The organism is Streptomyces sp. NPDC020731 (genome assembly GCF_044334705.1).
Taxonomy (GTDB): Bacteria; Actinomycetota; Actinomycetes; order Streptomycetales; family Streptomycetaceae; genus Streptomyces.
Map to the genome: position 1 here is coordinate 161851 of NZ_JBIRTN010000011.1, position 56049 is coordinate 217899.

Annotated in this window: 52 protein-coding genes and 2 pseudogenes (1 of these 54 only partly in view); 19 read left to right on the forward strand and 35 right to left on the reverse strand. The window is 72.3% G+C overall.

All coding sequences use genetic code 11. The annotated features are described in order from the left end of the window. Window positions 1–122 precede the first annotated feature (122 nt). Window positions 123–2168: a flotillin family protein gene (locus ACH4VX_RS19065; RefSeq protein WP_398368557.1), complete on the reverse strand. Its 2046-nt coding sequence runs from the start codon at window positions 2166–2168 to the stop codon at window positions 123–125. A 389-nt stretch (window positions 2169–2557) separates the two neighbouring features. On the opposite strand from ACH4VX_RS19065, the gene ACH4VX_RS19070 reads away from it, so the two are divergent. After that, on the forward strand, window positions 2558–3616 hold the full coding sequence (locus ACH4VX_RS19070; protein WP_398368558.1) for a PucR family transcriptional regulator: 1059 nt from the start codon (window positions 2558–2560) through the stop codon (window positions 3614–3616). A 15-nt stretch (window positions 3617–3631) separates the two neighbouring features. Here ACH4VX_RS19070 and ACH4VX_RS19075 read toward each other — a convergent pair whose 3' ends face one another. Then, on the reverse strand, window positions 3632–4075 hold the full coding sequence (locus tag ACH4VX_RS19075) for a DUF6299 family protein (RefSeq protein WP_398368559.1): 444 nt from the start codon (window positions 4073–4075) through the stop codon (window positions 3632–3634). Between the two features lie 235 nt (window positions 4076–4310). Here ACH4VX_RS19075 and ACH4VX_RS19080 point away from each other — a divergent pair, with 235 nt between their 5' ends. Next, entirely contained in the window at window positions 4311–4505 is a 195-nt protein-coding gene (locus ACH4VX_RS19080) for a DUF5999 family protein (protein ID WP_398368560.1), read from the forward strand. Window positions 4506–4518: 13 nt separating this feature from the next. Here ACH4VX_RS19080 and ACH4VX_RS19085 read toward each other — a convergent pair whose 3' ends face one another. Further along, the gene (locus tag ACH4VX_RS19085; RefSeq protein ID WP_398368561.1) at window positions 4519–4917 is read right to left on the reverse strand and encodes a RidA family protein; all 399 of its coding nucleotides are present in this window, start codon (window positions 4915–4917) and stop codon (window positions 4519–4521) included. After that, window positions 4914–6053: an acyl-CoA dehydrogenase family protein gene (locus tag ACH4VX_RS19090; protein ID WP_398368562.1), complete on the reverse strand. Its 1140-nt coding sequence runs from the start codon at window positions 6051–6053 to the stop codon at window positions 4914–4916. Before ACH4VX_RS19090 ends, ACH4VX_RS19085 begins: the two co-directional genes overlap by 4 nt. 117 nt (window positions 6054–6170) lie before the next feature. On the opposite strand from ACH4VX_RS19090, the gene ACH4VX_RS19095 reads away from it, so the two are divergent. Both ACH4VX_RS19095 and ACH4VX_RS19100 read left to right on the forward strand, forming a co-directional pair. Next, the gene (locus tag ACH4VX_RS19095; protein WP_398368563.1) at window positions 6171–7781 is read left to right on the forward strand and encodes an AMP-binding protein; all 1611 of its coding nucleotides are present in this window, start codon (window positions 6171–6173) and stop codon (window positions 7779–7781) included. 35 nt (window positions 7782–7816) lie between these two features. Further along, complete coding sequence (locus ACH4VX_RS19100) at window positions 7817–8638, forward strand: PaaX family transcriptional regulator C-terminal domain-containing protein (RefSeq protein ID WP_398368564.1); 822 nt, start codon at window positions 7817–7819, stop codon at window positions 8636–8638. A gap of 280 nt (window positions 8639–8918) precedes the next feature. Here the strand turns inward: ACH4VX_RS19100 and ACH4VX_RS19105 are convergent, their stop codons facing one another. Next, complete coding sequence (locus ACH4VX_RS19105; RefSeq protein WP_398368565.1) at window positions 8919–11312, reverse strand: bifunctional salicylyl-CoA 5-hydroxylase/oxidoreductase; 2394 nt, start codon at window positions 11310–11312, stop codon at window positions 8919–8921. 4 nt (window positions 11313–11316) lie between these two features. After that, on the reverse strand, window positions 11317–12144 hold the full coding sequence (locus ACH4VX_RS19110) for an enoyl-CoA hydratase family protein (protein ID WP_398368566.1): 828 nt from the start codon (window positions 12142–12144) through the stop codon (window positions 11317–11319). Between the two features lie 188 nt (window positions 12145–12332). Between ACH4VX_RS19110 and ACH4VX_RS19115 the strand changes: the two genes are divergently transcribed. Further along, the gene (locus ACH4VX_RS19115) at window positions 12333–12770 is read left to right on the forward strand and encodes an ATP-binding protein (RefSeq protein ID WP_398368567.1); all 438 of its coding nucleotides are present in this window, start codon (window positions 12333–12335) and stop codon (window positions 12768–12770) included. A 15-nt stretch (window positions 12771–12785) separates the two neighbouring features. Here ACH4VX_RS19115 and argF read toward each other — a convergent pair whose 3' ends face one another. The 6 genes from argF to ACH4VX_RS19145 form a co-directional block, all read right to left on the reverse strand. Further along, on the reverse strand, window positions 12786–13793 hold the full coding sequence (gene argF, locus ACH4VX_RS19120) for an ornithine carbamoyltransferase (protein ID WP_398368568.1): 1008 nt from the start codon (window positions 13791–13793) through the stop codon (window positions 12786–12788). A 59-nt stretch (window positions 13794–13852) separates the two neighbouring features. Beyond that, complete coding sequence (locus ACH4VX_RS19125; RefSeq protein WP_398368569.1) at window positions 13853–15088, reverse strand: arginine deiminase; 1236 nt, start codon at window positions 15086–15088, stop codon at window positions 13853–13855. Between the two features lie 5 nt (window positions 15089–15093). Further along, entirely contained in the window at window positions 15094–15594 is a 501-nt protein-coding gene (locus ACH4VX_RS19130; protein ID WP_398368570.1) for a hypothetical protein, read from the reverse strand. After that, window positions 15480–15926 (reverse strand): hypothetical protein, encoded by a 447-nt coding sequence (locus tag ACH4VX_RS19135; RefSeq protein WP_398368571.1) that lies wholly within the window; start codon window positions 15924–15926, stop codon window positions 15480–15482. Before ACH4VX_RS19135 ends, ACH4VX_RS19130 begins: the two co-directional genes overlap by 115 nt. Before the next feature lie 202 nt (window positions 15927–16128). Next, window positions 16129–18723 carry a polynucleotide kinase-phosphatase gene (locus tag ACH4VX_RS19140; protein ID WP_398368572.1) on the reverse strand — a complete coding sequence of 865 codons (2595 nt, stop codon included), beginning with the start codon at window positions 18721–18723 and terminating at the stop codon, window positions 16129–16131. After that, the gene (locus ACH4VX_RS19145; protein ID WP_398368573.1) at window positions 18720–20183 is read right to left on the reverse strand and encodes a 3' terminal RNA ribose 2'-O-methyltransferase Hen1; all 1464 of its coding nucleotides are present in this window, start codon (window positions 20181–20183) and stop codon (window positions 18720–18722) included. Before ACH4VX_RS19145 ends, ACH4VX_RS19140 begins: the two co-directional genes overlap by 4 nt. 267 nt (window positions 20184–20450) lie before the next feature. Between ACH4VX_RS19145 and ACH4VX_RS19150 the strand changes: the two are divergent. Beyond that, window positions 20451–20642 (forward strand): annotated as a pseudogene (locus ACH4VX_RS19150) (hypothetical protein); the annotation flags it as partial. Here the strand turns inward: ACH4VX_RS19150 and ACH4VX_RS19155 are convergent. From ACH4VX_RS19155 to ACH4VX_RS19205, 11 genes are all read right to left on the reverse strand, one after another. Continuing rightward, the gene (locus ACH4VX_RS19155) at window positions 20571–21293 is read right to left on the reverse strand and encodes a S26 family signal peptidase (protein WP_398368574.1); all 723 of its coding nucleotides are present in this window, start codon (window positions 21291–21293) and stop codon (window positions 20571–20573) included. The pseudogene ACH4VX_RS19150 and the gene ACH4VX_RS19155 overlap by 72 nt on opposite strands. Further along, entirely contained in the window at window positions 21290–23209 is a 1920-nt protein-coding gene (locus ACH4VX_RS19160; protein ID WP_398368575.1) for an ABC transporter ATP-binding protein, read from the reverse strand. Before ACH4VX_RS19160 ends, ACH4VX_RS19155 begins: the two co-directional genes overlap by 4 nt. Beyond that, the gene (locus ACH4VX_RS19165) at window positions 23206–23721 is read right to left on the reverse strand and encodes a TlpA family protein disulfide reductase (RefSeq protein WP_398368644.1); all 516 of its coding nucleotides are present in this window, start codon (window positions 23719–23721) and stop codon (window positions 23206–23208) included. Before ACH4VX_RS19165 ends, ACH4VX_RS19160 begins: the two co-directional genes overlap by 4 nt. Next, window positions 23612–24397, reverse strand: coding sequence for a MauE/DoxX family redox-associated membrane protein (locus tag ACH4VX_RS19170; RefSeq protein WP_398368576.1), 786 nt, complete (start codon window positions 24395–24397; stop codon window positions 23612–23614). Before ACH4VX_RS19170 ends, ACH4VX_RS19165 begins: the two co-directional genes overlap by 110 nt. A gap of 68 nt (window positions 24398–24465) precedes the next feature. Next, on the reverse strand, window positions 24466–24630 hold the full coding sequence (locus tag ACH4VX_RS19175; RefSeq protein ID WP_398368577.1) for a hypothetical protein: 165 nt from the start codon (window positions 24628–24630) through the stop codon (window positions 24466–24468). A 401-nt stretch (window positions 24631–25031) separates the two neighbouring features. Next, window positions 25032–25991, reverse strand: a complete 960-nt coding sequence (locus ACH4VX_RS19180) for an RICIN domain-containing protein (RefSeq protein WP_398368578.1) — start codon at window positions 25989–25991, stop codon at window positions 25032–25034. 603 nt (window positions 25992–26594) lie between these two features. Continuing rightward, on the reverse strand, window positions 26595–27518 hold the full coding sequence (locus ACH4VX_RS19185) for an LLM class F420-dependent oxidoreductase (RefSeq protein WP_398368579.1): 924 nt from the start codon (window positions 27516–27518) through the stop codon (window positions 26595–26597). A 164-nt stretch (window positions 27519–27682) separates the two neighbouring features. Beyond that, on the reverse strand, window positions 27683–28153 hold the full coding sequence (locus ACH4VX_RS19190) for a DUF6099 family protein (protein ID WP_398368580.1): 471 nt from the start codon (window positions 28151–28153) through the stop codon (window positions 27683–27685). 149 nt (window positions 28154–28302) lie between these two features. Continuing rightward, window positions 28303–28677, reverse strand: coding sequence for a nucleotide pyrophosphohydrolase (locus ACH4VX_RS19195; RefSeq protein ID WP_398368581.1), 375 nt, complete (start codon window positions 28675–28677; stop codon window positions 28303–28305). Further along, the gene (locus ACH4VX_RS19200) at window positions 28670–29959 is read right to left on the reverse strand and encodes an ATP-binding protein (protein WP_398368582.1); all 1290 of its coding nucleotides are present in this window, start codon (window positions 29957–29959) and stop codon (window positions 28670–28672) included. The genes ACH4VX_RS19195 and ACH4VX_RS19200 overlap by 8 nt, the downstream gene beginning before the upstream one ends. A gap of 74 nt (window positions 29960–30033) precedes the next feature. After that, window positions 30034–30429: a cell division protein SepF gene (locus ACH4VX_RS19205; protein WP_398368583.1), complete on the reverse strand. Its 396-nt coding sequence runs from the start codon at window positions 30427–30429 to the stop codon at window positions 30034–30036. A 283-nt stretch (window positions 30430–30712) separates the two neighbouring features. On the opposite strand from ACH4VX_RS19205, the gene ACH4VX_RS19210 reads away from it, so the two are divergent. Beyond that, the gene (locus tag ACH4VX_RS19210; protein ID WP_398368584.1) at window positions 30713–31303 is read left to right on the forward strand and encodes a YdeI family protein; all 591 of its coding nucleotides are present in this window, start codon (window positions 30713–30715) and stop codon (window positions 31301–31303) included. Between the two features lie 22 nt (window positions 31304–31325). Here ACH4VX_RS19210 and ACH4VX_RS19215 read toward each other — a convergent pair whose 3' ends face one another. The 4 genes from ACH4VX_RS19215 to ACH4VX_RS19230 all read right to left on the reverse strand — a co-directional run bounded on the left by ACH4VX_RS19215 (window position 31326) and on the right by ACH4VX_RS19230 (window position 36008). Next, entirely contained in the window at window positions 31326–32816 is a 1491-nt protein-coding gene (locus ACH4VX_RS19215; RefSeq protein ID WP_398368585.1) for a glycoside hydrolase family 3 protein, read from the reverse strand. 9 nt (window positions 32817–32825) lie between these two features. Then, window positions 32826–33659 carry a carbohydrate ABC transporter permease gene (locus ACH4VX_RS19220; RefSeq protein ID WP_398368586.1) on the reverse strand — a complete coding sequence of 278 codons (834 nt, stop codon included), beginning with the start codon at window positions 33657–33659 and terminating at the stop codon, window positions 32826–32828. Then, window positions 33656–34642: a carbohydrate ABC transporter permease gene (locus ACH4VX_RS19225; RefSeq protein ID WP_398368587.1), complete on the reverse strand. Its 987-nt coding sequence runs from the start codon at window positions 34640–34642 to the stop codon at window positions 33656–33658. The genes ACH4VX_RS19220 and ACH4VX_RS19225 overlap by 4 nt, the downstream gene beginning before the upstream one ends. 88 nt (window positions 34643–34730) lie before the next feature. Further along, window positions 34731–36008, reverse strand: coding sequence for an extracellular solute-binding protein (locus ACH4VX_RS19230; protein ID WP_398368588.1), 1278 nt, complete (start codon window positions 36006–36008; stop codon window positions 34731–34733). Window positions 36009–36380: 372 nt separating this feature from the next. On the opposite strand from ACH4VX_RS19230, the gene ACH4VX_RS19235 reads away from it, so the two are divergent. The 7 genes and pseudogenes from ACH4VX_RS19235 (at window position 36381) to ACH4VX_RS19265 (ending at window position 44165) form a co-directional block, all read left to right on the forward strand. Further along, a complete protein-coding gene (locus ACH4VX_RS19235) occupies window positions 36381–37145 on the forward strand; it encodes a GntR family transcriptional regulator (RefSeq protein ID WP_398368589.1) in 765 nt (254 codons plus the stop codon). A 172-nt stretch (window positions 37146–37317) separates the two neighbouring features. Further along, window positions 37318–38850 carry a glycoside hydrolase family 3 protein gene (locus ACH4VX_RS19240; RefSeq protein WP_398368590.1) on the forward strand — a complete coding sequence of 511 codons (1533 nt, stop codon included), beginning with the start codon at window positions 37318–37320 and terminating at the stop codon, window positions 38848–38850. Window positions 38851–38927: 77 nt separating this feature from the next. Further along, complete coding sequence (locus ACH4VX_RS19245; RefSeq protein WP_398368591.1) at window positions 38928–39953, forward strand: phytanoyl-CoA dioxygenase family protein; 1026 nt, start codon at window positions 38928–38930, stop codon at window positions 39951–39953. Then, window positions 39950–41266, forward strand: coding sequence for a DUF6271 family protein (locus ACH4VX_RS19250; protein ID WP_398368592.1), 1317 nt, complete (start codon window positions 39950–39952; stop codon window positions 41264–41266). Before ACH4VX_RS19245 ends, ACH4VX_RS19250 begins: the two co-directional genes overlap by 4 nt. Further along, a pseudogene (locus ACH4VX_RS19255) lies at window positions 41224–42429 on the forward strand (type III PLP-dependent enzyme); the annotation flags it as partial. The gene ACH4VX_RS19250 and the pseudogene ACH4VX_RS19255, both read left to right, overlap by 43 nt. Before the next feature lie 72 nt (window positions 42430–42501). Then, a complete protein-coding gene (locus ACH4VX_RS19260; RefSeq protein WP_398368645.1) occupies window positions 42502–42960 on the forward strand; it encodes a GNAT family N-acetyltransferase in 459 nt (152 codons plus the stop codon). Window positions 42961–42965: 5 nt separating this feature from the next. Then, window positions 42966–44165, forward strand: a complete 1200-nt coding sequence (locus tag ACH4VX_RS19265) for an MFS transporter (protein WP_398368593.1) — start codon at window positions 42966–42968, stop codon at window positions 44163–44165. A gap of 52 nt (window positions 44166–44217) precedes the next feature. On the opposite strand, the gene ACH4VX_RS19270 is transcribed toward ACH4VX_RS19265, so the two are convergent. The 3 genes from ACH4VX_RS19270 to ACH4VX_RS19280 form a co-directional block, all read right to left on the reverse strand. Beyond that, window positions 44218–44859 (reverse strand): superoxide dismutase, encoded by a 642-nt coding sequence (locus ACH4VX_RS19270; RefSeq protein WP_398368594.1) that lies wholly within the window; start codon window positions 44857–44859, stop codon window positions 44218–44220. A 70-nt stretch (window positions 44860–44929) separates the two neighbouring features. Beyond that, window positions 44930–45145 (reverse strand): hypothetical protein, encoded by a 216-nt coding sequence (locus ACH4VX_RS19275; protein ID WP_398368595.1) that lies wholly within the window; start codon window positions 45143–45145, stop codon window positions 44930–44932. Between the two features lie 462 nt (window positions 45146–45607). Then, window positions 45608–46408, reverse strand: coding sequence for a BTAD domain-containing putative transcriptional regulator (locus ACH4VX_RS19280; protein WP_398368596.1), 801 nt, complete (start codon window positions 46406–46408; stop codon window positions 45608–45610). 220 nt (window positions 46409–46628) lie between these two features. Here ACH4VX_RS19280 and ACH4VX_RS19285 point away from each other — a divergent pair, with 220 nt between their 5' ends. Beyond that, window positions 46629–47456 (forward strand): BTAD domain-containing putative transcriptional regulator, encoded by an 828-nt coding sequence (locus ACH4VX_RS19285; RefSeq protein WP_398368597.1) that lies wholly within the window; start codon window positions 46629–46631, stop codon window positions 47454–47456. A 156-nt stretch (window positions 47457–47612) separates the two neighbouring features. Then, window positions 47613–48371, forward strand: a complete 759-nt coding sequence (locus tag ACH4VX_RS19290) for a sirohydrochlorin chelatase (RefSeq protein WP_398368598.1) — start codon at window positions 47613–47615, stop codon at window positions 48369–48371. A gap of 278 nt (window positions 48372–48649) precedes the next feature. On the opposite strand, the gene ACH4VX_RS19295 is transcribed toward ACH4VX_RS19290, so the two are convergent. Together ACH4VX_RS19295 and solA are read right to left on the reverse strand one after the other, a co-directional pair. Further along, a complete protein-coding gene (locus tag ACH4VX_RS19295) occupies window positions 48650–49171 on the reverse strand; it encodes a flavin reductase family protein (protein ID WP_398368599.1) in 522 nt (173 codons plus the stop codon). A 58-nt stretch (window positions 49172–49229) separates the two neighbouring features. Then, window positions 49230–50372, reverse strand: a complete 1143-nt coding sequence (gene solA / locus ACH4VX_RS19300) for an N-methyl-L-tryptophan oxidase (RefSeq protein ID WP_398368600.1) — start codon at window positions 50370–50372, stop codon at window positions 49230–49232. A 209-nt stretch (window positions 50373–50581) separates the two neighbouring features. Between solA and ACH4VX_RS19305 the strand changes: the two genes are divergently transcribed. Then, window positions 50582–51295, forward strand: a complete 714-nt coding sequence (locus ACH4VX_RS19305; protein ID WP_398368601.1) for a BTAD domain-containing putative transcriptional regulator — start codon at window positions 50582–50584, stop codon at window positions 51293–51295. Between the two features lie 9 nt (window positions 51296–51304). Here ACH4VX_RS19305 and ACH4VX_RS19310 read toward each other — a convergent pair whose 3' ends face one another. Next, on the reverse strand, window positions 51305–52354 hold the full coding sequence (locus ACH4VX_RS19310) for an LLM class flavin-dependent oxidoreductase (RefSeq protein ID WP_398368602.1): 1050 nt from the start codon (window positions 52352–52354) through the stop codon (window positions 51305–51307). A gap of 246 nt (window positions 52355–52600) precedes the next feature. Between ACH4VX_RS19310 and ACH4VX_RS19315 the strand changes: the two genes are divergently transcribed. Continuing rightward, window positions 52601–53887, forward strand: coding sequence for a DegT/DnrJ/EryC1/StrS family aminotransferase (locus ACH4VX_RS19315; RefSeq protein WP_398368603.1), 1287 nt, complete (start codon window positions 52601–52603; stop codon window positions 53885–53887). Further along, window positions 53874–54080 carry a 4-oxalocrotonate tautomerase family protein gene (locus tag ACH4VX_RS19320; protein ID WP_040905972.1) on the forward strand — a complete coding sequence of 69 codons (207 nt, stop codon included), beginning with the start codon at window positions 53874–53876 and terminating at the stop codon, window positions 54078–54080. Before ACH4VX_RS19315 ends, ACH4VX_RS19320 begins: the two co-directional genes overlap by 14 nt. A gap of 65 nt (window positions 54081–54145) precedes the next feature. Here the strand turns inward: ACH4VX_RS19320 and ACH4VX_RS19325 are convergent, their stop codons facing one another. Together ACH4VX_RS19325 and ACH4VX_RS19330 are read right to left on the reverse strand one after the other, a co-directional pair. Then, entirely contained in the window at window positions 54146–55891 is a 1746-nt protein-coding gene (locus ACH4VX_RS19325) for an ABC transporter ATP-binding protein (RefSeq protein ID WP_398368604.1), read from the reverse strand. Further along, window positions 55891–56049, reverse strand: the 3' portion of a protein-coding gene (locus ACH4VX_RS19330; protein ID WP_398368605.1) for an ABC transporter ATP-binding protein. Its footprint extends 1659 nt past the window's final position; only the last 159 of its 1818 coding nucleotides appear in the window; its start codon lies off the right edge, out of view — the gene reads right to left on this strand; it ends in the stop codon at window positions 55891–55893. Before ACH4VX_RS19330 ends, ACH4VX_RS19325 begins: the two co-directional genes overlap by 1 nt.

Consider the following 56049-nt stretch of genomic DNA (forward strand, 5'->3'; position numbering starts at 1 on the left):
GGGCGGGGGGGGGGGGGGGGGGGGGGGGGGGGGGGGGGGGGGGGGGGGGGGGGGGCGGGCCCCCGCGGGGGGGGGGGGGCCCCCCCCCCCCGGGGGGGCGCCCCCCCCCCCCCGGAGGGTGGTCAGGCCCTGGTGCGGCCGTTCGGAGTGGCCAGCGGTGTGTCCGAGAGGCCCAGCTCACCGGCTTTCTCGATCAGTTCCCTGAACCGGCCGGTGTTCTCGCCGCCCTGCTGCATCAGGCGCATCAGCAGCGCGGAGACCGTGAGGTTCTGCACATCGGCGGTGGAGACGGAGCCCAGGATCCGGCTCAGGTCGTCGGTGAAGCTCGCCGAGCCGTCCAGCCAGGGCCCGGCGAGGGCCTGCGCGGTCTCGGAGTGCCGGACGAAGCCGTCCACGCTCTTGCCGAGCGCGATCGAGGAGACCAGGCGGTCGAAGAACACCGACTCCCCGCCGACGATGTTGATGTCCGCGTTCTCCAGTCCGGTGGCGAGGACGGTGGCCTGTGCCTCGGCGACCTGCCGCTGCACGTCCAGTCCGGCGAGCCGGATGTCCTTCTCGGCCTCCAGCCGCAGCCGGTACTCCTCGTGGCCGCGGGACGCCTCGTCGAGGGCGGCCATCGCCGCCGCCTTCTCGGTGAGGCCGGCCGCCTCCGCGCGGAGCTTGCCGCTGATGGCCTCCGCGTCGGCGAGGGCCTTGGCCCGGGCCCCCTCGGCCTCCGCGCGCAGCCGGGCCTGGGTGGCCTCGGCCTCGGCGCGGCCCGCCTTCTCGATGACGTCGGCCTCCTTGTCGCGGACCTGGACGACGGCCAGCCCCTCGGCCGCGGACTCCGCCTGGACGCCCTCGGCCAGCCTCAGCTTGGCCCGTGCGTCGAGGTCGGCGGTCTTCAACCGGGCCTCGGCGAGGGTGATTTCCTCGGCGGCGCGGTGCGTGGCGGCCTGCTCGGCGGCCTCGGCGGCCTTGATGTCCTTGACCAGCTGCTCCTGCGCCTCGGCCTCCGCGGCGATGATCACGGCCTGCCGCTGCCGCTCCGCCTCCTCGACGGCCCGCAGCTTCAGAATCGACTCCTCCTGCTCGGCGACCGTACGGTCCACCGCGACCCGCTCCCGGATGACCTCGGCGATCTCCCGCTTCTCCGCCTCGACCTCCTTGTCGGCGGAGATCCTGGTCAGTTGGGTCTCCCGCTCGCGGGCGATGACCTCCAGCAGGCGGTCCTTCTCGATGCGCTCGCTCTCGACGGCGATGACCCGCTCGCGGTTCTTGGCGGCGACGGCGACCTCGCGGGCCTGGTTCTCGCGCTGCACGCCGAGCTGCTCCTCGGTGCGCAGGAAGGCGCTCTGCGCCCGCAGCCGCTCCTCCTCCACCACCCGTGCGGTCTCGGCCTCCTCGCGGGCCCGTACGGTCTCGATCTCCCGGCGCTGCTTGATCTCGGCGTCGGTCTGCCGGCGCTCCAGCTCCAGGATCGCCTCGCGGGCGTCGACGTCCTGCCGGGTGATCTCCTTCTGCTCGTTGCGCTGGGCCTCGTTGGTGCGGATGTGCTCCACGGCCGTCAGCTCGGTGATCTTGCGGATGCCCTGCGCGTCGAGGACGTTGCCCGGGTCGAGCTGGGTCAGCGGCGTCTGCTCCAGGTAGTCGATCGCCGCGTCCTCGAGGTGGTAGCCGTTCAGGTCGACGCCGATGACCTCGATGATCCGGTACCGCAGTTCCTCGCGCTTGGTGTAGAGGTCGGTGAAGTCCAGCTGCTTGCCGACGGTCTTCAGCGCCTCGGAGAACTTGGCGTGGAACAGTTCCTGGAGCGTGTCGCGGTCGCTGGCCCGCGCGGTGCCGACCGCCTGGGCGACCTTGATGACGTCCTCGGACGTCTTGTTGACCTTGACGAAGAACGTGATGCGGATGTCCGCGCGGATGTTGTCCCGGCAGATCAGGCCTTCCTTGCCGGCCCGGGTGATCTCGATGGTCTTCACCGAGATGTCCATCACCTCGGCCTTGTGCAGCACCGGCAGCACGACCGACCCGGTGAAGGTCACATCGACCCTGCGGGTCTTGGAGACGATCAGTGCCTTGCCCTGCTCCACCTTGCGGAACAGTTTGGAGACGACGAGCAGGCCGATGAGCATGAGCAGCAGGGCGACGCCGACGAGTACGGCGATGCCCACGGTGGCGGCATCCATGGGACACGTCCTCCTGGGCTGAAATGTGGTCAGAAGTCGGGTGGAGCGGTGCCTCGTCGATGAGGCGGACGAAGGTCCGGTGGAGGAGGAGACGGCGCAGCCGGCGCCGCGGTTCTGCGCCGGGCGCGGGCGGTTGCCGTCCGCGCCCGGCGGGCCCCCGCTCACCGTTCACCGCTCACGTCGGGGCGGCACCGCTCCCCTCCGGATCCCGGTGCCGGGCACCTGCCGGTGCCCGGCACCGGAACCATCCGCGGTGCTCCCCGCGGACCATGCTGCCTGCTCGGGACAAGCCCACGCATTGCCGGAATCCGGCAATATTCATTAGGGTCTTGATGCCGGTGTGACACAACCGACGCGTTAGGGAAGCGTCAAGAATCGGGGGGGAAGGCGTGACCGAACGGGCGATCCCGGAGCAGTATCTGGAAGGCTATGCCCGCATTCTGGCCGAGGTCGCGGCCACGGGCCGGCGCCTCACCCGGGACGAGATCGCCTCCCGGCGGGCCCTGGGGGAACGGGCCGCGGAGGCGGGCTTCGGTCTGCGCTCCCTCGTCAACGCGCATCTGTCCGGCGCCCTCGGGGCGTGGCCGCGCGGGGCGCACTCGGCCGACGGGGCCCTCGCGGCCGTACAGCAGGTCGTGGACGCGTTCGCCGAGGGGTACGAGCGGGCGCAGCGGATGGCGGTGCGTCAGGAGGAGGCCGCGCGGCGGGAGTTCATCGACGACCTGCTCTACGGCCGCAGCGATCTGGGGCGGCTGGCGGAACGCGCCGAGCGTTTCGGACTGCGGCTGTCCTACGAGCACGCGGTCGCCGTCGCCCGGGGCGCGGTCGCCTACGACGAGGGCGACCCGGTGCCGCGGCAGGTGGAGCGCGCGCTGATCTCCCGGTTCGGTGACCGCAGCATCCTGCTCACCACCAAGGACGGGCGGCTGCTGTGCATCGCGCCCGGACACCAGGGTGAGGTGCTCACGTACTTCGCCAAGCAGGCGCACGCCGCCACCGACGGCGGCCAGGTCGCCGTCGGGCGCCCGCAGTCGGGTCCCGGCGGTGTCGTCCAGTCCTACGAGGAGGCCCTGAGCTCCCTGGAGATAGCCGAGCGGCTGGGGCTCGACGAGCCGGTGCTGCACGCCGCCGACCTGCTCGTCTATCCCGTACTGGCCCGTGACCGCCAGGCGATGGCCGACCTGGTGCACAACACCCTGGGACCGCTGACCACGGCCCGCGGCGGTGCCGTGCCCCTCCTGGAGACGCTCACCGCGTACTTCGACTCCGGCTGTGTCGCCGCGGAGGCGGCCCGGCGGCTCTCGCTGAGCGTGCGCGCGCTGACGTACCGCCTGGAGCGCATCCACAAGCTCACCGGCGCCAACCCGTCGGACCCCTCCCACCGCTACATGCTCCAGACGGCGGTGATCGGCGCGCGCCTGCTGGACTGGCCCGCCGGCGAGCTGTGAGAGGGGACTCCCGGGTCAGCCCTGGACCAGGGTGATGTCCCGGTGCTCGACGGCATGGAAGACGGGCACCAGGAGGATGCCGCCGGGGCGCAGCTCCAGGAGGGTGGCCTCGACGTGGGCCCGGCCCGCCTCGAGGGCGTCGCCGGGCACGGTTCCGGTGTTCTGCCAGCGGTGCTCCTTGCCGTCGCACACCGCGCGGGTGCCGCCGACGGAGTAGTGGACGTCGGACGAGGGCCGGTTGACCGAGGAGCTGACGAAGACCGGTCCGTCGCCGCCGGAGCAGCGGTAGGTACCGGAGAGGGTGACGGAGCCGTCGGCCATCCGGCCCTCCTTGTCCACCGTCACGGACTCCGAGGGGGCGGAGGGGGCGGCCGACGCGGGCGCGGGGGCCGCCGCGGCGAAACCGAGCAGCAGCAGCGCGGAACCGGCCGCGACGCCGAGGACGGGGCGTACGGACATGGGGAACCTCCAGAAATGAGCGGAATGCGGGGTTCCACCAGTACCCGGCGCGGGGGTCCGGGGCCAGTCATCGTCACCCCTTCGGTGGCGAGTCGGCCCTGGCCGTCGGGAAACCGTCCCGGGATTGTCCGGGGGCTGTCACGTTTCCCTGCGGGCGGTTCCGACGCACGCGCGGCCCGGGCATGGTTTGTGCATACGACCCGTTCGGATCGTTCCACCTATGTGGAGGTGCGCCATGTGTGCCCACCGGATTTCCTGCCCCAGGACCAACGACTCCGCCGCACATGTGGTGGCCGCCCACCCCGAGCAGGGCTGGAGCCTGCTGTGCGACGGTGCCATCGTCTTCGACGACACCGGCGAGCTGCTCCCCGACGGCCGGGTGATCGCCCCGCACCGGGTCCCCGCCGACCGGCTCGCGATCGCCGCCTGAGCCGGTCCGCCCCTCAGGGCAGCAGGGCGAAGCCGTCGAGTTCGACCAGGGCCCGTTCGTCCCAGAGGCGGACCACCCCGACGACCGCCATCGCCGGGTAGTCGCGGCCGGCCAGTTCCCGCCAGATACGGCCGAGCGCGCGGGCGTGGGTGCGGTACGCGGCCACGTCGGTGGCGTAGACGGTGACGCGGGCCAGGTCGGCGGGGGTGCCGCCGGCCGCGCGCAGGGCGGTGAGAAGGTTGCCGAGGGCCCGCGTGAACTGTGCGGGCAGGGTGTCGCCGACCACTTCGCCGTCGGCGTCGAGAGCGGTCTGGCCGGCCAGGAACACCAGCCGGGAGCCGGTGGCGACGACGGCGTGGGAGAAGCCGGCCGGCGGGGAGAGTGCGGGCGGGTTGACGCGCTCGGCGGTCACCGGTCCTCCAGGTTCCTGTACAACTCCTTGGCGATGATGCCCCGTTGCACCTCGCTCGCCCCCTCGTAGACACGGGGTGCGCGGACCTCGCGGTAGAGGTGTTCGAGCAGGTGTCCGCGTTGCAGGGCGCGGGCTCCGTGGAGCTGGACGGCCCTGTCGACGACGTACTGCGCGGTCTCGGTGGCCAGCAGCTTCGCCATCGCGGAGCGCCGGGGGACGTCGGCGGCGCCCTCGTCGTACGCCGTCGCCGCCGCGTACACCATGAGCCGGGCCGACTCCGTGCGCAGGGCCATCTCGGCGACCTCGTGGGCGACGGTCTGCAGGTCCTTCAGCCTGCCGCCGAACGCGTCCCGCCGGGCGGTGTGGTCGAGGGTCGCGTCCAGGGCGGCCTGCGCCATCCCGACCGCGAAGGCGCCGACGCTGGGGCGGAACAGGTTGAGGGTGTCCATGGCGACCCGGAACCCCCGGTCGACCTCGCCGAGCACGTCGTCGGCGGTCACCGGTACGGCGTCGAAGGCGAGGGCGCCGATGGGGTGCGGGGAGAGCATGTCGAGGGCGGTCCCGGTGAGTCCGGGCCGGTCGGCGGGCACGAGGAAGGCGGTCACACCGCGCGCACCGGCACCGGGGGTGGTCCGGGCGAAGACGGTGTAGAGATCGGCCTCGGGGGCGTTGGAGATCCAGCACTTCTCCCCGGTGAGCCGCCACCCCCGTCCCGGGGCGGTGCCGGTGGCCGGCCGTGCCGTGAGGGACAGGGCCGCCGCGTCCGAGCCCGCGCCCGGCTCGCTCAGGGCGAAGGCCGCCACCGCGGCGCCGTCGGCCACCCGGGGGAGCCAGCGGGCGCGCTGGGCGGGGGTGCCGTGGGCGTGCACCGGGTGGGCGCCGAGGCCCTGGAGGGCCAGGGCGGTCTCCGCCTCGGTGCAGGCGTGGGCCAGGGACTCGCGCATCAGGCACAGGTCGAGGGCGCCCGAGGTGAACAGGCGGGACAGCAGGCCGAGGGCGCCGAGTTCGGCGAGGAGGGGGCGGTCGACCCGCCCGGGTTCACCCTTCTCGGCGAGTGGCCGCAGGCGTTCCGCGGCCAGTGCGCGCAGCTCGGCACACCAGGCGAGTTGTGCCGGTTCGAGCGAGAATGCGGTCATCGCCGGTCCCTTCCCTCGCCACTGGGCCACTCCCGAGGTTATCGCGGACCGTTGACTGTCGTCACCAACACGATACGCTCCTGATGCGAGCCCACCACGCCGAGGGGGCGAACCGTCATGAACCCACGGGCCACCGCGCACGTCGACACCTTCGCCCGCGACCGTCTCCCGCCACCCGACCAGTGGCCCGAGCTCCGCTTCGACCTGCCGGAGCTGCACTACCCCGACCGGCTGAACTGCGCCGCGGAGCTGCTGCACGGTCCGCCCGACGACCGCCCGGCGTTCCACACCCCCGACGGCGCCACCTGGACGTACGGCGAGCTGCGCGCCCGCGTGGACCGGCTCGCGCACCTCCTCACCGGCGACCTCGGGATCGTCCCCGGCAACCGGGTGCTGCTGCGCGGCCCCACCACCCCGTGGCTGGCCGCCTGCTGGCTGGCGGTGCTGAAGGCGGGCGCGATCGCCGTCACCGTGCTGGCCCAGCAGCGCCCGCACGAGCTGAGCACCATCTGCGAGATCGCCGAGGTCCACCACGCCCTGTGCGACATCAGGGCCGTCGACGACCTCGCCGAGGCCAGGATCCCGGACCTCTCCCTCACCACCTACGGCGGCGGCTCCCCCGGCGACCTGCTGAACCGCCCGGCGCCCACGACGCCGTACGAGGCCGTGCCGACCGCGGCCGACGACGTGGCGCTGATCGCCTTCACCTCCGGGACCACCGGACGCCCCAAGGGCTGCATGCACGTCCACCGGGACGTGCTCGCGATCGCGGACACCTTCTCCCGGCACGTGCTGAAGCCGGTCACGGACGACGTGTTCGCCGGCAGTCCCCCGTTGGGCTTCACCTTCGGACTCGGCGGCCTGGTGGTGTTCCCGCTGCGGGCCGGGGCGAGCGCGCTGCTCCTCGAACAGGCGCACCCCGCCCAGCTGTTGCCCGCGATCGCCGCGCACGGGGTGTCGGTGCTGTTCACCGCGCCCACCGCCTACCGCGCGATGCTCGCCGAACTCGACGGCCACGACGTCGCGTCGCTGCGCCGCTGCGTCTCGGCGGGCGAGAACCTGCCGGCCGCCACCTGGCGGGCCTGGCACGAGCGCACCGGGCTGCGGATCATCAACGGCATCGGCGCCACCGAACTGCTGCACATCTTCGTCTCCGCCGCCGACGAGGCGATCCGCCCCGGAACGACGGGGGTTCCGGTCCCCGGCTGGCAGGCGCGCGTGCAGGACGCCGACGGCGCGCCCCTGCCCGACGGGGAGCCGGGACTGCTCGCGGTGCGCGGTCCCGTCGGCTGCCGCTACCTCGCCGACCCGCGCCAGCGGGAGTACGTGCGCGGCGGCTGGAACATCACCGGCGACACCTACGTCCGCGACCCCGACGGCTACTTCCGGTATGTCGCCCGCGCCGACGACATGATCATCTCGGCCGGGTACAACATCGCGGGGCCCGAGGTCGAGGACGCCCTGCTGCGCCACCCGGACGTGGTGGAGACGGCGGTGGTCGGACGGCCGGACGAGGCGCGCGGGCAGGTCGTGGTGGCGTACACGGTCCTCGGGGAGGGCGCGGAACGCGACGCCGAGGCGCTGCGCGCCTTCGTGAAGTCCGAGCTCGCGCCGTACAAGTGCCCGCGGGAGATCGTGTTCATGGACGCCCTGCCCCGTACAGCCACCGGCAAGCTCCAGCGGTTCCGGCTGCGCGCTCCCACCGGGACGGGGGACGACCGCGCGTGATGCCGGGGAACCCCGCCATCCGTATACGACCTAAGATGATCAACGTGTCCGACCAGCAAGCCCCTCACGCTCCGAGATCCCTCATCGTCACGCTCTACGGCGCGTACGGCCGCTCCGTGCCGGGCCCGGTGCCCGTCGCCGAGCTGATCCGGCTGCTGGCCGCGGTCGGCGTGGACTCCCCGTCCGTCCGCTCCTCGGTGTCCCGGCTCAAACGGCGCGGCCTGCTCGTCCCCGCGCGCACCGACCAGGGCGCGGCCGGATACGAACTCTCCTCCGGTGCACGCCAGTTGCTCGACGACGGCGACCGGCGCGTGTACGCCACCGATCCGCCGCGGGACGAGGGCTGGGTGCTCGCCGTGTTCTCCGTCCCGGAGTCCGAACGGCAGAAGCGGCACGTCCTGCGCTCCCGGCTGTCCGGCCTCGGCTTCGGTACGGCGGCCCCCGGCGTGTGGATCGCCCCCGCCCGGCTGTACGAGGAGACCAGGCACACCCTGGAGCGCCTGCGCCTCGACGCCTACGTCGACTTCTTCCGCGGCGAGCACCTGGGCTTCGCGCCCACCGCGGAGGCCGTCGCCCGCTGGTGGGACCTGGCCGGGATCGCCGAGCAGCACGAGGCGTTCCTGGACCGGCACGCGCGGGTGCTGCGCGCCTGGGAGCGGCGCACGGACACCCCGCCCGAGGACGCCTACCACGACTACCTCCTCGCCCTGGACTCCTGGCGCCACCTCCCCTACGCCGACCCGGGCCTGCCCGCCGCCCTGCTCCCCGCCGACTGGCCGGGCATCCGCTCGGCGGCCGTCTTCCGCTCCCTGCACGAGCGGCTGCGGGACGCGGGGGCGGTGTTCGTGGGCCTGTAGCGGCCCGCGCGGCCCGGCTCCGCTCAGCCGCCCCTCAGCTCGTTCATCCGGTCTTCCCGTCCTCCTCGCCCGGCCTCCGTCGCGTCGTGAAGGGCGGACGGGGGAAGAGAGGACGGTTGCGCATGACCACCACGGCGAGGGCCTGTCGTTCGGATCGGGCCGGATCAGGGAGCGGGCTCCGGCGGCGTGCATCGCGAGGCGGAGGAGGGCGCCGGGCGGAGCCCTGGCAACCGACGGCAACGCGGCGAGGCCCGGCGGACGGGGCTCTTGCCGTCCGGGGTCAGCTCCCGAGGCCGAGACGGGGTCCGGGTGCGTCCGTGCGGCCGGTCCGGGGCCGTCTGCTGCCCGCCAGGTACGGTGCCGGCCAGACCGCGCCCGGCCCCTCGTAGCCCTGCTCGGCCGCCGCGTGGAGCGTCCAGTGGGGATCGTAGAGGTGCGGGCGGGCCAGTGCGCACAGGTCCGCGCGCCCGGCCAGGATCAGGGAGTTGACGTCGTCCCAGGAGGAGATCGCGCCGACCGCGATCACCGGGACGTCCGCCTCGTGCCGGATCCGGTCGGCGAACGGGGTCTGGTACGAGCGCCCGAACTCCGGTGTCTCGTCGGCGACGACCTGCCCGGTCGACACGTCGATCGCGTCGGCGCCGTGCGCGGCGAAGGCGCGGGCGATCGCGACCGCGTCGTCGGCCGTGGTGCCGCCCTCCGCCCAGTCGGTGGCGGAGATACGGACGGTCATCGGCCGGTCGCCGGGCCACACCGCGCGCACCGCGTCGAACACCTCCAGCGGGAAGCGGAGCCGTTTCTCCGGCGAGCCGCCGTAGGCGTCGGTGCGGTGGTTGGTGAGCGGGGAGAGGAAACCGGAGAGCAGGTAGCCGTGGGCGCAGTGCAGTTCGAGCAGGTCGAAACCGGCCCGTGCGGCCCGCACGGCGGCGGCCGTGAACTGTTCCCGCATGTCGGTGAGCTGGGCCCGGGACAGTTCGCGCGGCACCTGGCCGCCCGGCCGGTACGGCAGGGGCGAGGCGGCGACGAGGGGCCAGTTGCCGTCGTCGAGCGGCTCGTCCATGCCCTCCCACATCGGCTTGGTCGAGCCCTTGCGGCCGCTGTGGCCGAGCTGCACGCCGATCGCGGTGCCGGGCGCCCGCTCGTGCACGAAGCCGGTGATCCGCCGCCACGCCTCGGCCTGCCGGCCGGTGTAGAGGCCCGCGCAGCCGGGCGTGATGCGCCCCTCGGGGCTGACGCACACCATCTCGGTCATCACCAGTCCGGCTCCGCCCAGCGCGCGGGCGCCGAGGTGCACGAGGTGGAAGTCGCCGGGGACGCCGTCGGCCGCCGAGTACATGTCCATGGGCGAGACGACGACCCGGTTGCGCAGGGTCAGTCCGCGCATCCGGAACGGGGTGAACATCGGGGGCGTGCCGGGCGGACAGCCGAACTCGCGCTCCACGGACTCGGTGAAGCGGGCGTCGCGCAGCCGCAGGTTGTCGTGGGTGACGCGACGGCTGCGGGTGAGCAGGTTGAAGGCGAACCGGCGGGGCGGCTGGGCGAGGTGGAGGGACAGGTTCTCGAACCACTCCAGGCTGGCGCGGGCCGCGCGCTGGGTGGAGGCGACGACCGGCCGGCGCTCCGTCTCGTACGCGGCCAACGCGGCCTCCACCGAAGGCTGTTCGCCCAGACACGCGGCGAGCGCCAGCGCGTCCTCGACGGCGAGCTTGGTGCCGGAGCCGATGGAGAAGTGCGCGGTGTGGGCGGCGTCGCCGAGGAGCACGATGTTGCCGTGCGACCAGCGCTCGTTGACGACCGTGCGGAAGGTGGTCCACGCCGAGTTGCCGGACTTCAGCGGGCGCCCGCCGAGCGCGGCGGAGAAGATCTTGGCACAGCGCTCCACGGACTCCGTCTCGTCCATCTCGTCGAATCCGGCGGCGTGCCAGACCTCGTCGCGCATCTCGACGATCACGGTGGAGGCGTCGGTGGAGTAGGGGTATCCGTGCAGCTGCATCACGCCGTGCCCGGTCTCGACGATCTCGAAGCGGAAGGCGTCGAAGGGGAAGTCCGCGGCCAGCCAGATGTAGCGGCAGCGGTACGCGGTGATCCGGGGCCGGAAGACGTGGGCGAAGGTCTCGCGTGTGGTGCTGTGCACTCCGTCGGCGGCGACCACCAGGTCGTACGTCCGCGCCAGTCGGGCCGGATCGGGGGCCTCGGTGTGGAAGCGGAGGTCCACGCCGAGGGAGCGGCAGCGGTCGTGCAGGATCTCCAGGAGGCGGTGCCTGCCGAGGGCGGCGAAACCGTGTCCTCCGCAGGTGTGGAGGGTGCCCCGGTGGACGATGTCGATGTCGTCCCAGCGGGTGAAGTCCCTCTGCAGGGCCGCGTAGACCGTCGGGTCGGCGTGTTCGATGCCGCCGAGGGTCTCGTCCGAGAGGACGACGCCGAAGCCGAAGGTCCTGTCGGGGGGGTTGCGTTCCCAGAGGGTGACCTGGCGGTCGGGGGCGAGGCGTTTGAGCAACGCGGCGGTGTAGAGGCCGCCGGGGCCTCCGCCGATGATCGCGATGCGGCGGGGGCGGCTTTTCCTGCTGGGCGGCCGCGGGTCCGTCGTGGCTTGTCGCGCCCACGCGGCGGTAGCCGCAGGTTCGGAACAGCCCCGCGCCCCTGGAGGGGTCGCGGTCCCCTGAGTCGAGAGCATCCCCCTACCTCCCTCGCCACTTCGGCGGGCGCTTCTCCGTGAAGGCGGCGTGGAACTCCGCGTAGTCCTCGCCGTTCATCAGGAGGGCCTGCGTCGACGCGTCCAGTTCCACTGCTGCCGACAGGGGCATGTCCAGTTCGGCCGTGAGGAGGGCCTTGGTCTGGGCGTGGGCCAGGGCGGGGCCGTCGGCGAGGCGGCGGGCCAGGGTCCGGGCGGCCTCGTCCGCGCCGCCCTCGTCGGCCAGTGCGCTGATCAGGCCGATGCGTTCGGCCTCCGGCGCGCGCACCGTGTCGCCCAGCATCAGCAGCCGGGTGGCGTGGCCGAGACCGACCACGCGGGGCAGGAGGTACGCCGCGCCCATGTCGCCGCCCGACAGGCCGACCCGGGTGAAGAGGAAGGCGAAGCGGGCGCCGGGGTCGGCGACCCGGAAGTCGGCGGCCAGGGCGAGGACCGCGCCGGCGCCCGCCGCCACTCCGTGCACCGCGGCGATCACCGGGAACGGGCACTCCCGTACCGCCCGCACCACCTGGCCGGTCATCCGGTTGAAGTCGAGGAGCCGGGCGGTGTCCATCGAGAGGGTCGCGCCGATGATCTCGTCGACGTCGCCGCCGGAGCAGAAGCCGCGCCCCTCGCCGGCCAGCACCAGGGCCCGTACGGCCCGCTCCCGGGACAGCTCGGCGAGCAGGTCGCGCAGGTCGGCGTAGGCGCCGAAGGTGAGCGCGTTGAGCTTGTCGGGGCGGGCGAGGGTGACGGTGGCGACACCGTCGGCGAGATCGACGCGCAGATGCTCCCAGTGGGCGGTGCGGGCGGCGGAGCCGGTGAAGGGACTCATGAGGGCGGCCTCCTAGGGCGGGCACTGCGCTGCTCAGTGAGTTCTGCACCACGAAGTTATCACCCATTGGTGACTGTCGTCACGGGCACGCGATACGCCGTTCGGGCGCCGCCCCTGACGACGCCCGGGCGAAGGGCCACATCGGGTGCGCCGTACCATGGGCGGTCGAAAGCAGGAGCACCCGCTCCATGAACGGATCCGCTGTGCACGAACCTCCCGCCGCCTCCTGGCGCGTCGCGCTGCCGCACACCACCGCGGCGGTGCCCGTGGCCCGTGCGCTGGTCCGTACGGCGCTGGCCGAGCGGCAGCACTCCGCCGACTGCGACACGGCGGAGCTGCTGACGGCGGAGCTGGTGGCCAACGCCGTGGAGCACACCTCCGGGAGCACCCCGATAGAGCTGGTGGTGCGGCTGCTGCCGACCGGCTGCCAGGTCGAGGTGCACGACGCCGACCCGGAGCCGCCCGGCGACCTCACCCGTCCGGCCCGCGGTGTGCCCGACCCCTGGCAGGAGCACGGGCGGGGGCTGCTGCTGATCCGCACCCTGAGCTCGTCCTGCGGTCACCGCCCCACCGAGTCCGGCAAGGCGGTGTGGTTCCGGCTGCCGGGCCGGCGGCGCCCGGTCTGAGCGGGGCGCGGGGGCTCAGGCGAGGGTCGCGACCAGGACCGCCTTGATCGTGTGCATCCGGTTCTCCGCCTCGTCGAAGACGACCGAGTGCGCCGACTCGAAGACCTCGTCGGTCACCTCCAGGGAGGTGAGGCCGTGGGTCTCGAAGACGTCCCGGCCGACCTTGGTGCCGAGGTCGTGGAAGGCGGGCAGGCAGTGCAGGAACTTGACGTCCGGGTTGCGGGTGGCGCGCAGGACGTCCATGGTCACCGCGTACGGGGCGAGGGCCTTGATCCGCTCGCCCCAGACCTCCTTGGGCTCCCCCATGGAGACCCAGACGTCCGTGGCGACGAAGTCCGCGCCCGCGACGCCCTCGGCGACCTCCTCGGTGAGCGTGACGCGCGCCCCGCTCGAGGCGGCCAGCTCCCGCGCCCGGTCGACGATCTCCTGGGCGGGCCAGTAGGCCTTCGGGGCGACGATACGTACGTCCATGCCGAGCAGGGCCGCGGTCACGAGGTAGGAGTTGCCCATGTTGAAGCGTGCGTCGCCGAGGTAGGCGAAGGCGATGTCCGTGAGCGGCCTGTCGCTGTGCTCGGTCATCGTGAGCACGTCGGCGAGCATCTGGGTGGGGTGCCAGTCGTCGGTGAGCCCGTTGTAGACGGGCACCCCCGCGTACGCCGCGAGCTCCTCCACCTTGGCCTGGCTGTCGCCCCGGTACTCGATCCCGTCGTACATCCGGCCCAGGACCCGCGCGGTGTCCCTCACGGACTCCTTGTGGCCGATCTGCGAGCCGGACGGATCGAGGTACGTCGTCGAGGCGCCCTGGTCGGCGGCCGCCACCTCGAACGCGCAGCGCGTACGCGTCGAGGTCTTCTCGAAGATCAGCGCGATGTTCCTGCCCCGCAGGTACCGGTGCTCGGTCCCGGCCCGCTTGGCGGCCTTCAGTTCGGCGGCCAGCTCCAGCAGGCCGAGGAACTCCTGCGCGGTGAAGTCCAGCTCCTTGAGGAAGTGGCGGCCGGCGAGGGCGGTCGGGACAGTCGCCATGGGGCGCTCCAGGGATGGGGGACACGAATCCTTGGAAGTCTATACGAAGTTTTGTATTTCTATACGGAACTCTCCACCGCGTCTCGCTGGACGGGACAGCTCATGCAGCGCGGCCCGCCCCTGCCCCGGCCCAGTTCGCTGCCGGGGATCTCTATCACCTCGATGCCCTGCTTGCGCAGGTGCGTGTTGGTGGTGGCGTTCCGCTCGTAGGCGACGACGACGCCCGGTTCGACGGCCAGGACGTTGCAGCCGTCGTCCCACTGCTCGCGCTCGGCCGCGTGGACGTCCTGGGTGGCGGTCAGCACCCGGATCTCGCTGAGCCCCAGCGCGGCGGCGATCGCACGGTGCATGTGCTCCGGCGGATGGTCGGTGACCTTCAGCTCCTTGTCCCCCGCACCCGGTTCGATGGTGTACGAGCGGAGCATGCCGAGCCCCGCGTACTGGGTGAAGGTGTCGCCGTCGACCATCGTCATCACGGTGTCGAGGTGCATGAAGGCACGCCGCTTCGGCATGTCGAGGGCGACGATGGTCTCGGCGGAGCCGGCCGCGAACAGCTTGTGCGCGAGCATCTCCACCGCCTGCGGGGTGGTCCGCTCGCTCATCCCGATCAGCACCGCGCCCTTGCCGATGACCAGCACGTCCCCGCCCTCGATGGTGGACGGGTAGTCGGCCTGCCCCTGGGACCAGACGTGGAAGGGCTCCGCGCGGAACAGCGGATGGTGCCGGTAGATCGCCTCGAAGTGCACGGTCTCGCGCTGCCGGGCCGGCCAGCGCATCGCGTTGATGGCGACACCGTCGTAGATCCAGGCGGAGGTGTCGCGGGTGAAGAGGTGGTTGGGCAGCGGGCCGAGCAGGAAGTCGTCGAGCTCCATGGCGTGGAAGCGCACGGAGGTGGGCTCCGGGTGGGCGTCCAGGAACTCCCGCTTGGTCATACCGCCGATCAGCACCTCGGCGAGCTCGGGCGCCGGCAGGGTCTCGAACGCGGCCCGCAGGTGGTCGGTGGCCAGCGGGCCGTACTCCTTCTCGTCGAAGACGCGGTCCAGGACGAGCGCGCGGGCCGCCGGGACGTCCAGCGTCTCGGAGAGCAGGTCGCCGAAGAGGTGGACGGCGACGCCGCGGTCGCGCAGGACGTCGGCGAACCCGTCGTGCTCGGCGCGCGCCCGGCGCACCCAGAGCACGTCGTCGAAGAGCAGGGCGTCCTTGTTGCTGGGGGTGAGCCTTTTGAGCTCGAGATCGGGCCGGTGCAGGATGACACGGCGGAGCCGGCCGGCCTCGGAGTCGACGTGGTAGGTCATGCCTTTCATCCTGACCGTCCGGGCGCGTGTTCACCCCTGGCCCCGGGGTCCGGAAATCGGCTTCCGTCAGCCGTGGTGCCCCGGCCGGGGCATCTCGGGCCGGGCCGGCAGCCGCCGCGCCCCGGGGCCCCGTTCCGACGCGGCGCGGGCGACGATCCAGCCGGCGCGGAGGTGCGGGTCACCCGTGTCGCGGGCCAGGCCTTCGTCGTAGCCGACGAGCGCGGCGGCGGCGTTCCCGGCGGCGAGGTGTTCGTCGGGGGTGCGGGGGTCGGTGGGCGGGCCCAGCCGCTCGCCCATGCGGACAGGGCGAGGCGCCTGTCCTGCGACGGGGTCGGCTCCGCGGCGTGCTCGATCAGGAGGAGCGCGGGCGGCAGGCCGCCCGGCTGTACGTTCAGCTCCGTGACGTAGGTGAAGAGCCGGACCGGTGAGAGACCGGGCGGCAGGCCGAGGTGCAGGTCGCTCGCCGGCACGTTGCGCAGCGCGCCTGCGGGAAGAACACCCTGCACGGTGCGCAGGAGTGCCGAGGCGGTGTCCAGGTCCTGGTGGTCGAGGGGACCGGGCAATGGTTCGGTGTGCGTCTCGCCGGGCCCAGCAGTTCCTCGAACACGGTCGCGGCCACGGCCCCTTCGAAGACCCGCACGACGTCGACGAGCACCCGCTCCCCCGCGGGGACGCTCAACGCCGCGCGCACCAGCGCGACGACGTCCTCGCGCAGTTCGGTGCCGCGCAGGTCCACGTGCTGGTTGAGCTCTTCGGCCGGCATGCCGGCGAAGTACGTGCGCCCCGCCTGGTCCTCGAGGCAGCTCAGCCCGCACAGCGCCTCGGTCAGACGGAACAACAGATCCCTGGCCGGCGCGCCTCCCACCCGTCCAATCCCGACGCTGTCTCCACCGGCCTTCCCCCGCGAGCCGGTCCACCTGACGGACCAGCGAAGCCAGCACGTGAACTGCCGTGAACCAAGGGACGTTGACATACACCGGTCCGGTCCGGACAGGGCACGGAGTGCCCCGCCCGGACCGGTCGTGGCAGGCGCCCGCCCGCTACAGCCGCGGGTCCACCGGTTCCGATTCCAGGGCCAGTACGGCGAAGACCGGCTCGTGGACCCGCCACAGCGGCTCGCCCTCGGCGAGGCGGTCCAGGGCCTCCAGGCCGAGGGCGTACTCGCGCAGGGCGAGGGAGCGCTTGTGGTTGAGGAAGCGGTTGCGCAGGCGGGCCAGGTTCTCCGGGCGGGTGTACTCGGGGCCGTAGATGATCCGCAGGTACTCGCGGCCCCGGCACTTGATGCCGGGCTGCACCGGGCGGCCCTTCTCTCCCCCGCTCTCGGCTTCGCCCGAGCGGGGGGACCCCCATCGCACCAGTGCGCCGACCGGCTTGACGACCATGCCCTCGCCACCGCGTCCGGTCATCTCCAGCCACCAGTCGACACCGGCGCGTACGGACTCGGGGTCGGCCGTGTCGACGTAGAGGCGGCGGGTGGTCTGCAGCAGTCCGGTGGTGTCGTGCTCGACCATGCGGTCGATGAGGGCGAGCTGCTCGTCGTGGGGCAGGGCGGCGAGGCTCCGGCCCTGGACGGCGAGGATCTGGAACGGGGCCAGGCGGACGCCCTCCAGGCCGTCGGTGGTCCAGCAGTAGCGGCGGTACGCGTCGGTGAACGCCGATGCGGAGTCGGCGCGTTCGCGCTGGCGGCCGAGGAGGTCCCCGACGTCCACCCCGCGGGCCGCGGCGCCCTCCAGGGCGGCCAGGGCGCCCGGGAAGACCGCTCCGGAGGCGGCGCCGACCGCCGCGTACTGGGAGCGCAGCAGGCCGGACGCCTTCAGCGACCACGGCATGAGTTCGGCGTCCAGCAGCAGCCAGCCGGTGGCGAGTTCGTCCCAGAGGCCGGCCTCGGTGACGGCCGTGCGCAGCCTGCCGAGGATCTCCTCGGTGACGGAGGCGTCGTCGAAGAAGGGGCGGCCGGTACGGGTGTAGAGCGAGCCGGTCTCACCACCGGTGGTGCCGAAGCGCGCCGCGGCCACGTCGGCGTCGCGGCAGACCAGGGCGACCGCGCGGGAGCCCATGTGCTTCTCCTCGCACACGACCCGGGCGACGCCGTCCCCCGCGTACTGGGCGAACGCCTCGACCGGGTGCTCCAGATAACCGTCGAGGTGCGAGGTGGCGGTGGGCGCCATGGTCGGCGGGAGGTACGGCAGCAGGCGCGGGTCGATCGCGAAGCGGCTCATGACCTCCAGGGCCGCGGCGGCGTTCTCCTCGCGGATCGATATCCGGCCGTGGTGCCGGGTCTCGACGAAGCGGCGGCCGTACACGTCCGCCAGGTCCAGCGGACGGCCCTCGTGACCGCCCGGGGCCTCGGTGCGCAGCGGGCGGGCCGGCTCGTACCAGACCCGCTCGGCCGGTACGTCGACCAGTTCCCGCTCCGGCCAGCGCAGCGCGGTGAGCTTGCCGCCGAAGACGGCGCCGGTGTCCAGGCAGAGGGTGTTGTTCAGCCAGGTCGCCTCCGGGACGGGGGTGTGGCCGTAGACGACGGCCGCCCGGCCGCGGTAGTCCTCCGCCCACGGGTAGCGCACGGGCAGGCCGAACTCGTCGGTCTCGCCGGTGGTGTCGCCGTAGAGGGCGTGGCTGCGGACCCGGCCGGAGGTGCGGCCGTGGTACTTCTCCGGCAGACCGGCGTGGCAGACCACCAGTCCCCCGCCGTCGAGGACGTAGTGGCTGACCAGTCCGTCGATGAACTCCCGTACCTCGGCGCGGAACTCCTCGTCCTGCTCGTCCATCTGCTCGATGGTCTCGGCGAGTCCGTGGGTGTGCTGCACCTTGCGGCCCCTGAGGTAACGGCCGAACTTGTTCTCGTGGTTGCCGGGCACGCACAGCGCGTTGCCCGACTTCACCATGGCCATCACGCGGCGCAGTACGCCGGGGCTGTCCGGGCCGCGGTCGACGAGGTCGCCGACGAAGACGGCCGTGCGGCCCTCGGGGTGCACGCCGTCGACGTACCCCAGCTTGCCGAGCAGCGCCTCCAGCTCGGTCGCGCAGCCGTGGACGTCGCCGATGATGTCGAAGGGGCCGGTGAGGTGGGTGAGGTCGTTGAACCGCTTCTCGGTGACGACGCCGGCGTGCTCGATCTCCTCCACGCCGCGCAGGACGTGCACCTTGCGGAAGCCCTCGCGCTCCAGGTGACGCAGGGAGCGGCGGAGTTCGCGGGTGTGGCGCTGGATGACGCGGCGGGGCATGTCGGCGCGGTCGGTGCGGGCCGCGTTGCGCTCGGCGCACACCTGCTCGGGCACGTCGAGGACGATGGCGATGGGCAGCACGTCGTACTGCCTGGCCAGCTCGATCAGCTGCCGTCGGCCGTCCTGCTGCACGTTGGTCGCGTCGACGACGGTACGGCGGCCGGCGGCCAGCCGCTTGCCGGCGATGTAGTGCAGCACGTCGAAGGCGTCGCGGGACGCGCTCTGGTCGTTCTCGTCGTCGGCGACCAGACCGCGGCAGAAGTCGGAGGAGATGACCTCGGTGGGCTTGAAGTGGCGGCGGGCGAAGGTGGACTTGCCCGAGCCGGAGGCACCGACGAGCACCACGAGGGAGAGGTCGGTGACGGGCAGGGTGCGGCCCTGCCGCCGCGAGGTCTCGGTGGTGGTGGTCATGCGGCCTTCGCCTCCTTCACGGTGCCGGCCGTGAACACGGCCATCTGGGTGGGCGGTCCGACCTCGGGGTCGTCCGGTCCGACGGGCACGAACTCCACGGTGTAGCCGTGCCGTCCGGCCACCGTGGCCGCCCAGGCGCGGAACTCCTCGCGGGTCCACTCGAAGCGGTGGTCGCGGTGCCGGACATGGCCGGCCGGGAGGGTCTCCCAGCGCACGTTGTACTCGACGTTGGGGGTGGTCACGAGGACCGTGCGGGGGCGGGCGGCACCGAACACCGCGTACTCCAGGGCGGGCAGCCGGGGCAGGTCGAGGTGCTCGATCACCTCGCTGAGCACGGCGGCGTCATAACCCCCCAGCCGCTTGTCGGTGTACGCCAGTGACCCCTGGAAGAGCTGCACGCGCGCCGCCTGCCGCTCCCCCATGCGGTCCAGTTTCAGCCGCCGGGAGGCGATGGTGAGCGCCCGCATCGACACGTCGACGCCGACGATCTCGGTGAAGGACGGGTCCTTGAGCAGCGCCTGTACGAGCTGGCCCTGACCGCAGCCGAGGTCGAGCACCCGGGCGGCGCCGGACGCGCGGAGCGCGGCGAGGATCGCCTCCCGCCGCCGCACGGCGAGCGGGGTCGGCTTCTCCTCGGACTCCGTCTCCGCTTCCACGGCGTTGTCGATCTCCTCGACGTCGCTGTCGTCCGCCTCGGCCAGCCGGACCAGCTCCAGCCGTTCCATGGCCTGCCGGGTCAGCGACCAGCGGCGGGAGAGGTAGCGGCTGGTGATCAGCTTCTGCTCCGGGTGCCCGGACAGCCAGCCCTCACCGGCACGCAGCAGCTTGTCGACCTCGTCGGGCGAGACCCAGTAGTGCTTGGCGTCGTCGAGGACGGGGAGCAGCACGTAGAGGTGGCGCAGGGCCTCGGCGAGGGTGAGGGTCTCCGCCTCCAGGACCAGGCGCACGTACCGCGAGTCGCCCCACTCGGGGAACTCGGCGTCCAGGGCCACGGGCTCGGCGGTGACCGTCCAGCCGAGCGGCTCGAAGAGCCGGCGGACGAGTGCGGGGCCGCCGCGGGCGGGCAGCACGGGCACCTCGACGCGCAGGGGGCGCGGCTGTGCGGGAAGCTCCGGGCGGGCGGCGCACACACCGCGCATCGCGCTGGAGAAGACACCGCTCAGCGCGACGGCGAGCAGGGAGGACGCCGCGTACGGGCGGTCGTTGACGTACTGCGCGAGTGCCGCGTCGGGAGCGCCGCCACGGCCCTTGCCCTTGCCGCGCCGGACCAGTGCCACCGCGTCCACCTCCAGCAGCAGCGCCGCCGTGCAGCGCTCGGCGTCCGCCTCGGGGTAGAGGACGTGGGCCGTGCCGTAGGACGTGGAGAACGCCTGCGCCTTCTCGGGATGCTTGTGCAGCAGGAAACCGAGGTCGGTCGCCGGGCGCTCGGCCGAGCCGGTGGTACTGATCGTCAGAAACACGGTGGTTACACCTCGAAGAACCTTCTGAGCTGCGGGTACACGCCGGGTTCGGGCGCGTGGTGCCAACGTACCGGGAACCGTCGGGGATGCCCCGGGAATTTACCGGCGCATGCGGCGGGGCCGCCCGTTCCGTACGGACGGCCCCCTGTGGTGCCGCGTCCACCGCGGCCGGGACCGGACCTGGGCGGAGATCAGGTCCGGGTGGTCGAGGTCGTACATGTCCCGTGGAGATCACGATCCACGACCGGATCACCGGACGGGGTGGTTGCCGAGAAGACCGTCGACCAGGCCCTGGCCGCAGCACGGGCACCAGTCGAACGCGGCGTCGCCCGCCTGAGGACCTGGCGGATCCTCCGCAGATCCCGGTGCAGCCCCCACCGCATGACGTCAGTCACCAAGGCCGTCCTCACTCTGGAGCGGCAACGCCGAAGAAGCTCCATGGGCAAGCGGTGGACGTGAAGCAGGCGGTCCGGGCCGCTGAGCCACGGGCGCCTTGCGGGGCAGTCGTCGGACCACGACACCCAGTACACGGTCCGCGCGGAAGAGGCCCAGGGTCCGGGAGTCGACGCTGACCGCGGGATTGTCCCCGAGCAGCACAAGACGGCCGGCGGGCACCTGGCGGCTGCCCATGCCCTCCGTCACCGTCGCGAGGGAGTGCGGAACCGGATCTCCGGCGACGGCGGTCACCCGCTTGATGAGCCAGCGCCTCTCCGCCGGCCGGGCCACCGGTGGGCGGCCGTGTCCGCCCACCCGGCTCGTCCGGCCCGTGCGACACGCCGAAGCGTCCCGCGAAGGCTGCTCGACCACTACCGCTTCGCCGACCACCGGTGGCCGTCTGCGTACCAGGACCCGGTCCCTGTCCCGGTACGTGGGCAGCATGCTCGCCCCGTGGACGGTGACGATGACGAACCGGCGGCCCAGGAACAATCCGACGGCCACCGGCGCGCCGACCGTGAACGCCGCGGCAGCAGCCAGCCCGGCGAACACCAGGTCACCGGCGCACGTCCGAAGGACCGCACAGCTCCACAGGCCGAGCGAGACGGCGAGGAGCACCGTGCGGGCCCCGTACCGGCCACGCCACGGTCCGCGCGCGGAGGCACGCGACATCATGACGTCGCCGTCACCTCCTCCGTCCCGGCGGCGGGCCCGGCCCGGTAGCCGGCCGCCTGCAGGGTGAACATGCGGGCGTACTCACCACCAGCCGTCATGAGCGCCTCGTGATCCCCCAGCTCGGCGATTCTCCCCCGGTGCAGTACCGCTATCACGTCCGCTTCGCGCACCGCGCCCAGCCGATGCGAGATCAGCACACTGGTCCGGCCGGCCCGGTGCTCCCGGAGGGAGGTGTGGATCTCGTGCTCCGCTTGCGCGTCGAGCCCCGCGGAGGGTTCGTCGAGGATCATCAGATCGCACCGGTTACGGAGGAAGGCACGGGCCAGCGCGAGTCGCTGCGACTGACCGCCCGAGAGCACCACGCCGGTCACCGCGTCGGCCTTCTCGGACTCCATCATGAACACCCGGGACAGCAAGGTGTCGTAACCGTGAGGCAGCCCTTCCAGAACATCGTGGATCCCTGCCCTGCGTGCCGCCGCCCGCAGTCGGTCCCCGTCCTCCAGCGCCGTCAGATCCCCCAGGGCGATGTTCTCCGCCCCGGTGAGGTCGTAATGCATGAAGTCCTGGAAGACCGCGCCGATCCTGTGCCGGAGCTCGGCCGGGTCGGTGTCCCGGATGTCGACGCCGTCCCACAGCACGCAACCGCGGGTCGGATCGTAGAACCGGCAGATCAGCTTGATGAGCGTTGACTTCCCCGCGCCGTTGAGACCGACGAGGGCCAACGACGATCCGCAGGGAATCCGCAGGCTCACTCCCCGCAGGACCCACGGATGTGCCGGCGAATAGCGGAACCAGACATCGCGCAGCTCGATGGCTTCGGCCAAAGCGGGCAGACGGGCCGGCGACCGGGAGACCGGCAGATCAGGACCGGCCTGCACGACCCGCAAGTAGTGTCCGAAGAGCACCACCGACTGGTGGGCCGCGGCCACTTCGGCGGCGAGTACGGCCAGCGATGCCTGGGTCCCCGCGACCGCCGCGATGAAGACCGTGACGTCACCTACGGTCAGCCGCCCCGCGTGTGCCTCGTACACCGCCCAGACCAGGCCGCAGCCGGAGACCAGCGCGGAGAGGGCTCCCAGCCCGGTCTGCACCGACACCTCACGGTGTTCGACCGCTCGCCGGGCGGCATCGGAGACACGCCGTTCTGCGAGCATCCGGTCCCGCAGGAACCGGCCGGCCCCGAACAGCCGCACCTCCTTGGCCGCCTCCACACTGGACAGAAGACCGCTGTAGAACATCTCGCGCCGTTCCCGGGGGCCGATCCCCCATTCCATCCGGGCCCGGCGCCGCGACGACGCCAACTCGGCGGCGAGCGTCGGCAGGCCGGAAACCAGCACCAGGCCCGCCATCCAGGGGTTCAGCAGTACCAGCGTGGCCAGGAACCCGGTGATGGTGGTCGCCGCCCTCGCGACGCCCAGGATTCCGGTGACCGCCCGAGCGGGATTGCCGCCGCCGCCGTGCCGGGCGAGCCGGAGCCGGTCCAGGAACGCGGGATCCTCGAACCTGCCGAGCCCGACGAAGGTGTCGACAGCTGTGAAGAGCGAGCCCGTGGTGTGCAGGCCCACCCGGCGCTGCAGCCCGGTTCCGACGTACTGCCCCAGATGCGGAAGCACGGCCGCCACCACTCCCAGAGCGGTCAGGCCCAGCCCCCAGCCGATCAGCGCCGCCCTGTCGTGCGCGGTCAGAGCGTCGAGTGCCATCTTGGTGCACCACGCGAGCAGTACCGGCACCACACCCGCCGACAGTGCGAGCAGCACCTGCCAGACCAGGAGCCAGGGAGCCGCCCGCGCCACGTGCCGGCAGACGGCCACGGTCCGGTACGTCATGGAGTGCCTGCCGGGACCGGCTTCCGGACCGGCGAAGTCGTCGGGCACGCCGGCCGGCGCCGGTGCGCCGGCGCCGGCGGTGACGTTCATGCGGCGGACGGGAGGGCAGAGGATCCGCCGATGCCGAGCCCGGCTTCCTCGGAGGTGACCACCAGCCCTCCGTCCCGGCCGTGCCCGACCTGGAGAACAGTCGGGAAAGCCTGCACCCGGAAAGCCGAGTTCAGCGCTCCGTCCGGTTCCTCGACCACCACGCTCGCCACCGGAGTCAGCAGGTCCGCGAAAGGCGCCGCCGCCGCGGCGTCCCCCACGACCACCGCCACCACCTGCCGCTCCCCCATCGGGAGGGTCCTCGCGTACGCGGCGAATTTCGGCACCTTCTCCTCACACGGCCCGCACGTGGGGGAGAAGAACGCCACCACGGTGCCGTCCGGCAGTCCGGCGGGCGTCAGTTCCCTTCCGTTCCGCGCGGTGACGCGGAAATCGCCCACCGTCTCACCCACCCTCAGGGCCGTCCCGTCCCGCCGACCGGCGGGACGGGAGGCGAGCTGTTGCGTGTGCTCCCTCAGCCGCTTGATCACGCCGAGGGTGAGCAGCAGGTCGATCGTGCAGAGGATGCCGACGAAGATCACGGCTGCTACGAGGAATGGCATGACGAATCCTTGTATCGGTGGACGGTGCGAGGCGGTGTGCGAGGACCTCTTCAGTGACAGGGCGGGGAAGGGCGGCGCTCCCGGCGGCGAACAGGGAGACGATGTCGTCGAGCATCACGATCAGCGCGGCGCCGACCACTCCCGCCGCCACGGCGACGACAGCCCCGGCCGGCCTCACGCCGCCGGTCGGGAACGGGGCGAGCGCGGATGTCACCGACGCTGTCACCGCGAGCACTGTCAGGCCGGCGTTCCGCAGGAGGTGACGCGCACCCACAACGGCGTCGGCGGAACCGAAGCAGCGGCAGCGGGCATCCGTGCCCCGACCCAGCACCAGGGCGATGCCGCCCGTGAACACGGAAAGGAGCACAGCGGCCGCCATGAGACCGACGGCAGCCGCATGCCGGACGGGCAGAACCAGCGTGAGGCAGACCAGCGCCTCCGCGGTGACGACAGCGGCCGCGACGGGCCGTACGAGTTCGGCGGGAAGAAGCCTCATGCCGTGGAGCGACCGGCAGAACGACGAGAAGGCCCCGGCCCCGGCGACCTTGCCGACGACCGCCGCCAGAAAGACCACACACAGCAGACAACGCACTGCCAGCAGCACGTACTGCATCGGCAACTCCCGCATTCAGGAAAGCTTTCGGCGTCTGAGGTCGGGCGGGTGCCCCCAGAGGGCACCCGCCCATGGCGCGAGGTTCAGCAAGGGCTCTCGGACCGGTCGCAGCCACTGCCGGAGCAGCACATGTGCCACATGCCCCACATGCACACCATGTCGCAGCCGGCCGACGCCGCGGACGCCTCGGCCTTCGGCACCACTCGCTCCAGCAGGCTCGCGCCCATCGCTTCCAGTTTCTTGTACACGGTCGTACTCCTCTGTCGTCTTCCGCTCCACGGGCGTACAGCGGTCAGTTCCTGTCGGACGTTTCGCTCTCGTCCGGCAGCCGGACGCTCCGACCCCGGCCGGCGGCCCAACTATGACCAGCACCGCCGATGCGGAACAACGCATCCGGCTGTCCCAGACATGTCCCGGACACCGCACCGACGACGGCCCTGGCCGAGCGCCCTGCCGGACAGACATCCGGCGCTTGTCCGGTGCCGGACAAGACCGGTAGGAGCGGCTCCCCACCTGCGTCGTGCCGCCGGAGCACTACCTGTGGTTCCGTGGGCACCGGGCCGGGGCCGGGGCCCACGTCGGCCGAGGAAGAGGGACCGCGCGAGACGAGGACCGGCATGGAGAAGGACGGCGATGTCTCACGCCGCACTCACCGAGAAGCAGACGCGCGAGGGTGCACATCGATGAGGAAGCGTTGGGACGGCTCGTCGCCGCAGGGCTGTTGCACGGCCTCGGCTCCGGAAGTGGCCTCGCCGTCACGGATGCCCAGACAGTGATCGGTGTGTGCTCGCCGAAGGCGGTAGCCATCGGCTTCGGGGCCGAAGCGTTCGATCCGGAAGAGTTGGGCGTCCATGTCCGGGCGGCATTCATCCCATGGTTCGACCAGGCCTGCGACGGGGCCGCTGTCGAGGATGGTCAGGCACCCCATGCCCTTGTCCACCGGGTGCTCCCACTTGATGTTGGTCAGGTCGTCACCGACGGGCTGGAAGAACGTCCGCGGGCCGCCCGGCTCGGCGCAGGGACGCTGGACCGCCACCTCGGACGGGTAACGCCGGGAGCGTTCACTCCCAGCGGTCACGCACAGCTCGGGGAACTGCGCGCGCCGGATACGGGCCCAGCTGCCGGCGGAGGCCAGTGGGAGCAGGTCGGGAAGCCGGGCGGAGGCGGTCGCCGTCGTGCGTGGCTGCGTCGTGGGGTTGCCGGCCGGGGAGGCGGCCAGCAGGACACCCGCTCCGGCGGCGCCCGCGAGCCCAAGAGCCACCACGGCGATCAGGGGCCGTATCCGAAGCCTGGTTGTCGCCGCGTGCTCGCCGCCCGGTCCGAGGACAGGAGGATCCGACGGGGACGCGTTCCTCCCTGATTCCTGTGAGGGGGCGGGGTCTGTGACGGCGACCCCACAGGCGAGGCGTTCGTAGGCGTGCATCCACTCCGCTAATCGGTCCTGGTCGCCACACGCACGGACGAACGCAGCCACCTGCTCCGCGCGCGGCAGGGTCGGTCTGCGCAGCATGTCGGCGACGGTACTGCGCGCCAGGACGTCACCATGTGCCGCAGCCCGTGACTCCAACTCGCGCAGGGTGAGGTCCGACTGGTCCTTGAGGGCCCTCATCGCAGCCGAATACTCGGCAACGCTGCGCACAGCAGAGGGCTGGATGGGATCTCTGTTCATCGAACAGGGGTACCGCACAAGGACCCGAGAGGCAACGGCGCTGTCCGATGATCCGGACAACGCCCCGGGCGGGGTGCACGGACCGGCCGGGACAGCACCGGACCGAGATCGTCCACGATCTGAGAGATCGTCGCCCTTGATCTCCGCGGCGGCACCGTACGCCGACGCCACCACCTCGCCGTCGCCGGAGCACTCGTTGTCCCGACGGCACTGGCCGCTGCCGGGCCGAGGCGGCTGCTCATCGGCACCGGCGGCGGACGTCTGCCGGACTGCCCAGCTGGACGGCCGACTCACCGGATCGCTCCGGTCGGCCTTGCGCTCTCGAGACCAGCCGGGAAATCGGGGAGTGCGAAGCGGAGACACGGGAGTCGCGCAGCGGGCCCACGGTGAGCAGCGGGCGCGGCTGCACGGGAAGCTCCGGGCGTGCGCTGCACACGCCGCACATCGCGCCGGGGAGGGCGGCGCTCGGTATCACTCGGGCACGCGGAGACGACGGACGGGACCGTCCCGGAGAAGGGCGGTCCCGTCGCGACCGGGCGCGCGTTACGACAGCCGGGACTGGACCTGGGCGGAGATCAGCTCCAGGTGGTCGAGGTCGTGCAGGTCGAGGACCTGGAGGTAGATGCGGCTGGAGCCGGTCTCGGCGTAGCGGCCGATCTTGTCGACGACCTCGGCGGGGGAGCCCGCCAGGCCGTTGGCCTTGAGTTCGTCGACCTCGCGGCCGATCGCGGCGGCGCGGCGGGCGACCTCCCGGTCGTCCTTGCCGACGCAGACGACGAGGGCGTTGGAGTAGACGAGGTCGCCCGGGTCGCGGCCGGCCTCCTGGGCGGCGTCGCGGACCCGGCCGAACTGGCGCGCGGTGTCCTCGATGCCGGCGAAGGGCATGTTGAACTCGTCCGCGAACCGGGCTGCGAGGCGCGGGGTGCGGGTCGCGCCGTGGCCGCCGATGAGGACCGGCACCTTGGGCTGGGCCGGCTTGGGGAGCGCGGGGGACTTGGTGAGGTCGTAGTAGGTGCCGTGGTAGTCGAAGGTCTTGCCGGTCTCGGTGGCCCACAGGCCGGTGACGATCTCGAGCTGTTCCTCCAGGCGGGCGATCTTCTCCTTGGGGAAGGGGATGCCGTACGCCTTGTGCTCCTCCTCGAACCAGCCCGCGCCCAGACCGAGTTCGATGCGGCCGCCGGACATCTGGTCGACCTGGGCGACCTGGATGGCGAGCACGCCGGGGAGGCGGAAGGTGCCGGCGGTCATCAGGGTGCCGAGCCGGATGCGCTGGGTCTCGCGGGCGAGGCCGGCGAGGGTGATCCAGGCGTCGGTGGGGCCGGGGAGGCCGTCGCCGGAGCCCATGCCGAGGTAGTGGTCGGAACGGAAGAAGGCGTCGAAGCCCAGGTCCTCGGTGGCCTTGGCGACGGTGAGCAGGGTGTCGTAGGTGGCGCCTTGCTGGGGCTCGGTGAAGATGCGGAGGTCCATGGGTCCATCCTGCATGCTCCCGGGCAGGGGCGGCGCCTGCGGGGTACCTCCCCCAGAGGGGGCACCCCCAGCCCACCCGTGCCGCCCCCGGGGGTACCTCCCAGGCCCTTCAGTCACGGGGGGAGGGCTGCCCGCGGGAGCGGCTGCTCGTGGGCGTAGGGGTGTCAGCCGGCCTCCCGTTGCGGTAGCGCCTCGTCGCGGTTCGTCAGTTTGCGGAGCATTTCCAGGACGCGGTCGCGGGACTCGTCCGCCGCGTCGATGGCCTCCATGCACTGCCAGTACGTCGCCTCGTCGTCCGCGGAGCAGGCGAGGCCCACCAGGGCGATACCGACCTCGCCGAGCAGACCGCCGAGGTGCATCAGGACCGGGCGGGTCTCGCCCAACTCGGTGAGCTGAGCCGCGCGCAGTTCGCCCGGGCCGAGTTCCGGGGTGTCCAGCACTCCGCAGCCGCGGCCCGCCAGTTCGGTCAACCCCAGTGCCTCGCCCCGCAGTTCGGGCGGGCCGGTGACGGCGAGGCGGCTCCCTGCCGCCTGCGCCAGGGCCTGCGCCTGCCACACCTCGGTCAGCATCTCCCGTACGCCGCCGCTCGCGGCCAGGGCGCGCCTGCTTGTCACGATGAGCCGCACAGCGTCCATGCGCTGCCCCCGTCTGTCCGACGCGCTGCCCACGCGTCCGCATCCGTTGAACTCCCCTGTTCACTACCCAGAGTGAGGGCGCCTGAGACAAAAAGCCAGAGGAAGACCGAAATCTGCGGACAACGATTCGAGCAGAGCCCTCCTTTCTGTTACGGAGAGTCACCACAGGACTCTCCTGCCGGGAACCTGCGCTCATTGCGGTCGATCTTCGCGGCCAGCGCGGCCAGGGGGTCGACGCCGAGCACCTCGCAGAACTGGAGCAGATACGCGAGGACATCGGCGACCTCGTCACGCACGCGGTGCGCGGTGTCCGGGTCGTCCATGACGCGGGCGGACTCCTCGGGCGTCGACCACTGGAAGATCTCGAGGAGTTCGGAGGCCTCCACGCTCAGCGCGGCGACGAGGTTCTTCGGGGTGTGGTACGGCTGCCAGTTCCGCGCGGCGGCGAACCGGGCGAGGCGGTGCTGGAGTCCCGCCAGGTCGAGAGGCTCACGGGGGTGCTCGGCGTCGTACGGATCAGTCACGGTCCAGGTGTACCACCCTCACTCCGCCCACTTCCGCCGCCCAGGAGGCGTCGCTCACCGCCCCGACCAGCCGGATGTGCCCGCGCTCGCACATCCGCGCCGCCAGGCGCAGCAGCGCGACCCGCTGCCCCGGATCGAGCGCCCGGTCCAGGCCGTCGGCGAGGACCGTGAGGCTCCGGAGCGCGGCCGGGACCTCGCCGGGCGCGTCGACCTCCAGCACGCCGGGGCCGGTGAGCAGCACCAGGGCGAGCGCGGCGTACCGCAGCTCGCCGTCGCCGAGGCGGCGCAGTTCGGTACGGGTGCCGTCGCCCCGGTCGAGGAGGGCGCGGACCAGGCGGCCGGCGTCATACGGCTCGGCGAGCAGGTCGGTGACCGGCCCGGCGCATCCGGCGCGCACCGCGCCCACGAGGAGGGCGTGCCGGCGTCCGCACTCGGCGCGGGTGCGCCACAGGACGTCGGCGAGGTTGTCGCAGCCGCCGAGCAGCCGGCCGGTGCCGACCGGGACGGGGTCCCGCATCCGCTCGGGGCGCGGGTCGCAGGGGAAGACGGACCGCAGGGCGACGACCATCTGCTCGGCGGCGGCGAGCACCCTGCGCTGCCCGGGGGTCTTGCCGGCGACGCGCAGCGGCAGCAGCGCGGTGCCGAGCCGGTCGTCCGGCAGCGGGGCGCGGGTCACCGGGGCCGCCCCGGCCGTGTGCCAGGCGGCCTGTACGGTGCGCCGGCCGGGGTCGCGCAGGGCCGTCTCCAGGAGGATCCGCCCGTCCGCCGTGAGCCGCTCCCCCACGATCCGCAGTCCGGGTTCGGCCTGGACGGCGACCTCCAGCCGGACCGGTCCCTCGGGGCCGTCGGCCGTACAGCCGATGCGGAAGCCGCGACGGCGCTGGGCGTCGGCGCGGGCCCGCTCCGGCACACAGGCGCCGGGCTCCGGGAACGCCTCGCCCAGCTCGGCCCCGCCGCCGAGCCGGGCGAGTGCCTCGTACGCCCGCAGCGCGCTGGTCTTGCCGCTTCCGCTGGGCCCGGCGAGCAGGGTGAGCGCCCCGAGCGGGAGCGTCACGCCGCGGTGCCCGGCGAAGGCGGACAGCAGCAGCTCGGTGACGCGCGGCCGGTCGGGGTGGCCCACGGTGTCGCCGGTCCGTCCGTCCGTCAGGGACCGCGAGCGGTCGCCGGAGCCGACGGGCCGCACGGCCGGCGGGCCCGGTACGGCCGGCGGATCCGGTACGGCCGGGCCCGGGGACGCGGCCGACGGGCTCGTGCCCGCGCGGGGCGGGGAAGGTGGGGTCATGTGCGGGACGCTAAGGGGTCCGGTGCGGGGCGAACCGTTCCGCTCGACGGGCCTTCCCACGATCGGGCGACGCGCTACGCCCCCGGAACCCCCACCCCCTCCATCAGCCCCGTGACCTCCGTGCCGGCCGGGGTCAGGAGGAAGACGTTGCGGTCGACCCGGTGCATGCCGCTGGCCAGGCCGAAGACGACGCCCGTACTGAAGTCCAGGACCCGTTTGGCGGTCTCGGTCTCCGCGCCGGTCAGGTCCAGCAGGACCGGTATCCCGGACATCAGGGTCTCGGCGACGTCGCGGGCGTCCGCGAACACGTTGACGCGCAGAACGACGAAGCGTCGGCGCGCCTCCGTCGCGGCCTCGGGCAGGGCGCGGTGGCCCACCGCGGACGGCCACGCGTCGCGGCCCCGCAGCGGAACGACCTGGGCGAGCCCCTCCCACTGTTCGTCGGTGACGTCGTGGCTGTTCACCGGCATGCTCCGTCCCCTGTCGCACTGACTGTCTGCATCGGGCAATTCTTACTCATGGTCACCCGTTCGGCCCAATAACGACACGCTCCGCCATCGCGGTGCTCGCGCTACGTGACGCTTTCCGCCGTCACCCGTGGGGTACCCGGCGCGCCGTCGATGACTGTGCCGCTCGCGAAGGAGCGCCTCATGAGAGGGCCGGACCTGTCCGGCCCCGCCGGGTCCCGGCCGCCCGACTCCCGTCCTGTGCAGCCGCGTTGACCCGGGCCGTTCGGGCCGGTTGCATGGGCGTATGACCGGTGAAGCAGATGGTGTGGTGGGGCCCGTTGTCGCCTTCGAGACACAAGGGGACTGGGAGGCGTGGCTGGAGGAGCATCAGGGGGACGTCGACAGTGTCTGGCTGATGATTCCGAAGAAGGGGTCGGGGATCACCGGGGTCGACTACGCGACCGCGCTGGAGTCGGCGCTCTGCTACGGCTGGATCGACGGGCACAAGAAAGGGCTGGACGACACCCACTGGATCCAGCGGTTCACCCCGCGGCGGGCGCGCAGCCGCTGGTCGGCGGTGAACCGGCAGAAGGCCCTCGACCTCATCGAGCGGGGGCGGATGCGGCCGTCCGGACTGCGCGAGGTGGAGCGGGCGCGGGAGGACGGCCGCTGGGAGGCCGCGTACGCGAGCCAGAGCACGGCGACCGTCCCCGACGACCTGCGGGCGGCGCTGGACGCGGCACCCGGCGCCGGTGACTTCTTCGGCACCCTCGACAGCCGCAACCGCTACGCGATCCTCCACCGGATCGAGGAGGCCAAGCGGCCGGGGACCCGGGCGGCCCGGATCGAGAAGTTCGTCGCCATGCTCGCCGAGGGGAAGAGAATCTTCCCCTGACCGCCGGGGCCGCGCCGGTGGGTCAGCCCGCGACGACCGCCTCCGCCGCCGCCACACCGCAGACGCGGGCCGCGCCGTGCGTGGCGATGTGCGCCGCGCCGCGCGGCGCGGACTGCGGTACGCCCATCTCCACGACCACGGTGGACGGGTCGGCGGCGAGCAGCGTGTCCAGGGCCGTCCGCATCCACGGGTGCCGGTGCTCGTCGCGGACCACGGCGACGACGCGGCGGCCTGCCGCCGCCTTCAGTGCCCGCTCACCGGCGTCGGGGCCGGAGAAGTGGCCGGTGGTGGTGCCGGGAAACAGCCGTTCCAGTTCCGCGCCGACGCCCCACGGCGTCTCGTCGCCCACGGCGATGTTCGGGATCGGGTCGAAGGTGGCCACGTACACCGGTCCGGTGACCGGCGCGGAGCCGGCGCCGCGGGTGACGGTCACCGCGCGGCGGGCCGCGGTGAGGCCGATCTCCGGCTCGGGTCCGACGGCCGCGGCCGGTGAGCGCCGTACGCCCGCGGTCCATTCGGCCAGGGCGCGCACCCGGGCGGCGGCGTCGGCGAGCCGCTCCTCCGGGAGTTCGCCGGAGCGTACGGCGCTCACCAGCGCGTCCTGGAGGCTCTGCACCGTGCCCTCGTCGCACAGCCCGCCGCCCACGCAGATCGCGTCGGCACCGGCGGCGATGGCGAGGACGACCCCGTGCTCCAGGCCGTAGGTGCCGGAGATGGCGCGCATCTCCATGCCGTCGGTGACGATCAGGCCCTGGTAGCCGAGTTCGCCGCGCAGCAGGTCGGTGAGGATGCGCCGGGAGAGCGTGGCCGGGCGGTCGGGGTCGAGGACCGGCACCCGGATGTGCGCGCTCATGACGGCACGGGTGCCGGCCGCGATCGCCGCCCGGAACGGCTGCAGTTCGCGCTCGTGGAGCGTGGTGGCGTCGAGGTCGATGTGCGGGATCGCGTGGTGGGAGTCGACGCTGGTGTCGCCGTGGCCGGGGAAGTGCTTGGTGCAGGCGGCGACGCCGGTGGACTGCAGGCCCTCGACGTAGGCGGCGGTGTGCCGGGCGACCAGGGCGGTGTCGCCGCCGAAGGAGCGCACGCCGATCACCGGGTTGTCGGGGTTGGCGTTGACGTCGGCGGACGGGGCCCAGTTGAAGTTGACTCCGCACTCGGCGAGCCGGCGGCCCAGCTCGCGGGCGACGCCCCGGGTCAGGTCGGTGTCGTCGACGGCGCCGAGGGCGTGGTTGCCGGGGAAGGAGGAGCCGGTGCGGACCTCCAGGCGGGTGACGTCGCCGCTCTCCTCGTCGATGGCGACCAGCAGGTCGTCCCGCTCGGCCCGCAGCTGCGCGGTGAGGGCGGTGACCTGCTCGGCGGTGGTGACGTTGCGGCCGAAGAGGGCGACGGAGGCGAGGCCCTCGGCCAGTCGGCGGCGGACCCAGTCGGGCGCGGTGGTGCCGGCGAAGCCCGGCTGCAGTACGGCGAGCGCGTCCCGGGTGAGGGTGTCGGTGCCGGTGGTGAATGTCGTCATCGGGTGGCGTTATCCCTTCACGGCGCCCGCGGTGAGGCCGCTGACGGCCCTGCGCTGCAGGTAGACGAAGAGGATCAGGATCGGGATGGCGAACAGGGAGGAGGCGGCCATGGTCGCGCCCCAGTCGTCGCCGAACTGGGTCTGGAAGCTGGACAGCCACAGCGGCAGGGTCTGCGCACCCCCGGATTCCTTGCTGAGCACCAGGACGAGGGGGAACTCGTTCCACGCGGTGATGAAGCCGAACATGGAGGTGGACATCAGCCCCGGCGCGAGCAGCGGCAGGATGACCCGGCGGAACGCCTGGGCGCGGGTGCAGCCGTCGACCATCGCCGACTCCTCCAGCTCCTTCGGCACGGCGGCGACGAAGCCGCGCAGCGTCAGGATGGTGAAGGGGAGGATCATCATCATGTAGAAGGCCGTGAGCGGCACCAGGCTGTTCAGCATCGAACCGTCCCGCACGATCATGTAGATCGCGATGACCATGACCTCCCAGGGCGCCATCTGGGCCAGCATGAAGCCGATGACGAAGCCGCGCCGCCCCCTGAACCGCATGCGCGCCAGGGCGAAGGAGCCGGCCAGCGCGATGACCAGCGAGAAGAGGACGGCCAGACAGGTGACGGTCAGCGAGTTGCGGACGTACGTCCAGAAGTGGTCGGCGTCGATCGCGGTCCTGAAGTGCTCCAACGTGACGTCGGTCGGGAACCAGACGGGCGTCTCCGAGATGATGTCGCCGGTCGGCTTGAACGCCGTGGAGAACATCCAGTACACGGGGAAGACGCAGACGATGAACAGGACGACGGCCGTGACGTTGGGCCACAGGCGGCCGAAGAGCGAGCGCTTCACAGCTCGTCCTCCTCTTGCTTGAGCACGATCCTGAGGTAGTAGGCGGTCAGGCCGAGCATGATCAGGATGGTCAGTACGGCGATCGCCGCGCCCATGCCGTAGTGCTGGTTGCCGACACCCTCGACGTAGGCGTAGACGGGCAGGATCTCGGTGAGCCGGTCGGGGCCGCCGCCGTTGAAGGTGAAGACCTGGACGAACGCCTTGAAGATCCAGATGACCTCGAGGAACGTCGTGGCGTAGAGGAACGGCCGCAGGAACGGCAGGGTGACCGTGGTGAAGCTGCGCCAGGCGCCGGCGCCGTCGAGGGAAGCCGCCTCGTACAGTTCGCCGGGAATGGTGGTGGTCGCCGCGTAGAGGTTGATCGCGACGAACGGGACGGACATCCAGACGATCAGCAGGGTGACGACGAAGAACGTCGACATCTGGCTGCTGGTCCAGCTGTAGTCGGCCATGGAGTGCCAGCCGAGCTTGTCCAGGACCCAGTTGACGACGCCGAAGCGCTGGGCGAACAGCCACTGGTAGACGGTGGTGGCGGCCACCACGGGCATGGCCCAGGCCAGCACCAGGCCGAGCAGCAGGGTGAACCGCATCCGCTTGCCCAGGCGGGCGAGCAGGAGACCGGCCAGCGCGCCCAGGACCATGGTCAGGGCGACGTTGACCGCCGTGAACAGGATGGAGCGGACGGTGACCCGCCAGAAGTCCTCGCCGGTGAGGACCTCCTTGTAGTTGTCGACGCCGTTCCACTCGGTGACGTGCTGGATCAGCTGCCCCATGTTGAGGTTCTGGAAGGACAGCAGTACGTCCTTGAACAGTGGCCAGCCGAGCAGCAGCACGGTGGCCGCGACGGCGGGCAGCAGCAACAGGTACGGGGCGAGCGCGCCGGCGCGCGACGCGGCTCGCGGTGTGGGCCTGCCAGGTCCTCCGTCGTCCGTCCTGCGGACGTCCGCCGGGCCGGAGGGCGGCCGTTCGGTCTGCACGGTCATGCTCGCGATCTCTCTTCTCGGCGTGCTCAACGCGGGGCGGGGGCCGTCGCGTCGGTCGGCCCCCGCCCCGGTCGGAGCGCGTGCGCTACTACTGCTGCTGCGCCAGGCGCTTGTTGAACTCGCCCTCGACCTGCTTGGCGGCCTCGGCCGGGGACTTGCCGTTCAGGACGGCGGTGAGGTACGTCTTGATCGGGTTGGGCGCGTTCTCGACCGCGGCCCACTCGGGGATCAGCGGCGTGGTGCCACCGACGGCGGCGGCCGGCGCGGCGGCCTCGGCGGGGGCGTTGCCCTTGAGGTTGCTCTGCAGCGACTCCTTGTTGGGGATGACGCCGTTGGCCTTGGCGAGCTGGCCCTCGAACTTGTCGGAGAGGGTGAGCTTCAGGAACTCCTTGGCGAGGTCCTGCTTCCGGCTGCCCGCGGCGACGGCGAGGTTGGAGCCGCCGAGGAAGACGCCCTCGGGCTTGTCGGCCGTGGGACCGGGGATGGTGAAGTAGCCGATCTCCTTCTCGATGTCCGGGTTGGCCTTGATCGCGATGCCGGCTTCCCAGCCCATGCCGATGAACGTGCCGGTCTTGCCCTTGGCGAAGACCTCGCCCTGCTGCGGGGTGGCCTCGTCCTTGTCCTTGGGCGCCTTCGACAGGGCCTGGAACTTCTTGTACGTCTCCGTGGCGGCGGCGACCTTGGGGTCGTCGAGGTTGGAGACGTACTTGTCGCCGTCCTTCTTGACCAGCTCGCCGCCCTCGCCGATCACCAGGCCGACGAAGTGGTACCAGTTCTGGCCGGGCAGGTAGATCGGCTCGGCGTCGGTCTTCTCACCGATCGTCTTGAGCGCGTCGTAGAACTCGTCGCGGGTCTTGGGGGTGTCCTTCAGCCCGGCGTCCGCCCAGACCTTCTTGTTGTAGAGGACGACGCGGTTGGCGAAGAACCACGGTGCCGCGTACTGCTTGCCCTCGAAGACGGACGACTCGTTGAGGGACTCGGTCCACTCGCCGCCGATCTCGGACTTGAGGTCGGCGAGGTCGGCGAGGCCGCCGGTCTTGGCGTAGGCCGGGGTCTGGGTGTTGCCGACCTCGATGACGTCGGGCGGGTTCTCCTCGGACAGGGCGGTGGTCAGCTTCTGCTGGATGCCGTTCCACTGCTGGACCTCGAACTTGACCTTCGCCTTGGTCTTCTTCTCGAACTCGGTGGCGAGGTCCTTCTGCCACTGGTCCGGCGAGGAGCCGTCCATCACCCACACGGTGAGCGTCTCGCCGGCGTAACCGTCCGCGCCGGCCTTCTTGTCGCCGTCACCGTCGTCGCCGCCGCACGCCGCGACGGAGAACAGCATGCCCGCGACCCCGATCGCGGCTATCAGCTTGCGCTTCACGCGCCACCCCTCCTCAGGAATGCCTTCCACACCCACGCCCTCGGCGGTGACCCCCACAGCGGCGCAACAGCTCGGCGGGCTGGGACCCGGCTTCCTCTAAATGGTTTAGACCAGCAAGGGGGAGCTTGGCCTAGACCTATGGCTCTGTCAAGGGTCGTGGACCCACGCCCGGATAACGGCTCGGACACCCCTGGCGGGCCGCAGAACTCCACTCAAACAGGGACGGGTTGACGCTTGGACTAGACCAAAGCGAGAACACACCGTTATAACGGGATCGCCGAGCGTGCGGCGCCGAACCCGGCCGTCCGCCGACGTGCACCGCGGTCGGCACCTGCCGTCCGCGCGCCGGACACCGCAGCCGGAAGGCAGGCCATGAGCACGGACGTCAGCAGCGCCCATGCCGATACGGGGGCGCCGGGCCGTATCGGGCGCGTACCGAAGTACTACCGCATCAAGCAGCGGTTACTGCAGATGACCGACGAGCGCGCCCCGGGCGCCCCGATGCCGGCCGAGCGCCTGCTCGCCGTCGAGTTCCGCACCTCCCGCACCACGATCCGCAAGGCCCTGCAGGAGCTGGTCGGCGAGGGCCGGCTCGACCGGATCCAGGGCAAGGGCACGTTCGTGGCCCGCCCGAAGGTCTACCGGACGCTCCAGCTGACCTCGTACACCGAGGACATGCGGGCGCAGGGACTCCATCCCGCCTCGCAGGTGCTGGACATCGGGTACATCGCCGCCGACGCGGAGCTGGCGGCCCTGCTGGAGGTGGAGCCGGAGGACAGGGTGCTGCGCATCGAGCGGCTGCGGCTGGCCGGCGGGGAGCCCATGGCGATCGAGGCGACCCATCTGTCCGACCGGCGCTTCCCGCAGCTGCGCCGCAACCTGAGCCGCTACACCTCGCTCTACACCACCCTCTCCGAGGTGTACGGCGTACGGCCGGCGGAGGCCGACGAGACCATCGAGACCTCGCCGGCGACACCGCGGGAGGCGGGGCTGCTCGCCACGGACGTGGGCCTGCCGATGCTGCTGCTGTCCCGCCACTCGCGGGACGAGACGGGAACGCCGGTCGAGTGGGTCCGCTCGGTGTACCGGGGCTCGCGCTACAAGTTCACCGCGACACTGACGCGTCCGGGACCCTGACCGGGCGGTTCGCGCCCAACGCCGCCTCTTCCCAGGGGCGTTCGGCCGCCGCGCCGAAAGGGCGTTCCTTGACAGGGCCCATTGGTCCAGTCCAACATCCCAGTGGTCTGAACCAGTCGTGGCGCGCTCCTTTCGTGACCGCCGCGTGCACAACCCCGCACGGAGGCACCGGATGACCGAGAGCAGCCACCCGCGACTGCTACGGTGGGCGCACTCCGTGCTCCAGCCGGGCTTCGAGGGGACGACGGTGCCGGACTGGGTGCGCCGCCGGATCTCCGAGGGGCTCGCCTCGGTCGTCCTGTTCGGCCGGAACATCCGCGGTCCCGAACAGGTGGCGGGGCTCACCGCCACCCTGTACGCCGAGAACCCGGACCTCGTCGTCGCCGTCGACGAGGAGGCGGGCGACGTCACCCGGCTCGAGGCCCGCACCGGGGCGTCCCGCCCGGGCAACCTGGCGCTCGGCACGCTCGACGACATCGATGTCACCGAGCAGGTGGCCCGGGACGTCGGCCGGGAGCTGCACGGCCTCGGCATCACCCTGAACTACGCGCCGAGCGCCGACGTCAACACCAATCCGCTGAACCCGGTCATCGGGGTGCGCTCCTTCGGGGCGCGCCCCGACGTCGTCTCCCGGCACGCCGCCGCGTGGGTGCGGGGGCTGCAGTCGGCGGGGGTCGCCGCGTGCGCCAAGCACTTCCCGGGCCACGGCGACACCGTGGTCGACTCCCATCTCGGGCTGCCGCAGGTCTCGGCCGACGCCGGGACCCTCGCGCTGACCGCGCTGCCGCCGTTCATCGCCGCGATGGACGCGGGCGTGCGGGCCGTGATGACCGCGCACCTGCTCGTGCCCGCCTACGACGACCGGTGGCCGGCGACCCTGAGCCGCCCCGTCGTCGGCGACCTGCTGCGCGGCGAGCTCGGCTTCACCGGTCTGATCGTGACCGACGCCGTCGAGATGGGTGCCGTGGCCGACCGCTACGGCGTGCCGGGCGCCGCCGTCCGGGCCGTCGCCGCCGGTGCGGACGCGGTCTGCGTCGGCGGCGGGAACGCCGCCGAGGAGACCACGGCACGGCTGGCCGACGCCCTGGTGAACGCCGTACTGGACGGGCGCCTGCCCGAGCGGCGGCTCGCCGGGGCGGCGGGCCGTGTCCGGGAGTTCGCCGGGTGGGCGGGCGCGCTGCGGCGTGACGGCGGCACCCCCGGCGGCACCCCCGGCACCTCCGGCATCGGGCTGGTGGCGGCCCGGCGGGCCGTCCACATCCACCACAAGCCCGACCGTGACACCGAGTTCCCGCTGGTGGGCACCCCCCACGTGGTGGAGCTCTCCCCCGCCACCACCCCCGCCATCGACCCCGGAACCCCGTGGGGCGTGGCGGAACCGCTGAAGACGCTGTGCCCGGGCACCACGTCCGTCCGGCTCGGCGAGCACCAGCTCCAGGGCGGCGACGAGGTGCTGGACCGGCTGGCCCTGCGGCCGGCGGACGGGCGTCCGCTGGTCGTGGTCGTCCGGAACGCCGCCCGCCACGGCTGGATGACCCGCGCGCTCGCCGGCCTGGTGCGCCGGCGGCCCGACGCCCTCGTCGTCGAGATGGGCGTACCCGCGGGTGAGCGTCCCGGGGCGGTGTACCTGGCGACGTACGGCGCGACGCGCGTGTCGGGCATCGCCGCGGCCGAGATCCTCGCGGGGCGCACCGGGCCGTCGTAGCACCGGCCGACCACCGAACCCTTCTTCCCTTCCTTCTGTCCGCATGCCGTGAGTGATCCCTATCTCCGGAGTACCGCATGACGACGCACCACCGTTTCTTACACCGCGCCGCCTCCGAACGCCCCTACTTCAGCGCCGACGGTGAGGCCTACCTCGCCGAGACGCAACTGCGGCACCTGACCAAGGACCTGCCGCTGCGGGTGCTGTCGGAGGAGCAGTTCGCGTCCTGGCAGAACCACGGTTACGTGGTGGTGCCGGAGGCGATCTCGCGCGACGCCGCCAAGCTGCTGCTGGAGTTCGCCTGGGAGTTCCAGGGCCTGGACCCGCAGCGCCCCGAGACCTGGTACGAGGAGCGCGCCTTCCGCTCGGACCTCGACCGGGACCTGTTCGTCTACGGCTTCGTCGAGGCGTACCAGCACCAGCTGATCTGGGACAGCCGGCAGGCCCAGCGGGTGTACGACGCGTTCGTGGACGTGTGGGACTGCGAGGAGCTGTGGGTCACCCTGGACCGGCTCAACCTCAACCCGCCCAATGTGCGCAACCGTTCGCGTTCCCTCATCGACCCCACGGACGAGGGTTTCGACATCGAGCTGCACTGGGACGTGGACACCACGGCGAGCGTCCCGCCGCAGCGGGTGCAGGGCATCATCGCGCTCACCGACACGGAACCGGACCACGGCGGCTTCCAGTGCTCCCCGGAACTCTTCCGCCGGTTCGAGGAGTGGAAGGTCGGGCAGCCCGCCGGCCGGGATCCGATCCGTCCGGGCGCCGACCGCACCGAGTTCCCGGTCGTCCGGCCCCGGCTCGAAGCCGGTGACCTGCTGATCTTCAACGGGATGCTGGCACACGGCGTGGCCCCCAACTCCTCGGCCGACGGGGTGCGCGCGGTGCAGTACCTGTCGATGATGCCCGCCCTCGAGGAGAACGAGGAGCTGCGCCGCTCCCGGGTGGAGTCCTGGCGCACGCTCAGCACCCCGGAGTGGAACGCGACCCTGCTCGGCGACGCGACGCGGCACGAGTCCCTGCGCTACGGCTCCGCCGAACTGAACGCTCTGGGACGCAGGTTGCTGGGACTGGAGTCCTGGAACGGGCGGACACGATGAGAGAGGGAACCGACGTGCACCGGATATGCCTGAGCCTGCCGACCGACCGGGAGTGCTCCGCGACCATCACCGCCCTCGGCGAGGAGGCCTCGTACGCCGCCCGGCACTTCGACGTCGAGGTGCACCTGCTGATCCTCGACTCCTCCGACGAGCGGACCCGCGCGGCCCATGCCCGCACGGTCGCCGCGCTCCCCGAGGCCGCGGGCGTCGTCGTGCATCACCTCGACGAGTCCGCCCAGCGGGACTTCCTGCGCGGCGCCGTCGACCGGGCCGCGCTCCCGGAGCCGGAGCGGGTCCTCGACCTCATGCTCCCGGACGCGCTCTCGTACGGCGCCTGCACCAACCGGGCGTTCCTCGTCGCGGCGGCACTGGGCTGCCGTTCGACGCACCGGCGCGACTCCGACTGCAGCTACCAGGTCCTCGGCGGCGAGCCGGTCTTCCCCGTCCACCACGAGCTGACCTCACTGGGCAAGCGCGCCGCCGACGCCGCCGCCGGAGTGTCGGAGGTGACGCTCGACCCCGCGATCGCCGACCGGCCCGTGTCGATGGTGGGCGCCTCCTTCATCGGTGAACTCTCGGTCGACATCGGCGGGATACGGGAGCTCGACAAGGAGGTGTACGACGAGGTGGTCGGCCTGTGGGCGCCCGGCCACTGGACCGCCGGGCAGAAGCGGGAGCTGGCCGAGGAGTCCTTCAAGGGCGCCGGGATGCTGCCCTTCACGGGCGACCACTCCACGCTGACGCTGGTCGATCCGATGCACGTCGACATGTCCAACATCGCCTTCGACCGGGACGTGTACGAGCGGCTGCCGCTGCCGCCCGCCACCGCGACCATCGGCAGCGACTACTTCCTCATCCACGCCGTGTACGACGCCGCGCTGCCCGGCGTCCTGCACAACCGGCACATCGAGAACTACTACACCGGGGAGCGCCGCACCCACGCCGGCTTCATGGCGTACCAGAGGCGGTTCGTGAAGTTCCTGCTGTCCATGCTGTACCTGCACCACGTCTACGAGCGGATGGCCGGCGCGGGCGCCGCGCTGCTGGACGGGAGCGGGCGGCTCGACCCGGCGCCGTTCGCCGCGTTCCTCACCGAGAGCGTGCGGCTGGACCGTACGGAGAACGAGCGGCGGCTGGACACGGTCGCGGCGGCGTACGGGCGACTGGGCGGGAAGTACGCCGAGTTCGCGCGCGACATGACGGAGGACCGGGAGCGGCTGCTGGACGAGGCCGCGCTCGACATCGAGGACTTCGTGCTGCTGATCGGCGCCTGGGACGCCCTCGTGCACGCGAGCCGGGGCGCGCTCCGGTGAACGCGGCCCTGCGCGCCGCCCTCGCGGCCGCCACCGAGGACGCGCTCGTCTACGACCTGGACGGGATCGCCGCCCGCTACGACACGCTGACCACGGAACTGCCCGGCGTGGACGTGCGGTTCGCCATGAAGGCGTGCCCCGTGGAGGAGGTACTGGCCTGCCTGGCCGGCCGGGGCGCCGGTTTCGACGCGGCGAGCGCCCGGGAGATCACCCGGGCGCTGGAGACGGGCGTTCCCGCGCACCGGGTCCACTACGGCAACACCGTCAAGTCCGACCGGGACATCGCGCGGGCGTACCGGCTCGGTGTCCGGGACTTCGCCACGGACAGTGTGGAGGACGTGACGGCGCTGGCCGAACACGCCCCCGGTGCAAGGGTGTTCTGCCGACTGGCGACCAGCGGCGAGGGTGCGCTGTGGGGGTTGAGCCGGAAGTTCGGGTGCTCGGCGGACGACGCCGTACGGGTGCTGGAAACCGCGCGGGACGCGGGTCTTGTCCCCGCCGGTCTTTCGGTGCACGTCGGGTCGCAGCAGATGACCGCCGAGGCGTGGCAGCAGGCCTTCGCGGCCCTCGCCGAGGCGCTCACGGCACTGCACGGCCGCGGGATCGTGCCGGACCACGTCAACCTCGGCGGCGGTCTGCCGGCGCTCGGCTACGCCGACCGCCGGGGGGAACGGCTCGACCCCCCGCTGGACAAGATCTTCACCGTGCTCCGTGAGGGCATGGAGCGGCTGGCGGAGCTTTCCCCCCGTCCCCTGGACTTCCTCGTGGAACCGGGCCGACATCTGGTCGCCGACCACGGCGCGATCAGGGCCCACGTCTCCCGGCTGACGTCCCGCCGCCGGCCGGACGGGGAGCGGGAGCACTGGCTGTATCTGAGCTGCGGGAAGTTCAACGGCCTGTACGAGATGGACCAGGTGCGGTACCCGCTGGTCTTCCCGTCCCACCCGGACGGGGCCGACGCCGACCTGGTGCCGGTCGTCGTCGCGGGCCCCACCTGCGACAGTGACGACGCCTACGCCCACGAGCACCGCCGGGTGCGGGTGCCCAGGGCGGTCGCGTCGGGCGATCCGGTCTGGGTGCTGTCGGCGGGCGCGTACGCCGCCAGCTACATGACCGAGGGCTTCAACGGCTTCGACCCGCTCCCCCGCGTCTGCGTGGGCGGTGGCACCCCGGACGTCCGCATACGCCGTGTCGCCGAGGACGACTGGCCGGGGATCGCCGCGCTGGAGGCCGAGGTGTACGCGTCGGCCTCGCTGTCCGAGGGCATCGAGGCGCTCCGCTCCCGGGGCCGGGCCTCCCCGGCGACCTGCTTCGTCCTGGAGACCGGTGACCGTGTCGCCGGCTATGTGCTCGCCCTGCCCTACCCGCGGTTCCGCTACCCGGACCTGACCCGGCCGGAGGAGCGGACGTACGACTCCCCCCATCTGCATCTGCACGACCTCGTGATCGCGGACGACCTGCGCGGCAGGGGGCTGGGCAGCAGACTGCTGCGGCATCTCACGGTGACCGCGCAACGGTCGTCGTACGAGCGGATCTCCCTGGTCGCCGTCGGCGGGACGGAGAGCTTCTGGGCCGGGCACGGCTACCGGCCCGAGCCGGGGGCCGAGCTCCACGGGGGTTACGGCGACGGCGCCGTCTACATGTCCTGCCCGGTCCAGCACCACCGCCCCGGCGGCCCGGAAGAGGGGTCCTGACGTCCATGCTGCCCACCCTCGGCGACTTCCGCCGTGACCAACTGGCGATCGCCGCGCTGTTCTCCTTCCTCGGCTTCCAGTACGCCACCTGGGCCTCCCGGCTGCCCGCCCTCAAGGACCGCTTCGACCTGGGCGGGACGGAGGTGGGGCTGCTGCTGATGGCCGCCGGTGTCGGGGCGGCGGTGTCCTTCCCGCTGGTCGCGCCGCTGATGCGGCGGCTGGGCGCGCGGCGGCTGGCGCTGTGGTCCGCGCTGGGACTGGTGGCGGTGCTGCCCGTGCTGGCCGCGGCCGGCAGTTATCCGCTGGTCCTGCTGGTGATCTTCGTCGACGGTATGGCCGTCGGCTGTCTGAACGTCGCGATGAACGCGCAGGGCGCCGCCCTGGAGTCCCACTACGGGCGGGCCGCGATGGCCCAGTTGCACGCGACGTTCAGCGGGGGCTCGCTCGGGGGCGCGCTGCTGGCCTCCGGGGTGAACACCGTGACGCACTCGGTGAGCGCGCACTTCGCCGTGGCGGCGGTGCTGGGGGTGCTGCTGCTGGCCGGTTCCGGCCCCCGGGTGCTCACCGACGCGCCCGCGCCCCCGGCCGCCCCGGCCGGGGACCAGCCGGCCGAGGGCGGGAAGAAGGGCCTCAGGAACCTGACGGGCGCCTCGCGAGCGGCTCTCGTACTGGGCTGCGCCATGGTGTTCGGCACGGTCGTCGAGGGCGCCATGAACGACTGGTCGGCGCTCTACCTGACGGAGGAGACCGGCGCGTCGGGGCGGCTGGCGCCGCTGGGCATCGCCGTCGTCTCGGTGATGATGGTGCTGGCCCGCCTGCTGGGCGACGGCTGGCGGAACCGGTGGGGCGACGCGCGCATGGTGCGGGTGGGCAGCACGATGGCCGGCACCGGTCTCGCCCTCGCCCTGCTGGCCGGCGGCACCTGGCCCGCGCTCGTCGGCTTCGCCTGCGTCGGCCTGGGCATGGCGACGGTGACCCCCTGCCTCTACGTCGCCGCCGCCGCGGAGGGACCGGGCGCCCTCGCCCTGGTCGCCGCCATGGGCACCACCGGCCTCCTCGCGGGCCCGGCCCTGATCGGTTTCGTGGCCGGCCACACGGACCTGACCACCGGCATGGCGGTGGTCGCGGTGTCCGCCGTGCTGGTGGCGGTGTGCTCGATGTGGGTCGGCTTCAAGGAGCGGGAGAGCGAGGCGGTGTCCCGCTGAACCGTCGGAGGGCTCCCGCACGGGGTGGCCGTGCGGGAGCCCTCCGACGGGTTCACGGGGCGAGCAGCAGGCTGTCGCCGCGCTCCTTGGCGGCGGCGTGACGCCGGGCCACGTCCTGCCAGTTGACGACCTCCCACATCGCCTCGATGAAGTCCACCTTCTGGTTCCTGTACTGCAGGTAGAAGGCGTGCTCCCAGGCGTCGAAGACCAGGATCGGGGTGGAGCCCTGGCCGACGTTGCCCTGGTGGTCGTAGACCTGCTCGACGATCAGCCGCCCGCTCAGCGGCTCGTACGCCAGGACGCCCCAGCCCGAACCCTGCGTGGTGGCCGACGCCTTGGACAGCTGCGCCTTGAAGCGGCCGAAGGAGCCGAAGGACTCGGCGATCGCGTCCGCCAGTTCCCCCACCCCGTCCTTGTCCAGCGGCTCGCCGCCGCCGTCACCGGTCATGTTGTGCCAGTAGATCGAGTGCAGGACGTGCCCGGAGAGGTGGAAGGCCAGGTTCTTCTCCAGGCCGTTGATCGACCCCCAGGTCTCCTTCTCCCGCGCCTCGGCGAGCTGTTCGAGGGTGTCGTTGGCCCCCTTCACATAGGCCGCGTGGTGCTTGTCGTGGTGCAGCTCGATGATCTCGGGGCTGATGACCGGGGCGAGTTCCGCGTAGTCGTACGGGAGCTCCGGGAGCGTGTACAGCGCCATGTCCAATGTCCTCCGCCATTATTGCAACTCATGTGCAACTGCACGCTAACAGCAACAATGGGTCCGACGGCTACTCCGGCACGGCTCCCGGCGTCTTCAGGGCTCCGTACACGCCGGCGCAGAGGATCGCGGCGCTGCTGAGGACGAGGGCCGCGGTGAGCCAGGGGTCGGTGCGGAAGCGTTTCGGGACTCCGGTGTGGCGCAGGCGCCGGACGGCGACGACCACGGCGAGCAGGAAGACGCCGCCGATGCCGCCGATCCGCACCATCAGGACCGGCGACTGCATCCAGGTGAGGACGCGGATGGTGCGGGCGCGGGCGCGGACGGCGCTCCAGTCGTGGAGTGCCTCGGCGGCACGCTGCGCCCGCTCAGCCAGGCCTTCGTCGGCCCGCTGACGGAGGCGGCGCCGGAGCGGATGACGTTCGACCGGGTCTTCCTGTCCGCGGACGGGGGACCGCGGACGGCGGGATCTGCGAGGCGGACCTGCGGCGGACCCGGCTGAAGGAACCGATGGCCCGCCGGGCCGCCCACACCTACGTCCTGACCCGTGCGGCGAAGCCGGGCCGGGCCCGTTCCACGCGTGGGCCACGCTGCCGCCCGGCTGGACGCTGGTCACGGACACCTCGGCGACGGACGCCGACGTGTCCGCGTTCACCGGACGCGGTACGCGGGTGGTGCCGGCCGAACCGGTGGAGGAGCCCGCACCCGACGGGGGCTGAGGGCGGCGCTCCTCGCCGGGACACCCCGGTCAGCGCGCGAGGGCCGACAGCGGTGACGGGCGGAGGGGGGCCAGGGGCACGGGGTCCTCGCGGAGGATGACCTGAAGGGTCTCCTTCAGACGGCGGGACGGCTCGATGCCCAGGTGGTCGGTGAGCTGACGGCGGGTGCTGTGGTAGGTCTCCAGGGCCTCCGCCCGGCGGCCGACGCGGTACAGCGCGAGCATCAGCAGTTCGGTGATGCGTTCCCGCCACGGGTGCACCACGCCGATCGCCCGCAGCTCGCCGATCGCGTCCTCGGTGAGACCGCAGCGCAGTTTCAGCTCCAGCTTCGTCTCGTGCGCGGCCAGGTACTCCTCCTCCAACTGGACCGCCGTGCTGTGGCACAGCGGACTGGCACCGGTGTCCTGCAGCGGCTTGCCCTGCCACAGGGCGATTCCGGACTCCAGCAGGCCGATGGCCGCCACCGGGTCCCGGTCGGCCGTGCTCCTGGCGTCCGCGATCCGGCGCCGGAAGCCGTTCATGTCGATCCGGGCGGGGTCCACCTTCAGGACGTACCCCGCGGAGTGGGTGACGAGGGCCGGCGCCGGCTCCGCGGGATCGGCGAGCCGGCTCAGTGTGCGGCGCAGCCGGGAGACCTGTGCCTGGAGCGCGTTGTGCGCCGTGTGGGGCGGATCGTCGCCCCACAGCTCGCTGTAGAGCTGCTCGTTCGTCAGCAGGCGGCTGCCGCTGACGAGAAGTGAGGCCAGCAGGATCCGTTGCCGGGAGCCGGCGATCGGAACGTGGTCGTCCTTCGTGATGATTCCGACGGGGCCGAGGAGCGTGAAGTCCATGGCGAAAGCCTCACACGCTGCAGCCGTCCGGTTCTTGAGGCGCGTCTCATGCGGCTCTGGACTCCCGCTGGAGGCGAGATTCAGCCAAGCCGGTCACATGCTCGTTCACATCGGACTGGTGATCGGTGGCACTACTGGAACTACGCGCGTGGTGTCAGGATCGCTTCGCTGGCAACACACGGGGAGAGGTCGGCTGGTGGAGATCAAGTTGTTAGGCACTTTGACTGCCAATTTTGGAGGAGACTCCTGGATACCCAGCGCGGCCAAGCACCGCCAGGTACTGGCCCTGCTGGCACTGCGGGCCCGGCGCACGGTACCGGTGTGGGAACTGGTGGACGAGCTCTGGGGCGACCAGCCACCGCGCAGTGCCCAGGCGACATTGCAGACGTACATGATGCAGTTGAGGCGCGGGATCGCCGCCGTGTGCGGCATGGGCGGCATGGTCCGGGCCAAGGAGATCCTGGCCACCGCGCACGGCGGCTACGTGCTCAACGCGATGCCCGACCAGGTGGACGCGCTGGAGCACGAGAGCCTGGTCTCCGCGGGGCTCGCCGCGGCCCGCAAGCGGGACCACCGGATCACGTCCGAGCTGCTCAACCAGGCGCTGGGGCTGTGGCGGGGCGATGTCCTGTTCGACGTGCCCCTGGGGCCGGTGCTCCAGGTGGAGGTGCTGCGGCTGCAGGAATCGAGGCTCAGCGCGTTCGAGATCTGTGTCGCGGCGGACCTGGCTCTCGGCCGGGGGATCGAGGTCCTGGCCAGGCTCACCGAACTGGCGGCGCGCTATCCGCTGCACGAGCGCTTCCACCTCCAGCTGATGCTGTCGCAGTACCAGGCGGGACGGATGTGGCAGGCGCTGGAGACCTACCGGCGGCTGCACACCCGGCTCGTGACGGAGCTGGGCCTGGAGCCCTCGGAGGCGGTCCGCGAGGCGCACCAGCGGATGCTGCGCGGTGACTCGCCGGTGCCCGTCACGGTCGTCGGCGACTGGGACTGGGGCATGCGGGCGGAGTTCGGCCATGAGCCGCTGCACAGCAGCGGGTCCGCCTGACGCGGTCAGCGAGCCGTCAGGCTCCGCTCACCGGTGTGCGCACATCCGGTGAGCGCCCGGTCAGCAGGCCGTCAGCGGCGTGTGACCGGCTCCGGCTAGCGTGTCGCGGCGGCGGGACCGACCGCCGTTCGCGGTGCGCCGATCGGGGGTCCACGGGTGACAGCGGTAGGTACGAGCACGACGGCGCCGGCGCTGCTGCTGGTGAGCCACGGCAGCCGTGATCCCCGGCATGCCGGGACCGTGCGGGCGCTGACCGGCCGGATCCGGTCGCGGCGCCCCGGCGTGACGGTGGTGACCGCGTTCCTGGAGTTCGACGTCCCGGGCGTGGCGGGCGCGCTGGAGGATCTGCGGCGGGCCGGCGCCGGGGCGGCCGTCGCGGTTCCGCTGCTGCTGACGCGCGCCTACCACGCCAAGACCGACCTGCCGGCGGCGCTGGCGGAGGCCCGCGGGCCGAGCGTGCGTCAGGCGGCGGTGCTGGGCGGCTCACCGCTGCTCGTGCGGGCGGTGGAGCGGCGGCTCTTCGAAGCCGGTCTGTCCCCCGCCGACCGGTCCACGACCGGGGTCGTCCTGGCCGCCGCCGGTTCCAGGGACCCGGAGGCGATCGAGTCGGTCGGCGCGGCGGCCCGGGAACTACGGCGCGCGGGCTGGCGCGCGGTGCGGCCGGCGTTCGTCACCGGTCGGCCGCCCCGGCCCGGTGACGTCGTACGGGAGCTGCGCGCGCGGGGCGTGCGCCGGGTGGCGGTCGCGCCGTACGTCCTGGCACCGGGCCTGCTGCCCGACCGCATCGCGGCCGAAGCGGCGGCGGCCCGGGCCGACGTCCTCTCCGCACCCCTCGGCGACACCCCGGAACTGGCGCACCTCGTCACCCAACGGTGGCTGGAAGCCTGCGAAATGGCAGACGCGCACGCCGACTGAGCTTCCGCGCGCGCCCCACGCACCGGGCGCGCCCGTTCGCGACGCACGGGTCACCGGCCCGCGCACGCCGCGAACGGACGCGGCAGGCCTGCCCTGCGGTGGCGCGCACCGCGTGAACCCCGGACACCCCACACACACCCGACGCACCGGTCACCGGCCCGCGCACGCCGCGAACGGGCGCGGCAGGTCTGCCCTGCGGTGGGCGTGGCGTACGCGTCGGGTGGGTTCACAGGCGGTCCCGGGCGGCGTGCGGGGCGCCGGTCGGAGTGCTCGGGTGTTCATGTCAGGGCGTGGAAGGCCCGGCGGTACCACAGGAGGGCGTCCGTCGGGGTGCCCTGGGCGGGGCCCTGGCGTACGGCGGAGAGGGCGCCGACCAGGAGGGTGTGGTCGCCGACCGGGATCGTCCGGTGGGTCAGGCAGCGGAAGGCGGCCGTGGCGTCGGGGAACCAGGGCAGGTCGGTGCCGGGCCAGGTGGTGAAGCCGGTGCCGGCGAAGCGGTCGATGTCCTGCCGGGCGAACCGGTCGGCCAGCCGGCGGTGCCGGTCGGCGAGGACGTGGACGACGAACTCCCCCGAGTTGACAAGGGCGTGGTGACAGCTGGAGGTGTGGGCGACGGCGACCTGGAGGAGCGGTGGGTCGAGGGACACCGACGTCACCGAGCTGGCGGTGCAGCCCCGGCGTCCGCCCCGGCCGTCCGAGGTGGTCACCACGGTGACGGGCGAGGCCAGCTCGGCCATGGCGTCCCGGAACTGCTGGGCGCTCACCAGCGGCGCCTGCTGGGAAGTGGGTGTCGACGTCATGGTCGCCCTCCTGGGGTCGCGGCAGCGGTGAGTGGCCGGGGCGTACGGGTGGCGCGGGTCAGCCGAAGCGGTTCGGGGACATGAAACCGATGGGCACCGTCGGCTCCTCGCCCCGCACGATCTCGGCGAGGGCCTCCCCGATCCCGGTGGCGTGTTTGAAGCCGTGCGCGTTGTCGCCGCCGGCCACCACGACGCGCGGATCGTCCCCGGGCCGGCCGATGACGAACTGGCCGTCCGGTGTGCGGGTCAGCATGCAGACCGCGACCTTCGACGGCAGCGGTTCCAGGCCGGGCAGCTTGGCCGGCAGCAGGGCGGTCAGGGCGGACCAGTCGAGCGGCCCGACCGAGCGGTCGTAGGCCTCGGGGTCGAGGGGCAGCGCGTCGGCCCGGTCCTCGATGCCGAGCTTGACGTCGTGGCCGCCCTCCGCGCCGTTGCCCCACAGGATGGTGCCGTCGTCCAGTTCCCGCATGAAGACGGGGAACTGCTCCAGACCGAAGGTGTCGTCCCCCGGCTCCAGTGGCCGAAACCAGGTGATGGGCATCCGCACGGTCCGCAGCGGCAGTCCGCCGACCAGCGAGGACAGCCAGGAGCCGACCGTGAACACCACCTGCCGCACCCGCAGTTCGCCCTGGGAGGTGCGCAGCACCACACCGCCGGGCACCAGGTCGTACGTGGTGATCCTGGTGTCGGTGAGGATCCTGGCGCCGCACTTCTCGGCCCGGTTCACCGCCGCCCGGATCGACAGCTCCGGCCGGATGATGCCGGCGGACGGCTCCCGGACGCCGATGTGGCCCTCCGGGACCCCCACATGGCGGGGGTAGTGGAAGCGCAGCGCCTGACCGGTGAGGGTGCTCACCTCGATGCCGTGCCGGTAGGCGGCGGTCAGCGTGCCGCCCGCGACCCGGCCGTCCTTCGGGCCGATCAGCAGGCCGCCGACCGGGAAGAACAGCTGCTGGTCGGCGGAGTCCTCCAGCCGGCTCCACAGTTCCCGGGAGCGCCGGGCCAGCGGTACCAGGCCCGGATGCTCCAGGCAGGTGACGCGGAACATCCGCGAACCGCCGTGCGAGGAGCCCAGCGAGTGGCCCGGCTGGTGGCGCTCGATGCCGATGGCGTCCACGCCGCGCTCGGCGAGCTGCCACAGCGCGCACGCTCCCCACGCTCCCAGGCCGACCACCGCGACCTCCGCGTCCCACTGCGCCATGCGTCCTCAACTCCTCACCTGTGCTGCGACCGCGACGGTCCAAGACGACCACGGCGCGGGCGGCCGGATCGTGAGTAGCCGCCACTCAGTCCGCCGAAGACCGCTGTCACCGGGCGGACGGCCGAGATGAGTACCCGGCACTCAGGCGGGCGGACGGCGGTCCGCGGTCAGCTGGGCAGGAGCAGGGGTGTGCGACCGCGGAGGTGCAGATGCAGTTTCGAGTGCTGGGCGTCCCCGAGGTCCACGACGACGTCGCGGACCGGTGGGTGCCCCTGACCAGTCCCAAACAGCGGCAGCTCCTGGGGGCGCTGCTGGTCCGGCCCGGGGTGCCGGTCCCCACGGACCGGCTGATCGAGGAGCTGTGGAGCGGGGGCGCGCCCGGCAAGGCGGTGAACGCCCTGCAGGCCCACGCGTCGCGGCTGCGGCAGCTGCTGATCGAGGCGGAGCCGTCGCGGGCCAACACCCCGCGGCTGGTCGCCCGTGACACGGGCTACGTGCTGGAGGCGCGCCCCGAGGAGCTGGACAGCGCCCGGTTCCGGCTGGGGGTGGCGAGGGCCGGGGCGCTCCTGGGGAGCGACCCGCGCACCGCCTGCGCGCTGCTGAAGGAGGCGCTGGGCCTGTGGCGGGGGCCGGCGATGGCCGGCAGCACCAGCGGTCCGCTGTGCGCCGGGGCGGCGGCGGAGCTGGAGGAGGAGCGGCTGACCGTCCAGAAACTGCTGTACGACACCCACCTGCGCCTCGGCCTCCATCACCAGGCCGTCCCCGAGCTGCGCAGCCTGGTTCCCGTCACGCCGGGGGACCGTGGCGAGCTGGTGCGGCTGCGGGCCCGGGTCGACGAACTCGTCGACGAGCAGCGGCTGTTGCGCTCCCAGGTCGAGGAGCTGTCCCTGCTCCTGGGCTCCGGGGCGCTCAGCCGCCGCTGACGACCGGCCTCACTCCGTGAAGGAGGGGGCCACCTCCTGGGCGAACAGTTCCATGGCCCGGGCGGCGCGGCCGTAGGCGAGGCCGCCGGGGTTGAACTGCAGGCTGACCGTCAGGTCGGCGCCGAACTCCTCGCGTGTCCGCTCCAGTTGCGCGCGCACCTGGTCCACGTCACCGGCGTACACCTTGTTCGCCGCGAGGGACGCCGCGAAGTCGTAGTTCCTGGCCTTCTCCAGGAATTTCTCGTAACCCGGGTAATCGGCTCGGTTCCCCTTCGCGAGCGGCTCCACCGCATGCGTCATGTGGTCGATGTAGGAACGCTCGTAGAATTCGCCGGTCCGGCGGGCCTCTGCGGCGTCGTCCGCCAGATAGCAGGTGTATTTGATCTGAATGCGGCGGGCGGCCGGATCGTGGCCCGCCTCGTCCCAGGCGGCCCGGTACTTCTGCAGCATTCCGGAAAGCTGCTCGGCGCTGGTGACCGACGGCACCACCTGGAGGTGGTGGCCGGCCGTACCGGCGGCCGCGCACGACTCCGCGCTCGTCGCGGAGGCGATGAAGACCGGCGGGTGGGGGGCCTGGTACGGCCGGGGCAGCAGGGTGACGGGCCCGAAGCGGTGGAAGCGGCCCTCGAAGACGACGTCCTCCTCGCTCCACAGCCGTACGCACGCCGCGACGCCCTCGTCGAACCGGGCGCGGCTCTCGTCCATGGGGACGCCGAACGCCTCGAACTCCGTGGGCAGGAAGCCGCGGCCGAAGCCGACGTCGAGCCGGCCGTGCGAGAGGTGGTCGAGCATGGCCAGCTTGCCCGCCAGCTTGACGGGGTGGGTGAACGCCGGGACGACCGCGCCCGTCGTGATGCGGATGCGGCTGGTGCGGGCGGCCATCGCGGTCAGCAGGGTGACCGGGTCGGGGCAGTAGCCGCCGTACCCGGTGAAGTAGTGCTCCACGGTCTGGACGTGTTCGTAGTCCAGCGCCTCCGCGAGCTCCACGAGGCGGAGGGTCTCGTCGTAGTAGGCGGTGGCGCTCTTCTGCGCGGGATCGATCACCGGAAAGAAATTCACGCCGAATTTCATGAACGCTTCGCCCCTCGTGTCGGCTGGGTGTACGGCCCTCTCGTGCGGTCCGCTCCGAATCATGAGCGGGGACTTCCCGGGGGAGCAAGCTTTCTCCGGAAGATTGACGTCCTGTCAAACTCGTGTCAGCTCCGCCGACTTGCTTCCTCCACGGGCCCGTCACAAACGTAGAGTCATTTGCGTCGCCCATGTCGGCGACGGGAAAACAATCCCCGAATCTGCCGGAGGGTACTTATGCGCGGGGCCTACAAAGTTCCGTACGCGAGTCGCGGAAGCATCCTCGGTGCGACGGAGGCGGCGGCTCTGGGACAGCTGCTCGCATCCGGCGAGTCACTGTCCATGGGTTCCTGGAGGGAGCGGTTCGAGCGGCGTTTCAGCGAGTACGCCGGCACCCGGTACGCGCTGAGCGTCACCAGCGGCACCGTCGCCCTGGAACTCGCCGTCCACCTGCTCGACCTGGCGCCGGGTGACGAGGTCGTCGTCACCCCGCAGACCTTCCAGGCGACCGTGCAGCCTCTGCTCGACCGACAGGTCCGGGTGCGGTTCTGCGACATCGACCGGGAGTCGCTGAACATGGACCCGGCCTCGCTGAAGAGCCTCATCACGGACCGGACCCGGGCCATCCTGCTGGTCCACTACGGCGGCTGGCCCGCCGAGATGGACGAGATCGTGACCATGGCCAGGGAGCGTGGCATCCTCGTCGTCGAGGACTGCGCCCACGCGCTCGGCGCCCGCTACGACGGCCGGCGCCCCGGATCGCTCGGCGACATCGGCTGCTTCAGCTTCCACGCCTCGAAGAACATCACCACGCTCGGCGAGGGCGGCATGCTCACCTTCGACCGGGACGACTGGGCGGAGCGGATCGACCGGCTGCGCTCGAACGAGGTCGACGGGGTGTTCGTCGCCGGCGACACGTCGCCGCTGGACGCGCCGGAGCTGCTGCCCTGGATGAAGTACTCGTCGTCGGTGTACCGGGACGCCTGCCTGGGCGTGCGCCGCAGTGGTACCAACGCGACGCTGTCGGAGGCCGCCTGTGTGGTGGGACTGCACCAGCTCGACCGGCTGGAGGACCTCGTCGACCGGCGGCGCGCCATCGCGGCCCGGCTGAACGCGGTGGTGGACCGGCATCCGCACGCCCGGGCCGATCGTCCCCGGCCGGGTGTGCACCACGCCCAGCATCTGTACACCTGCTTCGTGTCGGGCCCTCCCGGCACCCGTGAGGCGCTGGTGCGCGGACTCGACGCGCGGGGCGTCGAGGTGCAGCTCCGCTACTTCCCGCTGCACCTGCTGCCGGAGTGGCGCTCCCGCGGGCACGGGCCCGGCGAGTGCCCGGTGGCCGAGGAGCTGTGGTTCACCGAGCACGTCAACCTGCCCTGCCATCCGGGGCTGAGCGACGAGCAGGTGGACCACCTGGCCGAGGCGCTGGACGCGGCCCTGGAGGACGCGCGCACCGTGATCGAGAACGCCGAGAGCCGTACGACCGTACCGAGCATCAAGGAGACCTCGCATGCCGCTCATTGACGTCAAGCTCTACGAGGGCCGCCTGGACGGCGCCACCGAGACCGAGCTGATCGCCCGGATCACCGACGCGGTCGCCGAGGTGTTCGGCGACTCCGCTCGCGCGGCGACCTGGGTCGTCCTGCAGGAGGTGCCCGCCACCCGCTGGGGCATCGCCGGCGTACCGGGGAAGCCGCCGCTCTCGGCGCGGGGGTGAGCTCCGGGAGCGGCGGCCACACCGATCCCCCGGCGGGTCCGCGAGAGCGGCCCGCCGGGGGATTCTCAGTTGGCCACGGGTGTCTTCTCCAGGCGCCAGCCGCGGCTGCGGCTGCGCTCGGCCCAGAAGTCGGCGTACCGGCCGTCCTGGACGATGAGCTCGTCGTGCGTGCCGCGCTGGACGATGTGGCCACCGTCGAGCACCAGGATCTGGTCGGCGGCCCGTACCGTCTGCAGCCGGTGGGCGATCACCAGCAGGGTGCGGTCGCGGGTGAGTTCCGACAGGGCGTCCTGGACGGCTCGTTCGTTCGCCGGGTCCAGGGACGACGTGGCCTCGTCCAGCAGGACGATCGGCGCGTCCTTGAGCAGCGCCCGGGCGATGGAGATGCGCTGCCGCTCACCGCCGGACAGCCCCGCGCCGCCCGCCCCGACCTGCGCGGACCAGCCGCCCGGCAGCCGCTCGGCGATCTCGTCGACCCGTGCCTGCGCGGCGGCCCGGCGCACCTCGGCGTCGGTGGCGTCGGGCCGGCCGGCCCTGATGTTGTCCTCGATGGTGCCCTCGAACAGGTAGACGTCCTGGAACACCACGGAGATCCGGGACATCAGGTCCTCGGCCGACAGGTCACGGACGTCCGCGCCACCCACGCGCACGGCACCCCCGTGCACGTCCCAGAAGCGGGCGATCAGGCGCGCGATCGTCGTCTTGCCGGAACCGGACGGCCCGATCAGCGCGGTCATCGTGCGCTCGGGGATGCGGAAGCCGACACCGTCCAGCACCTTGCGGCCGTCGTCGTACGAGAACTCCACCGCGTCGAACTCGATGTCGGCGCCGGCCGGACGGGCCGGGTGCTCCGGCTCGGGCAGCGGCTTCTCGTCCAGCAGCCGCTGCACCCGGCCGAGTGCCGCGCTCGTCGAGCGCAGCGCGGAGCCGAGGTTGGCGGCCTCCGCCATCGGCTCCACGAACCGCGCGGCGAGCACCAGCAGCGCCAGCAGCTCGGGCACGTCGAGCGAGCCGCCGAGGGCGAGGTAGGTGCCGTACACCAGGATCACCGTGAACGCCGCCTGCACCGTGAGCGTGAAGCCGACCTGGCCGGGGACCCCGGCCACCATGACCTGACGTCCGGCGTCCCGCTGGGCGGACAGCGCCTCGTCGAGCCGGTTGCCGCCGGCCGACCTGGAGCCGGGGAAGGCACGCAGCACCGGCTGCACCTCGGCGTACTCGATGACCCGGTTGGCCCCCTCCGTCATGGTCTCGGCGCGCAGCCGGTCGGCGGCGGCGGTCCGGTTGGTGCTCCACCGCAGGACCAGCGCGATGAACGGGGCCGTGCAGGTCGCGGCGAGCGCGAGCCGCCAGTCGAACAGGTACATCAGCACCACCACCGCGGCCGGCGTGAGCAGCCCGCTGATCAGCGGGCGGAACAGATAGCCGGGGACGCGCATGATGCCCATCACGGACTGGGTGGTGAGATTGCTCAGCTCTCCGGTCCGGGTGGGGCCGAACCAGCCGAGGGGCAGCGTGGAGACGTGGTCGCCGATGCGGTGGTGCAGGACCCGGGAGAGCGCGGCGCCCGCCTGGAACCCGGCCTTGGTGGCCAGGTAGTGGACCGCGGACTGCGCCACGGCCGCGGCGGCCAGCGCCCACACCCAGGGCCAGGCCTGATCGGGTTCGTCGCCCAGCAGCCGCTCGAGCACCGGCACGATCAGGACGAACGTCACCGCCTGCAGGACCGCTCCGAGGACCTGGAGGGCGAGTACGTTCCGCAGCAGCCGCCGCTCGGCGGGGCCGACCACGGCCATCAGTTGACGGATCATCAGACGGCCTCCTCGACCGCGGGACGGTCGGCGACGGCTGCGCGGACCGTGGTGTCGTCGGCGGACCCCTCCGTACTGCCGGGCCGCCAGGTGGTGCTGTGCTCGTGGGCCCGCCACATCCCCGCGTAGGTGCCCCGCAGGGCCAGCAGTTCGGTGTG

Coding starts and splice junctions, on each gene's coding strand:
- ACH4VX_RS19065 (WP_398368557.1), bottom strand. CDS start 2,168: ATGGATGCCGCCACCGTGGGCATCGCCGTACTCGTCGGCGTCGCCCTG.
- ACH4VX_RS19075 (WP_398368559.1), bottom strand. CDS start 4,075: ATGTCCGTACGCCCCGTCCTCGGCGTCGCGGCCGGTTCCGCGCTGCTG.
- ACH4VX_RS19080 (WP_398368560.1), top strand. CDS start 4,311: ATGTGTGCCCACCGGATTTCCTGCCCCAGGACCAACGACTCCGCCGCA.
- ACH4VX_RS19090 (WP_398368562.1), bottom strand. CDS start 6,053: ATGACCGCATTCTCGCTCGAACCGGCACAACTCGCCTGGTGTGCCGAG.
- ACH4VX_RS19095 (WP_398368563.1), top strand. CDS start 6,171: ATGAACCCACGGGCCACCGCGCACGTCGACACCTTCGCCCGCGACCGT.
- ACH4VX_RS19100 (WP_398368564.1), top strand. CDS start 7,817: ATGATCAACGTGTCCGACCAGCAAGCCCCTCACGCTCCGAGATCCCTC.
- ACH4VX_RS19105 (WP_398368565.1), bottom strand. CDS start 11,312: ATGCTCTCGACTCAGGGGACCGCGACCCCTCCAGGGGCGCGGGGCTGT.
- ACH4VX_RS19110 (WP_398368566.1), bottom strand. CDS start 12,144: ATGAGTCCCTTCACCGGCTCCGCCGCCCGCACCGCCCACTGGGAGCAT.
- ACH4VX_RS19115 (WP_398368567.1), top strand. CDS start 12,333: ATGAACGGATCCGCTGTGCACGAACCTCCCGCCGCCTCCTGGCGCGTC.
- argF (WP_398368568.1), bottom strand. CDS start 13,793: ATGGCGACTGTCCCGACCGCCCTCGCCGGCCGCCACTTCCTCAAGGAG.
- ACH4VX_RS19125 (WP_398368569.1), bottom strand. CDS start 15,088: ATGACCTACCACGTCGACTCCGAGGCCGGCCGGCTCCGCCGTGTCATC.
- ACH4VX_RS19140 (WP_398368572.1), bottom strand. CDS start 18,723: ATGACCACCACCACCGAGACCTCGCGGCGGCAGGGCCGCACCCTGCCC.
- ACH4VX_RS19155 (WP_398368574.1), bottom strand. CDS start 21,293: ATGATGTCGCGTGCCTCCGCGCGCGGACCGTGGCGTGGCCGGTACGGG.
- ACH4VX_RS19160 (WP_398368575.1), bottom strand. CDS start 23,209: ATGAACGTCACCGCCGGCGCCGGCGCACCGGCGCCGGCCGGCGTGCCC.
- ACH4VX_RS19170 (WP_398368576.1), bottom strand. CDS start 24,397: ATGCGGGAGTTGCCGATGCAGTACGTGCTGCTGGCAGTGCGTTGTCTG.
- ACH4VX_RS19180 (WP_398368578.1), bottom strand. CDS start 25,991: ATGAGGGCCCTCAAGGACCAGTCGGACCTCACCCTGCGCGAGTTGGAG.
- ACH4VX_RS19185 (WP_398368579.1), bottom strand. CDS start 27,518: ATGGACCTCCGCATCTTCACCGAGCCCCAGCAAGGCGCCACCTACGAC.
- ACH4VX_RS19190 (WP_398368580.1), bottom strand. CDS start 28,153: ATGGACGCTGTGCGGCTCATCGTGACAAGCAGGCGCGCCCTGGCCGCG.
- ACH4VX_RS19200 (WP_398368582.1), bottom strand. CDS start 29,959: ATGACCCCACCTTCCCCGCCCCGCGCGGGCACGAGCCCGTCGGCCGCG.
- ACH4VX_RS19205 (WP_398368583.1), bottom strand. CDS start 30,429: ATGCCGGTGAACAGCCACGACGTCACCGACGAACAGTGGGAGGGGCTC.
- ACH4VX_RS19210 (WP_398368584.1), top strand. CDS start 30,713: ATGACCGGTGAAGCAGATGGTGTGGTGGGGCCCGTTGTCGCCTTCGAG.
- ACH4VX_RS19215 (WP_398368585.1), bottom strand. CDS start 32,816: ATGACGACATTCACCACCGGCACCGACACCCTCACCCGGGACGCGCTC.
- ACH4VX_RS19225 (WP_398368587.1), bottom strand. CDS start 34,642: ATGACCGTGCAGACCGAACGGCCGCCCTCCGGCCCGGCGGACGTCCGC.
- ACH4VX_RS19235 (WP_398368589.1), top strand. CDS start 36,381: ATGAGCACGGACGTCAGCAGCGCCCATGCCGATACGGGGGCGCCGGGC.
- ACH4VX_RS19240 (WP_398368590.1), top strand. CDS start 37,318: ATGACCGAGAGCAGCCACCCGCGACTGCTACGGTGGGCGCACTCCGTG.
- ACH4VX_RS19245 (WP_398368591.1), top strand. CDS start 38,928: ATGACGACGCACCACCGTTTCTTACACCGCGCCGCCTCCGAACGCCCC.
- ACH4VX_RS19250 (WP_398368592.1), top strand. CDS start 39,950: ATGAGAGAGGGAACCGACGTGCACCGGATATGCCTGAGCCTGCCGACC.
- ACH4VX_RS19265 (WP_398368593.1), top strand. CDS start 42,966: ATGCTGCCCACCCTCGGCGACTTCCGCCGTGACCAACTGGCGATCGCC.
- ACH4VX_RS19270 (WP_398368594.1), bottom strand. CDS start 44,859: ATGGCGCTGTACACGCTCCCGGAGCTCCCGTACGACTACGCGGAACTC.
- ACH4VX_RS19275 (WP_398368595.1), bottom strand. CDS start 45,145: ATGCAGTCGCCGGTCCTGATGGTGCGGATCGGCGGCATCGGCGGCGTC.
- ACH4VX_RS19280 (WP_398368596.1), bottom strand. CDS start 46,408: ATGGACTTCACGCTCCTCGGCCCCGTCGGAATCATCACGAAGGACGAC.
- ACH4VX_RS19295 (WP_398368599.1), bottom strand. CDS start 49,171: ATGACGTCGACACCCACTTCCCAGCAGGCGCCGCTGGTGAGCGCCCAG.
- solA (WP_398368600.1), bottom strand. CDS start 50,372: ATGGCGCAGTGGGACGCGGAGGTCGCGGTGGTCGGCCTGGGAGCGTGG.
- ACH4VX_RS19305 (WP_398368601.1), top strand. CDS start 50,582: ATGCAGTTTCGAGTGCTGGGCGTCCCCGAGGTCCACGACGACGTCGCG.
- ACH4VX_RS19315 (WP_398368603.1), top strand. CDS start 52,601: ATGCGCGGGGCCTACAAAGTTCCGTACGCGAGTCGCGGAAGCATCCTC.
- ACH4VX_RS19320 (WP_040905972.1), top strand. CDS start 53,874: ATGCCGCTCATTGACGTCAAGCTCTACGAGGGCCGCCTGGACGGCGCC.
- ACH4VX_RS19325 (WP_398368604.1), bottom strand. CDS start 55,891: ATGATCCGTCAACTGATGGCCGTGGTCGGCCCCGCCGAGCGGCGGCTG.